Origin of the sequence: Legionella resiliens, from assembly GCF_021344005.1 — a bacterium.
Taxonomy (GTDB): domain Bacteria; phylum Pseudomonadota; class Gammaproteobacteria; order Legionellales; family Legionellaceae; genus Legionella; species Legionella resiliens.
Genome location: NZ_JAJTND010000004.1, coordinates 1,440,952 through 1,498,622, shown reverse-complemented (window position 1 = coordinate 1,498,622; position 57,671 = coordinate 1,440,952). Strand labels below are relative to the sequence as shown.

Here is a 57,671-nt window from a genome sequence, read left to right as displayed (position 1 = left end):
AATTCCTACACTAAAATAGAAATCACCCAACCCCAAAGTGGGGCAACAATTCGTAATAATCAAGGCTTTGTCGTCGTGACTGCAGGAGTAGAACCTGAATTACGTCCGGGAGATAAGTTACAATTGATTTACGATAGTGGAACTCTTGGCGAACCCCAGGTGAATCCAGTATTTGAAATAAAAGGTATGAATAGGGGAACGCATAATTTGGCTGTGCAAATTGTTGATGCGGATGGAAATGTGATTGATACTAGTGATCCTATTACTATTTATGTCTTTAGACCGCGGGTTGGTATGGTTCCTGGTACTGCGCGTTAAATTTCTATGGATTGATTATGCTTATTTTATTATCACCAGCTAAAAAATTATTAAATAGTTCCAAGCCCTATTCTGGAACGACATCCAATCCTATGTTTGTTGATAAAACCAATACTCTGGTTAAACTGATGAAAACTAAATCAGTTGCTGATATAGCTGCGTTGATGGATTTGTCCAAGGATTTGGCTGAATTAAATTATAAACGCTATCAAGATTTTTGTTTGGACGATAAAGTGTCATCACATGCGTACCCCGCTTTACTTTTATTTCAGGGAGATGTTTACCAAGGTTTAAAAGCTGCAAGCTGGGAGCAAAAGACGATTGACTATTCGCAAAACCACTTGCGAGTTTTATCTGGGCTTTATGGTATGTTAAAACCTTTAGATAATATCCAACCTTACCGGCTTGAAATGGGAGTACGATTACAGAATCCTGCGGGTAAAAATTTGTATGATTTTTGGCAAGAAACAGTAACTAATGCACTAAATCAACAGCTAGCCGAGCAGAAAAATCCGGTATTAATTAATCTGGCATCAAGTGAGTATTTTAAAGTTGTAGATGAAAAGGGATTAAATTATCCAATGATTACGATCAATTTTTATGAAAAAAAGAATGATCAAATGAAAATAATTGGTATTCATGCGAAAAAGGCACGCGGGACAATGGCTAAGTTTCTCATGCAAAACCAATTTGATGATTTAGAACACCTGAAGCAATTTAATGAACTGGGTTATAAATTCCATAGTTCGACATCAACTGATGCTCATCTTGATTTTGTACGAGATACTCATTAATGTAAAATTTAATGATTGTAGCCTGGGTGGGGCGTAGCGGAACCCGGGTTTTATCCGATAAATTATTTCCGGGTTCCGCAACGCTCACCCAAGCTACAAAATAGTTAATTTATGTGGAACTTATCCAGTCGAGTACATTGTTTAAATCAATTTCCTAATCAAGACGTACGTTGTTATGTTAAAAGAGATGACGAATTAGGTTGTGGCATCAGTGGTTCAAAATTACGAAAGTATGCCAGTCTTTTTCCTTGTTTGATTGAGGAAGGAATTCAGCACTTAATTATTATTGCCGGACCTCAATCCAACAATTTACTTGCTGCATTACAATTAGTACGCGAATTTAAACTGAAAGTAACTGCCTTCTTGATACAGTCTTGGCAATTGGAGCTGCGCGGGAATTATAAATTAAGCCGTTTATTTCTCGAGGAACGGGAAATTGTCTGGGTTGCCCGTAACGCGTGGTCAAAAGTTAATGAACTGGCCGATAATTACTTACTGAAGTTAAATGAGCCTGGATTTGTTTTACGGGAAGGAGCAAGCGTATCTCAAGCAATGAATGGTGCGTTAACTCTGGCTGATGATATTATTTTAAATGAGCATTCATTGGGATTTACGTTTCAACATATTTTTATTGACTCGGGTACAGGCTTTTCCGCTGCTGCACTCATTAAAGGTCTGAACCGATTAAATCATTCTGCTCGGGTTTATGTATTGTTGTTGGCTGATGATGAAATAACGTTTCGAAATAAACTAAAACAATGGCTTGAACTAATTCCCCGTAATTTTCTTTGTTTTTATCCTACTACCGCCAAAGCTTTTGGCTCAGTGAATCAAACAATTAAAAATGAAATAAAGCGTCTGGCACGAGAAGAGGGGATTTTGGCTGATCCTATTTATGCAGCAAAGCTATTTTATGAGTCAAGGAAATATATCAAAACCGAACAATTGAAAGGTAATGTATTAATTATTCATTCTGGGGGGACCTTAACGATGCCTGGGTTTGATTACGAATAATTTGTATGTAAATTTCAGTAGGTCCCCCTTGAAATTTAGCAAATCAACCCTATATGAACATACATCATTAAGAAATGTTTCATAGGAGATTAGGTAAATGTCAAGTAAGCAACAAACCATGGGCTTTCAAACAGAAGTAAAGCAAATGTTGCATTTGGTCGTGCATTCACTGTATAGCAACAAGGAAATATTTTTACGCGAGTTAGTTTCCAATGCTTCTGATGCGTTGGATAAATTAAGATTCTTAGCTTTATCAAACGGTACACTGTATGAAAATGATTCTGATTTAAGAATTACTATTGATGTTAACGAGAAGTTAAAAACAATCACGATTAAAGATAATGGTATTGGCTTAACTTGGGATGAGGCTGTTGATAACTTGGGTACAATCGCGAAATCGGGCACCAAAGAATTCATGAGCCATTTAACAGGGGAAAGTGCAAAAGACTCTCAGTTAATTGGACAATTTGGTGTGGGCTTTTACTCAGCATTTATTGTTGCTGATAAGGTAACTGTTAAAAGTCGACGTGCGGGAGTGAAATCCGAAGAGGGAATTATTTGGGAATCCAATGGCGAAGGGGAATTTACCATTGCTTCTGAAAATAAAGCAACTCGTGGTACTGAAATCACTTTACATATCAAAGATGAGAATGATGAGTTTCTCAGCAATTGGCGTCTGCGCAGTATTATCAGTAAATATTCAGATCATATTTGCTGGCCTATCGTTATGAAGAAAATCTCTCAGGATGATAAAGAAACAAACGAATATGAAACTGTAAATAAGGCAACTGCTTTATGGACAATGCAAAAATCAGATATTCCTGATGAAGAGTACAAACAACTTTATAAGCATATTTCTCATGACTTCCAAGATCCGCTCATTTGGTCACACAACCATGTTGAAGGAAAGCATGATTATATTTCTTTGCTATATATTCCTGCACATGCACCATTTGATTTATGGCAACATGAAGTCAAACATGGCTTAAAGCTTTATGTTAAACGTGTTTTTATTATGGACGATGCCACTCAATTTTTACCTCGCTATTTACGTTTTGTAAAAGGAATTGTGGATGCGAGTGATTTACCGCTTAATGTGTCTCGAGAAATTTTACAAGACAACAAACAAGTAGAGAGCATCCGTTCTGCATGTACAAAACGTGTTTTAGCCATGCTTGAAAAAATGAGTACTCAAGATAAGGAAACCTATCAAAAGTTTTGGAATGAGTTTGGATTGGTTTTAAAAGAAGGGCCAATTGAAGACTTTACCAATAAAGAGGCTATTGCAAAGCTACTACGTTTTGCAACAACGACTACTGGTTCCGAGAAACAAGAAGCAACCTTGGATGAGTATGTCAGTCGTATGCAAGAAGGACAGGACAAGATTTATTACATCACTGCGTCCAGTTATAATGCTGCTAAAAACAGTCCTCACCTGGAAATTTTTAGAAAAAAAGGAATTGAAGTATTGTTGCTTAGCGACAAAGTGGATGAGTGGCTGGTTGGTTATTTAAGCGAATATGCAGGAAAGAAACTTCAGTCCATTTCCAAAGGAAAGGTGGAGTTAGGCGATGAGTCACCTGAGCAAATCAAAGAACAAGAAAAAACTCTTGAACCTTTGCTAAAGCATATTAAGAGCGTTTTGGATGCACGGGTTAAAGATGTGATGGTGACTCACAGACTGACTGATTCACCTGCTTGTGTTGTTGCAGATGAGCAAGATATGGGATTAGAAATGCAACGTATTTTGCAAGCTGCTGGCCAGCAAGTTCCAATAAGCAAACCTGTATTTGAAATAAATCCTGAGCATCAGTTAATTAAACACTTACATGATATTCAAGATGATGATTTATTTGAATTATGGGTCACTATGTTGTTTGAACAAGCAGTTTTAGCTGAAGGTGGGCAATTAGATAATCCTGCAGACTTTGTAAATCGAGTTAATAAATTATTGGTTTCATCTGCGGTTTAATAGTTGTCCCAGGCAACTATACTTTAGTTTAAGAAATAGCGAAGGAAGTATCAGAACTGCTATTTTGTTAAGAAACCCAGTGTTTTATCTACGTCCCGCGGCTTGTTCGCGGGATCCAGTGATTCTCATGATTTCTGGCTTCAGCGGAGAAGCCACGGAACGTCGGAGGTCAACGGACATTAACATAACCGGCAGCTCTGACTCACTTCACCCAAGCAATAATTTAATTAGGAGTAAACGTACTCTCTTCAAGAGACTCATCCATAAAGGGGGCTGATGGGCTTGAATCGTGATATGTATGTTGAGATGTTTGATCACTAGTGAAGAAGGGTTGACTGCTTGGATATTGAACAGTTACTTTTTTTGCGTTATTTAATTTCAATTCAGCATGTTGGAATAATCCATTGATGTGTTTATCCAGCCTACTCAGATTACCTTCAGCCCCGCTTATTTTATTTGCTAGTTCAGGCAGTATTTCTTTTTCAAGCGAAATCATTTCACTATTTTGTTGGGTAATGGTTACAATATTATCTCTTATTATGGTTTGATTTTTACTTAATTGATTGCTGTCTATACTGTTTTTTATTGTGTAGATTAATGCAGCAATAAATAGACTTAATGTAACGACAGCAAGTAGTGCAGCTGGAGCCATAAACAGAGAAGTTATTGCAAAAATCTCGCCTGCAACGGCTGCTCCGGCACCAGCTCCTCCGGCTGTCAAGAAAAAGAAGAGCAATCCTATTTTGAGAAAGGTATCCCTATAATTACGACGCTCCTTGATGGCGATTTCTAATTGTTCATTTTCCTTTCCTAAACTTACATTTTTTAAGGTCAGTTGCGGGTTTGATTGTTTAAATCGTTCAACTTTTTTTTCTTTTTGAGACTTATCCTGTACTATTTCTTCCTTCTCAACAAAAACGTTATTTCGTACTAATCTTACTCGTTGCTCTTCCGCTTTAAGTGTAAGATATTCACGCATAAATTGAATTATTTGCTTTAACGCTTCATTTTCTTGGTAAATTAGATTTGTCATTGATTGCAAATAAATTTCAAGCCGTGTAAGATAAGTTTGATAGCTTATCTCAATAGCTCGCTGCATCAATTGTTCTTGTTTTTGATGCAGTTTTTTGTGCTCTGCCTTAATCGCTTCTTTCAGTGAGTTGCAGTTTTCCTCAGAGAGCTGTAATAAAGCAGGCTCTCCCGCCAAACGTGCTCTCCCTCTTTTAGATCGTGCCACAGCTCGGATCTGTCTTTGTTTTTCTTTTTCGGGTAAATCCAAAAGTTTTTTGCTGAATTTACTGCAACTTTCGATCAGCTGTCGATGAAGTAATTGTTCAGTCGTTAATTCTCTTTGGAGTGATTTTAATTCTTTTGCAAGAGTATTTTTTTCGCCTTCTAAGTCGATTTCTGGATGGCCATGTTGTGGTATGTCCGGATGAGCATGAGATGTTTTTAAATGCGAAGTAACTTCGGGGTGGGCATGGGTGGTCTTATCATCTTGTTGTTCGAAAGCTTCTGGCTGAGGGTGATTATGAGTAGTTTTTGCAAGGGGATCCGCCGTCTCTGGATGAGAATGATGTTGATGAGTTTCTTTGGCATTCTTATCCAAAATAAGTTCTTCAATGCTTTTTATACGGACTTGGAGGCGATGAATATTATCTTGGTACTTTAGTATCTCTAACTCTTTAGATCTTGCTTTCTCACGCAGTAGTTGCAATTGAAACTCTAAGGTAGTTGCTAAAAGCGAATCATCTTGTGACTCTTTATGATCCTGATTTTGTTCATCTAAATCAGATTTGTATTGTTTGCTACAGGCATCTGATGTTAAATCAGATGTTGACTCCTCTTGATCAATCTGAAGAATACGTGAGAGTAGTTCCTTAATTTCGCTGATTACAAAAGAGATTGGCGATAAAAGAACGCATGAGTCACGCAAAGTAGAATAGTGAGAACTTTCAATGTACTTATCTGTTATTTCCTCAACTGAACGCTCAAGATTTAATTTTGATAGCGACATACTCCAATCCCTCTGTAATATTTAGCTGCATTTTATATAAGTCCTTTACAGAGTCAATAAGTATTATTTTTTTAAAAAATCCTGGAAAATAATATTGTTACTTTTTCCAGGATTAATGGGTATGCATGTTATGTGTTATACATATGGAAGAACTAATACCGTTGTTCCTAGATCAATGAAATGCTCATTGAGCCATTTTGCCGCCCCAGGTAACACACGAATGCAGCCATGACTGCTATTGGATTTAGGAACTTCATAAGCAGCATGAATCGCATAACCATCATGGAAATGCATGCAATAAGGCATTTTGGCGCCTCCCACTATGTGACCATCGCGAGCAATAGGGTATTCATTCGATTTACAGTCAGCTCCTTTTTTATTGAATATGTGATAGGTTCCGACAACAGTGCGGCATGATTCATGAATATCATCACAATAATCCATTCCACCAGAGGCACTGCCTGTCATCACTCTATTCCCTTGAGCGTCATAAGCTGCCCATGCGTAGACTTTAGGGTCAAAAATAAAAAGCTTTTTGCCTTGGACATCTCGCTTCAGGGGAAATATGTTGCGACCTCGTGTATCATCCAGATAAGGAGTTGTGTAATGTAAATTGCCTGCGTCGTCTGTGATTACATCGGGTTTGTCAGTCACACAAGAGGCGATTAGGAGGCCTATTAATGGTGTGAGGTACCTTATTTTTTTCATCACATATTATCCTTAAAAACCAGCATAAAAAAAGGCTCGATATGCGAGCCTTTATTAGATGTAAGTAATAATTTCCGAGTTTTAAAATTTAATTATTCGTCAGTTAAACGAAAATATTTAGTTCCAAAATACCTTTGGAGTTTCTTTCTAATGGTGCCGCGGCTAATGCCCAGCATCTTAGCTGCTTGCAGTTGATTGCCACGACGTTTTTCCATCACTGCTTGAAGTAATGGAGGTTCCACCTCAGATAAGATCATATCGTAAAGATCATCAATATTTTTGCTTTTATTTTCAGCGAGAAAACGAGTAACTAAACTATAGACTAAATCTTGTAGACCTTGGTCTTGTTTCGTTATGCTTAATGTAGCTTCAGGTGTTTCAATGACAGTCATCTTAACTTCCTTATTATTAATTAAATCACACATTCCAATTGCTAACATTTAAAATGAAAGCAAAATTAATTGTACATGAAGGATAATTGATATTCTATATTTTTAAGAGAAAACTATGCATTTTTTTCGAGCAATTCATTGGCCACAAGATTAAATAATGAGCGATCGGATTTTTCTGAAGACAATGAATTTTTTACCTTATTTAAATGGGAAATCATTTTCGTAGGTTGAGCTGGATCATTGTAAAAAAGATCAATATAACGGGTCAATTCATGAGCATTGCAATCGTATTGTAAAAACTCTGGGACAATCATTCTATTCGCTAGAAGATTACATAAACCAAAAAATTTGACTCTGATAAATCTCATCGCCAGCACATAGGAAAGAAAGGAAGATCTGTAAATAATACACATCGGTTTTTCTAATAAAGCGCATTCAAGAGAGGCGGTACCTGAAGCAACGATAACAAAATTTGCAGCAGCCATACAGTGTACTGCTTGCCCTTGTACAAAGCTAACAGGTAAATTGAGGTTAGAAAAATAATGTTTAATTTTATCTGGATTAATTGTATCTGCAATGGGGATCACAAAATGCAAATTGGGATAACGTTGCTGCAAAATTAGAGCGGTGTCTCGCAACACGGGCATATGATATTTTATTTCATTAGTACGACTTCCAGGTAGAAGAGCAAAAATATTTGCTTCCTGAGGAAGACCTAGGATCTTGCGCTGTGCTTGACGGTCATCAACAGATGTTATTTTTTCTACTAAAGGATGACCAACAAAACTTACTGGAACTTGAGCTTTCTCATATATAATTTTTTCAAAGGGCAAAATAACTGCCATTTGGTCAATGCATTGTTTGATAAGATGAATGCGATTTGCTTTCCAGGCCCAAATTTGGGGGCTGATGTAATATAGAATCTTAATACCTAATTCTTGTTTTGCATATTTTGCCAGTCTTAAATTAAAGCCTGGGTAATCTACTAAAATGAGTAAATCAGGCTTTTGCTGTTTTAAATGTTTTTTAATCGCCAGAAATGCCTTGCGAATTACATTAAGATTGCGGATAACTGCAGTAACTCCTGTGACGCCAAATCGAGCTAAATCTGAAATTATTTGTGCCCCAGCTTCCTGCATGTGTCTGCCGCCAATACCAGTAATTTCGATATTAGGATAGGCAGCTTTTAATTGACGAATCAAAACCGATGCATGCACATCGCCCGATTCTTCACCTGCAATAATGACAATGGACTTCTTTCCAAACTCTATTTCAGCGGAAAACTGCTTCGTCGATAGGGTGCTCGAATCCTTATGCGACTGCATGTACGCTTCAGTTCTGCGTCCCGTTTCTCTTTGCACTTTCCTGATTGTAGCAAGTTTGGAAAGAAGTCTTCTAATACGTTTAGATTTTTGCATGACGTTCAATTAAGTTATTCTGGATAAGCGAAGTGATTGTTTCTGCAACATCAAGTGCGTGAAGACCATCTTCGCCAGTTACCAGTGGGCTACTGTCTTCCTGGATGCATTTGATGAATGATTTTATTTCTTCAGTACGCTTCAGTTCTGCGTCCCGTTTCTCTTTGCACTTTCCTGATTGTAGCAAGTTTGGAAAGAAGTCTTCTAATACGTTTAGATTTTTGCATGACGTTCAATTAAGTTATTCTGGATAAGCGAAGTGATTGTTTCTGCAACATCAAGTGCGTGAAGACCATCTTCGCCAGTTACCAGTGGGCTACTGTCTTCCTGGATGCATTTGATGAATGATTTTATTTCTTCAAATAATGCATCACCTTGCTCATACTCTTTTTCTTCTCGAATAATATCAGGAATTCCAGGGAACATTTCACCAGTTCCTTTTTTAAATACAGCCAGTTTTTTGCTCTGATAGTCAACTGAAAGATAGGAGTTCTGTTGGAATATTCTTGTCTTGCGCTCTGTTTTAAAACTGACTCGACTGGCTGTAATATTAGCTACGCACTGATTGGCAAATGTAATACGCGCATTGGCTATATCAATTGCTTTGGTAAGCACAGGCGTCCCTTGCGCAAGAATTGAGACAATTGGGCTTTTAACTATATTTTGAATTAAATCAATATCATGGATCATGACATCAAGAATCACATTAACGTCAGCCCCACGTGGTTTAAATGGAGCTAAACGTTCTGATTCAATAAATAGAGGTGTTTCCAAATATTCATCCAAAGCCAATCGTGCTGAATTAAAACGCTCAAGATGTCCAACTTGTATTTTTGCTTGGTGTTTTTCCGCAAGTTGAATTAATTCTTTTGCTTGGGCTACTGTTTCAGTAATTGGTTTTTCAATTAAAACATGGATACCTTGCTCTAAGAAAGCTTTGGCAATTTCAAAATGCTTGTTTGTTGTTGCAGAAATACTCACTGCATCAACTTTGCCAAATAAGTCATGGTAGTCTTTATAGCCAGGAACATGCAATTCCCGTGAAGCTGCTTCCAATAGGTTTTGATTCAGGTCACAAATCCCAACTAACTCTGCATTTGGAAGAAGTTGATATTTTTGTGCATGAAATTTACCTAGGTACCCTACACCAATGACTGCACAGCGAATTTTACTCATTATCTTCATATGTCAATTATTTGTGCGCATGATCGCATTTCTTGGATGATAAATCAATTTTAAAAGAGTATTATTAGCCGGCGTTAATGTCCAATGACTATACTGATAAAGAAAGAGAAGAATATTATGCTTATAGCTGGCGTAGATGAAGTAGGACGTGGTCCTTTGGCGGGAGCAGTGGTAACTGCAGCAGTTATTTTAGAAGCCCCTATAGAAGGTCTTGCCGACTCAAAAAAATTAAGCGCGAAAAAACGTGAATTGTTATCCGTGCTAATAAAGGAGCAGGCTATTGCTTATGCATATGGGAGGGCTGAAGTAGATGAAATTGAAGTCTTGAATATTCATCATGCAACTTTGCTGGCTATGCAACGTGCAATTGAGGCTTTGCCAATCAAGCCAGATCACGTATTAGTCGATGGCAAATATATGCCAAAACTGAGTATCCCTTGTAAGGCAATTGTGCAAGGAGATAATTTAATTCCTGAAATTAGTGCCGCTTCAATTCTTGCAAAAGTGTTTCGAGATGCAGAAATGATAGCGCTTGATGCACTTTATCCGGGGTACGGGTTTGCAGAACATAAAGGATATGCAACAGTAGCTCATCGAGAAGCATTAAATCGACTTGGGCCCTGCAAGATTCATCGTCGGAATTTCGAACATGTTGCAACATTGCTTTAATTTTGAAGCCTGCGTAACACGAAGCGGAACCCAGATTCAACAGAATTCGCTTCTCTATATTATCTAATCAATGCAGGCTATTAAATAAAATTTTATGTGAACTAATGGACATCAAGATTCCGAAACTCGCTAAAAAGGTAACCATTGCGGTACCTCCATAGCTGACTAAAGGCAAAGGAATGCCCACAACCGGAATGATTCCCATAACCATCCCAATATTGACAAAACCGGACATAAAAAAAGACATAGCAAGGCTTGCAGCTAAGAGGCGAGTATATGTCGTTTGGGCATTGGATGCGATGTTCAGGCTTCTCAGGGAAGTCATAACAATAAGCGCAATAATGGCAAATCCACCTGCGAAGCCAAACTCTTCACTTGTAACTGCAAAGATAAAGTCCGTAGCATGTTCGGGCAGGAAGTTAAGATGGGATTGACTCCCTTGTAACCAACCTTTTCCAGCAAGCCCGCCTGAACCAATGGCAATCTTGGACTGGATAATGTGATATCCTGCTCCAAGCGGGTCTTGCTCGGGATCAAGCAGCATATAAACACGTTGTTTTTGATAATCATGCATTACATGCCAGACTACCGGTATGGCAGAGCCTATCAGGAGTATGAGCAATAAAATAACTTTAAAACGAATTCCAGCTAAAAATACAACACATAGCCCAGCAGCAGCCACCATAATTGCAGTTCCTAAATCAGGTTGCTTTGCAATAAGCAATGCGGGAACACAGATAATAAGTCCTGCAACAACAAGAGATTTAAAGCTGCTGGGTCGAGCTTGCCGGTCAAAGTACCATGCAGCCATCATAGGGACAGCCAATTTCATGATTTCAGAAGGTTGAAAGCGAAATAAACCCAATTCAAGCCAGCGTTGGGCTCCTTTCCCAATTTTTCCCATAAGCATTACGGCAATTAATAAAGTTAATCCCACGCTGTATATCCATGGAGTCCATATTTTATATTTATGCGGAGGAATAAAACCGAGCACAATCATAATGAGCGAAGCAAAAATGAGTCTCATTGATTGACGCAAGATCATACTTGTGTTCGCATTGGAGGCGCTGTACAAAATCAAAAGACCAAAGGAAATCAATAAAAGCAGTAACCCCAATAAGGGGAAATCCAAATGCAGTGATTTTTTGGTAAACCGGTAAACGGGTTTAGTGTGTCGTCTGTTCATGAGCTTTCATCGGATAAAGTTGATAGTATGTATCAAGCACTTTACGTGCAACTGTGGAAGCAGCAACATCATTCTCTACAACAACTGCCAGTGCAATTTCAGGTTTTTCAACTGGAGTAAAAGCAATGAACAATGAGTTGTCCCGTAATGCTTCGGGGATGTCTTCATATTTTACTTTTTCATATTGTCTGCCGCTAAATACTTGTGCTGTACCAGTTTTTCCTGCAACTGGGTAAGGGGGATTGCGTCCAAATCGATAACCTGTTCCTTCATTGCTGGTTAAAACGCTATGCATTGCATCTGCAACGATATCCCAGTTTGCTTCATCTTTAAGATAAATTGGATATTCCTCAACTGGCTTGTATCGTTTTATCTCACCACTGTCACTATTGACAGTTCTCATTAATAAATGAGGCCTAAACCGCTGTCCATGCTGGCTTAACGAAGCTGTGGCATTTGCCATTTGTAATGGTGTAGCAAGCATAAAACCTTGTCCTATAGACGTAATTAAGGTATCGCCAGGATACCAGGAAACTCCCTTTGTTTGTCTTTTCCACCGTAAGCTAGGTACAATACCCGCAGCTTCCTCGTAAAGATCGATATGGCTTAAATGACCCAACCCAAATTTTACGAGCATATCTTCAATATTGGAAATACCCATTTTATTTCCTAGTTGATAAAAATAGGTATCACAGGAAACAGTGATCGCTCTTTTAAAGTTAATCATTCCATGGCCTGTTTTTTTCCAATCTCTATAGATGTGGCTGGCAGTGGGAAGCTTATATCGGCCTGGATCATAAATTGTTGTTGTAGTAGTGATAAATCCTTTATCTAAACCCGCTAGGCCAACAAATGGTTTAATTGTTGATGCTGGAGGGTATACACCTCGTACCGCTCGATTAAATAAGGGTCTTTGTAAGGTATTTGACAATTTTTTGTATTCTTTAGTACTCACACCACCGACAAAAATATTGGGATCAAAACTTGGAGAACTCGTCATGGCTAAGATTTCACCATTCTTAGAGTTAATCACGACCACTGCGCCTCGTTTGTCCTTGAGTGCTTCATAAGCTGCCCGTTGAAGTCTGATATCAATACTTAAATAAAGCTTCGCTCCTGAATGAGGATTAATTTTATCAACAACTCTTAGAGTGCGCCCACTGACGTCGGTTTCTATCATTTGGTATCCTACCTTACCATGAAGCACATCCTCGTAATATTTTTCAACACCTGCTTTGCCAATAAAGTTTGTAGCACGATAATTGGTTGGATCTACTGCCCTTAATTCTTCAACATTGATTCGACCAACATAACCTAGGACATGAGCTGTTATCTCACCTAAGGGATAATGGCGCATCAACCGTGCTTTAATACTGACGCCGGGGAAATGATATTGATTGATAGCAAAAAGCGCTACCTCCTCTTGAGTCAATTTTAATTTAACAGGTATGGGTACAAAAGAGCGGTTTTGCTTTCGGGTTCGTTTGAAATTTTTGATATCTTCTTCTGTAATCGAAGGTATTAATTTTTGTAATTCAACTAATGTTTGATCCATGTTTTTAACATGTTCAGGGATAATTTCCAGGACGTAAACAGGGATGTTTTCTGCAAGCAATACGCCGTTCCTATCGAGAATTACTCCTCTTGGTGGAGCAATGGGAATAATACTCATTTGATTTTTTAAAGATAGGGTTTGATACTTTTTAAATTCGGAAATTTGTAAAAATGCAAGTCTTAAAACAAGGATTAAAGATAAAATAATAAGGAACGCCACCAACAGATTAATTCTAAACAGTTGATGCTGGGATTCTGACCGGTAATTTTTAAAAGATTGATTTCGACTCATTGACGCACAGTCAGTTAGCTGGACTCAAAAAACTGCATAGTAACTTAAAATTAGATGGTTTACTAGCACCGCTCCTATTCATTACTTATGATAAGGATGATTGTTAATAATAGACCAGGCTCTATATAAAGTTTCCAGTAAAATAATGCGTACAAGTGGATGGGGAAGGGTAAGCTTTGATAATGACCATCGTTCATCACATAATTTAAGGATTTCTTGAGACAGGCCTTCAGGCCCACCTATGATAAAACAGAGATGGCTGTGTATTTGTTGCAATTGAGATATCTTAAGAGCCAACTCCTCGCTGCTAAACGTTTTACCTTCAATATCAAGAGCAATAATTCGTGCATTATTGGGTAAGGCATCTCTGATAAGTGCAGACTCTTTTTCTAATATTCGCAATAAGTCTGATGATTTACCTCGGCGAATCAATGGTATTTCAATTAGTTTAAGTTGCACACCATCATTTAATCGTTTGGCATACTCGTTAGACCCTTGGTTAACCCAGTCGGGCATTTTATTGCCTAAAGTAATGATGGTGATTTTTAACATAACGAATTTAATAAAAGTATTTAATCTTTGGACGGCTCATCCCACAGACCTTCCAGATTATAATATTGCCTGTATTCAGGCTGCATGACATGAATGATAAAGTCACTAAAGTCAATAAGAACCCAATCACCAGTTTCCAGTCCTGTGCAATTCATGGCAGGAGTGCCTGCGGATTTCATATCTTCCATTATTTTTTGTGCAATAGCTTTAACATGACGGGAAGAGCGTCCTGAAGCAATAATCATATAATCAGTAATGGTCGTCTGTTTTCGAACATCAATTACTTTAACATCAATAGCTTGATTGTCATCAAGCAACTGCAACAGTTTAGTTAACATTGGGTTTTGATCTGACATAAATTAGACTAATCACTTATAAAAAGCGCTGAATGATAACAGTATTTTCCCTATATAAAAAGGGCTGCGCGGATCACATGCAACGAAATTGCCGATAAAATCGCTGATTAATAAAAAAAATATTGATTAATCATGTGCTTATGTTTTCAGTAAGGGATTCAATATTTGATGTTTAAATGAAACAAATGATGTCTAAATTCCACTTTGTTTCAACTCCAAAGATGATGAATCAGTTGAATGTACATGAGTTAATAGGAATTTGATTACTGCAAATAAGACCAGGCAGCATAGTGCAGCAATAAAGAGTATTCCTAATTGTTGCGTGAATGCTGCAGCATACAGGGTTTTTAATACCGCAATATTTGTTTCGCCTGAAGGAATCGCTGTTAATGAAGCCAGTTTACCTGATAAAAATCCGCCGATTCCCAGAGAAACAAAAAAGATACCCATTAGGGTGCTCACTTTGTTTTTGTCTGCAAGAAGTGTAATTGCAGATAATCCTACTGGAGATAATAAGAGCTCTGCCAAGGAAAACATTAAATAAGCTGGAATGATTAAAAGCGGTGAAAGTAACGCATTCTTGTCAGTGAAGTTGGAGACTAAGGCAATAATAGCATATGCTGCTGTGGTAATAAGTATGGCAAGAAGAAATTTTTTCCCAATATTTAATCCACGCTCGACTAAGTTGAGTTTGGGGTTTTTCTTCGCGAGGAAGTAACCAATAATCAGCATTCCCACGCTTTGAATCGTTACATAATAAGGTGGTGGGAACTGAATACCGCAAAATGTGGGCTCAACAACTCGTGAAATAAACAGGGTCAATGACATAAACATTTGAAAATAGAAAGACCAGAAGACTACTGAAATGATGCACAATAAACCAATCACTAGAGTTTGACGTGATTGATTGGCATCTTCTCCACTGACTGAATATAAAATATAACCGGCTGAGAATAAGACAACAAGCCCAAATATAAGATTGGCTAATTGAGGTGAATTTAAAATATAAAACGATAAGGACCACAGAAATATCATTAAGAGAATGGCTGTGATGATTTTTTTATATTGAAAAACAAAAGGATTGTAGTCTTTAATGTTATATTTTTTGATGCCTTGTAAAAAAACAAGGAAGGCTATGATCATACCAATAGCAGCACTGGTGAAAGAGGCAACCCAACCAAAATGCTCATTTAAAATACTGGGTAGGGTAGTCCCTAAAATAATACCTGTAGTGATTCCCATATAAAAAATAGTAAAACCACTCTCACGACGAGCAGATCCCGTAAGATATTCATTTCCTAAAAGTGATGAAATGTTCGGCTTCAATAGTCCAGTTCCTACGGCAATTGCTGCAAGAGCTGCTGTAAGTGCCAATGTATTATCAACTAATGACAAGATACAATAGCTTACAAAGAGTACCACTGCGCCGAGCAACACAGCACGCTTTTGGCCTATTAGTTTATCGGCAATCCATCCTCCTACTACAGGAGAAAGGTAGGTCAGGGCAGTAAATGAGCCAACTAATGCATAAATTTGCTTATCTGGCCATTTGAAATGCAAAGCTAAATAAAGTGCTAAAAGAGATTGAACTACATAAAAACCATAGCGTTCCCACATTTCAGTTGCAAAAAAAATACGGAGTGACTTCGGGTGTTTTTCAGAGTTGATGTGCACTTTATTTAAATACGTAAATTCAGAGTAGGGCAATTATAACATAGTGTCATGAGAGATCATAGGCAATGTGTTCTCTTGAAGGTCATTTTGAGCGGTAATTGGTAAATATAATAATCAAAGTGATTAATTATTATAAGATACACCGGAGTTATGTACATAATGACTTATGTCAAATATTCCGCTACTGGAATTGATATCTATGCTCTGAAATAGCTCTGGTGTATGATGCTTCTATTTTATTTTCGTTATGGAGCATTTCTTAATGGAAGACTACAAAACAAATCGAGTAATTAGAGCAAATCGAGGAAACGAAAAACAAGCCAAAAGCTGGCTAACTGAAGCAGCGCTTCGTATGCTGTGCAACAATCTTGACCCGGATGTGGCGGAAGATCCAGATTCTCTCATTGTCTACGGAGGTTTGGGTAAGGCTGCTCGTAATTGGGAGTGCTTTAACAAAATTGTAGATGTTCTCAAGACATTAAATGATCAACAAACCCTGTTAATTCAATCCGGTAAGCCTGTTGGTGTTTTTACTACTCATGAAGATGCGCCTCGAGTTCTAATTGCCAATTCTAATTTAGTTCCGCGCTGGGCTACTTGGGAGTATTTTAATGAATTGGATAAAAAAGGTTTGATGATGTATGGGCAGATGACTGCAGGAAGCTGGATTTATATTGGTTCTCAAGGCATTGTGCAAGGCACTTATGAAACTTTTGTTGCAGCTGCCCGAAAACACTATGCAGGAAACTTAGAGGGACGTTGGATTTTAACTGGTGGTTTAGGTGGAATGGGGGGAGCGCAAACTTTAGCTGGTACAATGGCAGGAGCCAGTGTGTTGGCTGTTGAATGCGATATATCAAGAATAGAAAAACGTATTAAAACAAAATACTTAGATCGATACACAAGGGACTTGGATGAAGCGTTAGCATGGATAAATGAATCATGTCAAAAGAATAGTCCGTTATCTGTTGCGGTTTTGGGAAATGCTGCAGAAATTTTTCCCCAGTTGGTTCAGCGAGGAGCTTCTCCAGCATTAGTTACTGATCAAACGAGTGCTCATGATCCCTTAAATGGATATCTTCCTGCTGGATGGACATTAGAACAGGCAGCAAAATTGCGTAAAACTGCACCGGAAGAAGTGGTTGCTGCAGCCAAACAGTCTATGGCCGTACAGGTTCGTGCGATGCTTGAATTCCAAAAGAGAGGCATTCCCGTTTTTGATTATGGAAATAATATAAGACAAATGGCTTTTGAAGCGGGAGAAAAAAATGCTTTTGAATTTGAAGGTTTTGTTCCCGCTTACATACGGCCTTTATTTTGTGAAGGAATAGGGCCTTTTAGATGGGTTGCTTTATCAGGAGATCCTGAAGATATTTATGCTACGGATGAAATGGTTAAAAAATTAATTCCGGATAATAAGCATCTGCATCATTGGCTGGATATGGCAAAGAAAAAAATTGCGTTCCAGGGATTACCTGCACGCATATGTTGGGTTGGGTTAAAAGATCGCGCTCGTTTAGCATTAGCCTTTAATGAAATGGTTCGTAATGGTGATGTTAAAGCGCCCATTGTGATAGGACGGGATCATTTAGACTCTGGTTCAGTAGCAAGCCCTAATCGCGAAACTGAAGGGATGATTGATGGCAGTGATGCAGTTTCTGATTGGCCTTTACTCAACGCTTTATTAAATTGTGCGAGTGGTGCAACTTGGGTTAGCATCCATCATGGTGGTGGAGTAGGTATGGGCTTTTCACAACATGCTGGAGTTGTGATTGTTGCGGATGGCACAGATAAAGCGGCGAAACGTTTGGCAAGAGTACTCCATAATGACCCGGCTACTGGGGTCATGCGCCATGCGGATGCAGGATATGATCTTGCAAAAAAATGTGCTAAAGAAAACTCACTTTGGCTGCCTATGGAATCTTAGAGCAAACTTTGGTGAGGCTTTTTGTCCAACAAACTTTTGGTGGTTGTGATCTCATGTTGGGTCAAAAGACACAATGATATTTAAGGAGGTAAGGTAATGCAAGAACCTTTTATTCTTCAACCTGGCGAGTTGAACTTGCAGTCAATCAAATACATTTTAAATCAGCAATTGCATTGTGTTCTTGCTAAAGAGGCATTTGAACGGATTCATGCATCGCACCAAACGGTTAAAAAAGTCATTCTTGATAAAAAAACGGTATATGGAATTAATACAGGTTTTGGCTCATTGGCAAATCAAACGATTTCAGAGGAAAACCTGAAACAGTTACAGCGGAATATAGTCCTTTCCCACGCTTGCGGAACTGGAGGGCTGTTGTCTGATGAGGTTGTTGCTTTAATTTTACTGCTTAAGATAAATAATTTGGCTCAAGGGTATTCTGGAGTTCGTCTGGAACTGATTGAAGCTTTGATCGCTTTATTCAATCACAAAGTTTATCCCTGTATTCCGTCTAAAGGCTCAGTAGGTGCTTCCGGTGATTTGGCCCCATTAGCTCACATGTCTCTACCTTTATTAGGGGTTGGTGAGGTTCGTCATCAAGGAAAAGTAATTAGTGCAATTGAGGGATTGAAAATCGCAGGTTTAAAACCAATTGAATTGGAAGCGAAAGAAGGACTAGCTCTTTTAAATGGATTACAAGCTTCTACAGCTATCGCATTAAATGCCTTGTTTGTTACAGAAACCTTGTTTGAAACAGCACTCGTTGCTGGTGCTTTATCAGTGGATGCGGCAAATGGCAGTGATGTGCCATTTGATGAACGGATACAAAAGGTACGCGGTCATGAGGCACAACAAAATGTAGCAACATGCTATAGAGAATTATTAGCTGGAAGTGAGATCCGCGAGGCTCATCGCCATTGCGCACGGGTCCAGGACCCTTACTCATTAAGATGCCAGCCCCAGATTATGGGTGCAATACTGCATCAAATTCGATTTGTAAGAAAGACTTTAGACGTTGAAATCAATGCTGTTTCAGATAATCCGCTTGTTTTTAGTGAGCAAGAGCAAATTATTTCTGGAGGCAATTTCCATGGCGAGATTGTTGCGATGGCGGCAGATAATCTTGCTTTGGCTGTAGCTGAGATAGGAGCAGGTGCAGAACGACGCATCGCGCTGCTTATTGATAAGAACTTTAGTGGTTTACCTGCTTTTCTCATTAAAGAAAGTGGCTTAAATTCAGGATTTATGATTGCTCATGTTACTGCAGCAGCTTGTGCCAGTGAGAATAAGGCACTTGCCCATCCACACTCGGTAGACAGTCTTCCAACTTCTGCAAATCAAGAAGATCATGTATCTATGGCAACCAGTGCTGCCCGACGGCTACAGGAGATGAATGATAATACTGCAACTATTTTAGCTATTGAGTTATTAGCCGCTGGACAGGGTCTTGAATTTCATAAACCACTAAAATCATCGACATTATTAGAAAAATTTTATCAACGCATCCGTTCTAATGTTGCAGCTTATGATACAGATCGTTTTTTTGCACCTGATATTGCCATAATCAAGCAAAAGATTCTCGATGAGGAATTTGCCACTCCATTTTTCCACTTGTGGAATAAAAATTAGGAATGAACGTGAGTATAGAAATTTATACCGATGGGGCATGTAAAGGAAATCCAGGACCTGGAGGCTGGGGAGTGTTGCTCCGTTATAAGGGACAGGAAAAAACCTTATACGGAGGAGAGGCACATACCACGAACAACCGTATGGAACTTATGGCCGCGATTAAAGGCCTGGAAGCCTTAAAGCGCCCTTGTACCGTTGATTTATATACTGATTCTCAATATTTGAGACAAGGTATGATGGATTGGTTAGCCAACTGGAAATCAAATGGCTGGCGTAATTCTAAAAAAGAACCTGTGAAGAATGCAGATCTTTGGAAGTCATTAGATGAATTGGCTTCGCGCCATAAAATAAATTGGCACTGGGTAAAAGGGCATTCAGGTCATGTGGAAAATGATTTGGTTGATGCTTTGGCAAACCAAGCGATCGAAGAATTAAGTGAGTAAATAAATGCGCCAGATTGTTTTAGATACAGAAACTACGGGTATAGGTCATGAGTATGGTCATCGTGTGATTGAAATAGGTTGTGTCGAATTAATGGATAGAAAATTAACCGGCAAGCATTTCCATGTCTATCTTAATCCAGAACGCCGGGTTGATGAGGGTGCCTTTCGAGTCCATGGGATTAGTGATGAATTTTTGCAGGATAAACCCTTATTTGCAGAAAAGGCTGATGAATTTTGGCAGTTTATTATTGGCGCTGAATTGATAATTCATAATGCTGCCTTTGATGTGGGATTTCTGAATTCTGAGCTGAGGTTGATCAAATGGAATAAAAAGTTAGAAGACTTCTGTCCTATTATTGATACACTCGTTTTGGCACGTGAAAAATATCCTGGGCAACGAAATAGTCTTGATGCTTTATGTAAACGTTATGGCATCGATCACTTTAATCGTGAACTTCATGGTGCTTTGCTTGATGCCGAGATCCTTGCATATGTTTATTTGGCAATGACTGGTGGTCAAACAAGCTTGTTTGCAGAGGCTGAAGAAACATCAAGTCATGCTAAAGTCAAAACGCAGGAAATTGCGGCACTTCATTTGGCAAATCCTATTGTTTTATCAGCAGATAATGAAGAACTGGAGTTGCATCAGTCGTTTGTTGAGTTGTTGTATAAAAAGTCGGGTATTAATCATTGGAGTGATAACTGATATTTGGGAGTACCTGTTTCGAACAGTATCCCCTATACATGCTACGCATAATATTTGTTTAGCAGCATAACAGGTATTTCCATACCTTTTATGCTGGATATACGTGACTTAACTGCTTATTAGCTTTTGGGAATTAAGTATTTTATTGCAAAATCTTTACCGATACACTCACCAAGAGCTTTCCCCCAAACCCCTGCATTGTCGGTATTTATTTTATCAGGGATATTAGCGTAGAGATCTTGCTGACATTTACTGACACTATCTGGAATCTTAGCGACACACTGGTCAAAAGTCATTTTAATGTCATCAAGTCGTTTTTTTAATTGAGGGTCATTTTCAAAACCCTTGCAAATAAGATCAGGTAACAATGGTGTAACTGATTTTAACCAGTTTTCTTTAGATACATCAATACTGTTAGAAGATGAGTCTGTAGAACTACTAGTAGAGCTGGCAGCCTTATCTTCGGCATTTGTTGTGAACGAAATAAACATACATCCCAATGAAATACAGTAAGCTGTAAGCAATTGTTTAGTCATGATTGAAAATACCTTTTAACATTCTTCCATTAATAGTAGAACAAATATTGTTCTTTTGCTTGAAAATAATTTGTTTTGATCAAAAAATGAACTAGAATTAGGGTGAAGATGGATTAAATTGTTAGGAATTATTATGGAAAAGCAAAGTTCTATTTTATTATCATTAGCTTATTTTTTATTCATTCCATTATTCGGGTTTCTTTTATATTCTTCCACCGCTTCAGCAAATACCTTTGTTTTTAATCCCAATACCCTTACATGGAAGGCCATTAATTCGAATGGTAAAGTTATTCGTACCGGCAAAGGATCTGGTGGTAAAAAATATTGTGCGGACATAAAAAGAGGATGTAAAACACCGAGCGGTGTTTTTACGGTTTGGAGTAAAGGTGGCCCAGGGTGTGTTTCCAGTCGTTATCCTGTAGGTAAGGGTGGTTCACCTATGCCCTATTGTATGTTTTATTCAAAATATTATGCAATTCATGGTTCCTATCATGTGCCAAATTATAATGCAAGTCATGGCTGCATCCGTGTGCATCCGGGCGACGCTAAATGGTTAAGTAAAAATTTTATTCGAATAGGAACTAAGGTAATTGTGAAACCTTATTGAATTTTTAAAAACAGCGATGTAATGAAGCAAAATTGAGTTTTGCTTCATTACATGAGAATCGCTAATGATTAGTAATCATCCTCATCATCTATGCTAAATGATGAGCCACATCCACAAGTGGTTTTTGCATTTGGATTACGAATCACAAATTGTTCGCCCTGTATACCCTGAACATAATCAATTTCAGCTTGATGCAAGTATTGATAACTCATTGAATCAATAAGAAGTTTTACTGAGGATACACCATCCGAACATTGCTGAACAATTACGGTATCATCCTCATTGACTTCTTCATCAAAACTGAATCCATACTGAAATCCAGAGCAGCCTCCACCTGTAATTGAGACCCGTAGGTTCAAGTTTAAATTATCTTCTTCTTTTATTAGCTCAGCAACTTTGTCTGCTGCACTAACAGTAAAGTGAATGTCGCTAGTACTGGTAGCAGGGGATATATCAATAGCAGCCATTTTAACTCCCGTTCTATAATACAAGTATAATGTATTTATCTAATAATTTGTTCAATAGTAGCCCCACCTAAACATTGGTTTTTATCATAAAAAACAACATACTGTCCTGGAGTAACTGCTCTTTGTGGATTTGAAAACATCACATAATGCCGCTTTTCATCCTGAGGTGATATGATACAGCCCTGTTCTGCTTGCCTGTATCGTGTTTTAGCATAGCAGGTAAGCGGTAAATTATCCTTGTAATCAGCTAGCCAATGGATTGGACCGCAAATCAAACCTTGTGCATAGAGCATTGGATGTTGACTACCTTGGGCTACATATAACGTATTGGTAGTTATGTCTTTATCGACTACATACCATGGATCATCGGTTGAATGCTGTAAACCACCAATTCCTAATCCTTGTCTTTGACCCAAAGTGTAAAACATTAATCCATCATGTTTACCTAGAACTTTACCATCAGTGCTTTTTATCTCGCCTGGTTGCGCCAAAATAAATTCTTGTAGAAAAGATTTAAACCGCTTTTCACCAATAAAACAAATACCTGTCGAATCTTTTTTTGCTTGCGTCACCAAACCAAGTTTTTTAGCAAACTCCCTAATTTCTGGTTTTGTATAATCACCAACTGGAAACAGAGTTTTTGCCAGAGCTTTAGGATCTACAGCATGAAGGAAATAGGTTTGATCTTTATCACGATCTTTGGCTTTATATAAAAGCCCAATATCTCCTTCTATTTTATTTTTAGCATAATGACCTGTAGCAATATAGTCTGCGCCAAGGTTCAACGCGTGATTTAAAAAAGCATTAAATTTGATTTCCTTGTTGCACAATACATCTGGATTCGGCGTTCTTCCTTTTTCATATTCACTTAAAAAATGTGTGAAAACTTTTTGCCAGTAATCTTCAGAAAAATTAACAGCATGGAGAGGAATATATAATTGATTACATACGGCTTGGGCATCAGCAAGATCTTGAGCTGCCGGGCAGAATCCATCTTTATCATCCTGCTCCCAGTTTTTCATGAACAAGCCTTCTACTTCATAGCCTGCTTCTTGTAACAACCATGCTGCAACTGAGGAATCAACCCCACCAGACATTCCAACAATAACTTTAGCTTTCATAAAATTGAGATACCGCTTAATATTCTATTTTTTCCAGAATTGTAGCCGGCAGCGCAGCGAAACCAGGGTTTCACAAGGGCTCAGACGTTCCCGGGCTTGGCTGCGCTGCACCCAGCCTGCAATTCTAGAAGTGACCTTTTACAAATATAACTCTTTAGGATACGACAATAATGCTCCACTTACAAGAAATGGTTAAACAAGGCCAACAAACTAAGACCGTGATACTCAGTGAGCGTTTACCCAATTTTATTACTTCTCCCTGTCCGTTGGATATTATCTATCATATTGAAGCTAAAGAAGATTTTTACCTGATTCATCTTCATGTTAAGGGCGTTTTGCCTATTCAATGCCAGCGTTGTCTAGACGAATTCAAATTTCCATATGATAATATAACTGTAGTTGCTGTATGTCGTAACGATGAGAGAGCAGAGCAGATATTGGAGCTTTACGAGTGTATTGTTTCTGAAAATTTGCAAGTGAGTTTGGAAGATATACTAATTGATGAGTTACATCTCTACGCGCCACAATTTCATCCGGAAATTAATGATTGCAGCAGTGAAATAAATCAAATTTTAGCGGGAAAAAAATGAATATTATTGAAATTTTATCTAATTAACACTAATATTCCCGCTTTATGAATGCAATTTGTTTAGGAGTAATACAATGGCCGTACAACAAAATAAAAAATCACGCTCACGCCGTGACATGCGACGTTCGCATGATAGTCTGACTTTGCCTACACTATCGGTTGATTCAACTACAGGTGAAACACATCGTCGTCATCATATGACAGAAGATGGTTATTATCGTGGTAGAAAAGTCATTGATACTGGTAACGTTTACGAAGACGAAAAAGAGTAATTTTCTTGAAAAATATCACCATTGCAATTGACGCGATGGGTGGGGATCATGGTTTAGGTGTTGTGATTCCTGCCTGTGTTCGCGCGGCAAAAAATAATCCTGATTTGAAGCTCATTCTTGTTGGAGTTCACGATAAGATTCATGCATCTCTAAAAAAGCAGGGGATGACTTCTTCAAATCAATTTTCCATAGTACATGCTTCTGAAGTGGTGGCTATGGATGAATTGCCTTCACATGCTTTGCGAAATAAAAAAGATTCGTCCATGCGTGTAGCTATTAACTTAGTGAAGGAGGGCATGGCACAGGCTTGTGTGAGTGCTGGAAATACCGGTGCACTAATGGCTACAGCACGTTATGTTTTAAAGACTTTACCTGGAATCGATAGACCTGCAATAGTTTCCGAGCTGCCAACCATGCGCGGTAGAACATGGGTGATTGACTTAGGTGCTAATGTAGACTCTTGTGCGGAACATTTATTTCAATTCGCAGTTATGGGATCCGCACTAGTACAAGCAGTAGCGAATAAACCCAAACCGAAAATCGCCTTGTTAAATATTGGCGTGGAAGAAATGAAGGGAAATGATCAAGTCAAGCGTACGGCACATATGCTTGCTGAATGCGATGTTATGAATTATGTAGGCTATGTAGAAGGCGATCATTTTTATACCGGAGAAGTAGACTTGGTAGTTTGTGATGGTTTCGTGGGTAATGTTGCTTTAAAAGCGAGTGAAGGCCTTGCAAAGCTTTTTGTAAGTTTGATCATGGAATCATTTAACAGGAATTGGTACACCAAACTTTCTGCTTTAATTGCTCGTCCGGCTTTAAAGCATCTTAAGAAACGTTTTGATCCTTCTCGTTATAATGGTGCAAGTATGCTCGGTTTGAATGGTATAGTGGTAAAAAGCCATGGAGGTGCCAACGAGATTGGGTTTCAACATGCTATTGAACAAGCAGTTCTTGAAGTTAAAAATAATGTAGTTGATTTAGTGCGCGTTCAAATAAATGATTTTATAAATCAGGGATTGCTGTTATGAAAAATGCTGTAATACGTGGGACTGGAAGTTATATTCCTGAAAAACAACTTACCAATCTTGAACTGGAATCAATGCTGGATACCAGCGATGAGTGGATTGTAACTCGAACTGGCATTAGCAGTCGTAGTATTGCACAACCTTATGAAACCACCTCGTATATGGCATCGAAAGCTGCTGAACAGGCATTAAGTGCTTCAGGTTTGGACGCTGATGAAATTGATTTGATATTAGTTGCTACATGTACTCCAGATCATTTCTTTCCTGGAGTAGCTTGTTATGTTCAGCATGCTTTAAAAATTAAGCGACCTATACCTGCTTTTGATGTTGGTGCTGCATGCAGTGGCTTTGTTTATGTGATGGATATTGCAAAACAGTATATTGCAGCTGGTGCTGTAAAAAATATCCTAGTCATTGGCAGTGAAAGCATGTCCAGGGCTGTGGATTGGACTGATCGCTCGACCTGTGTTTTATTTGGTGATGGTGCCGGAGCCGTAGTTCTAAGTGCCAGTGACAGGCAAGGTCTTATGGGTAGCGTATTACATGCTTCTTATGATGCTGAAAAGCTATTAAATCTTAGTAATGCAACATTCGATAATCAACGCGCTACGATTAGTATGCGTGGTAATGAGGTTTTTAAAATTGCTGTCAAAATTATGGGTGATGTTGTTGATGAAGTTCTAGAGGTGAGTCATTTAAAGAAATCAGATATTCAATGGCTCATTCCTCATCAAGCAAATATGCGTATCATTCAAGCCATTGCAAAAAAACTGGACCTTCCTATGTCACAAGTGATCGTTACTATCGGTAGCCAGGGTAATACCTCGGCTGCATCTATTCCTTTGGCTCTAGACCATTCTATTCGAACCAATCAGATTAAGAGAGATGAGCTGTTATTGATTGAGTCCTTTGGAGGTGGGATGACATGGGGAGCTATGGTAATTCGTTATTAATGATTATTTGAGTTAACTTTTTTGAATTAAATTTTTAGTTCGGAGCTATTTTTAATATGGTAAAAACAGCATTTGTATTTCCCGGGCAAGGTTCGCAATCAATAGGAATGTTGGCTGATTTTGAGTTGCAGTATCCTATTGTTGTAAAGACTTTTGCAGAAGCATCAGAGGCGGTTGGTTATGATCTTTGGAAACTAGTGCAACATGGTCCTGAAGAAAAACTAAATCAAACAGAGCATACTCAAGTCGCAATGCTTACTGCGGATGTGGCTGTATATAGAGTATTGATGCAGCATAATATTACTCAGCCAATGCTTATGGCTGGCCATAGTTTAGGTGAATATGCCGCATTGGTTTGTGCTAATGCGTTGTCATTATTTGATGCTGCATGTTTGGTAGCCCGTAGAGGACAAGTAATGCAAAATGCAGTACCTTTGGGCTTGGGTGCTATGGCTGCAATTGTTGGTTTAACAGATGAGCAAGTAAAAACTTTATGTGAGCAAGCCAGCCAAGCAAATGAAGTTGTGACTCCTGCTAACTATAATGCAATCGGACAGGTAGTTGTTGCAGGTCATACTCCAGCGGTCGCACGAATATTAGGACTAGCTGAGGAAGTTGGGGCCCGTCTGGCTAAAGTGATTCCAGTCAGTGTTCCATGCCATTGTCCCTTATTGTCTGATGCTGCAGTATCCTTTGCTGAATATCTAGCTAAAATTGAATTCAAAACCCCAACAACTGATGTGGTGAGTAATGTTGATTTAAGCATTTATCACTCAGTACAGCATATACGTGAAAAGTTAAAAGAGCAGCTATACAGCCCTGTTCGTTGGGTTGAAACAATCCAGCTTTTTAAAAATAATGGTATTGAGTTAATTCTTGAGTGTGGTCCTGGAAAAGTACTCGGCGGATTAGTTAAACGAATAGACAGAAGCTTAAATACTATCAGTGTTTACGATACGATTAGCCTGGAACAGGTTGAAGAAGAATTCGCCTAGTCTGGAGATATGGAAAAAGCGAGCCTGGATTGTATGCTGAGATGTAAATAGCTATGGCTGTAGCATGGAACCTGAAATTGTTTGTCAAATACGCCGTAACCTACACAAATAAACATTTTCTATTGAGGAAAATAAATGATGAGTCTAGAGGGAAAAATTGCCTTAGTCACAGGGGCAAGCAGGGGAATAGGACAGGCTATAGCCCTTAAATTGGCACAGCAAGGTGCTTTGGTATTTGGTACGGCAACTTCAGAGCAAGGTGCTCAATCAATTAATGCCTATTTTGAAAAAGAAAAATTATCAGGCAAGGGATTAGTTCTTGATGTTACAAATTCAGAGCAAATAGAACAAGTGATAAGTGAATTGGCTAAAGAGAACCAATCTCCTTCAATATTGGTAAATAATGCTGGGATAACCTCCGATAATTTATTGCTGCGTATGGACGATGATGAGTGGTATAGGGTAATTGAAACAAATTTGAATTCAATATACAAAATGTCTAAAATTTGTATAAAACCCATGTTTAGAGCACGATGGGGACGGATTATTTCTATTGGGTCAGTGGTTGGTTCAAGCGGAAATTCAGGCCAAGTGAATTATACCGCAGCAAAAGCCGGCATTGTTGGTTTCAGTAAGTCTTTAGCCCAAGAAGTAGGAAGCAGGGGAATTACTGTCAATGTTGTCGCTCCCGGTTTTATTGATACAGACATGACAGCAGCTTTACCTGATATGGTAAAGGATGAAATGTTAAAAAGAATTCCTATGCGTAAGCTGGGAGAGCCTGGAGATATAGCTGAAGCGGTTGCTTTTTTAGCTTCAGAAAGTGCTAAATATATCACAGGTGAAACAATCCATGTCAATGGCGGCATGTATATGGACTAAATGCACTTGCGTTATCTGTATAAATGAATAAACTATACCACTTCCATTTAACTTTGGTTGTTTTGGTTTTTCTGAATTGCTTTTAAATTGAAGTGATTAGATTAAAAAGATGGAACCTGGCTTATTTGTTAAATTGGTTAAAATTTAAAGAATGAATATGAGGCTTATTTTTCAAGCAATTAAAGTTAAGTGGAAGTAGTATGGTAATTAACCCAGAGTTTTTTTAAATTTCTATCAACCGAAAGAGGAAAATCAAGTTATGAGTACAGTTGAAGAGCGTGTTCGCAAAATTGTTGTTGAACAATTAGGTGTTAAAGAAGAAGAGTTAAAGAATGATGCATCATTTGTTGATGACCTAGGTGCTGATTCTTTAGACACTGTGGAATTGGTTATGGCTCTAGAAGAAGAATTTGAAACAGAAATTCCTGACGAAAAAGCTGAAAAAATTACCACGATTCAAGAAGCAATTGATTATATTGAATCTAATTTAAATAAAGAAGAAGCGTAACGGTTTTCTTTTATCTCCTTCTCTTCTGCTCTTAGCGTGTGGGAGATGGAGGAGAGGTTTTACGAGGAGCTTTCATTGAATAAGCGGCGTATAGTAATTACTGGTATGGGTATGGTGACCCCTGTCGGACTTAATGTAGAAGAAACTTGGCAAAATATATTGGCTGGTGTAAGTGGCGTTGTTTTGGCAGATGAGTTTGATGCTGCCGAGTACAGCACACGGATATGGGCCAAAGTTAAGAATTTTAATATTGAGAACTATGTTCCGCTTAAAGATGCACGTAAAATGGATGTATTTACCCAATACGGTATTGCTGCGGCTGATGAAGCAATACTTGATTCGGGTTTGAAGATTGATGCAAATTTATCAAATCGTATTGGTGTTGCTGTGGGTGCAGGTATTGGCGGCATCCAGACAATTACCAATAATCAGGATAAACTGATGGCGGGTGGTCCTCGAAAGGTTTCTCCATTTTTTATTCCAGCCGGTATTATCAATATGGTAGCTGGACAGATTTCAATTAGACATCAGCTCAAAGGCCCCAATATTGCAGTTGTTACTGCCTGTACTACAGGAACACACAATATTGGTCTTGCTGGACGAATGATTGCTTATGGCGATGCCGATGTCATGGTATGTGGTGGGGCCGAAATGACCTTAACACCGCTATGTTTAGCAGGATTTTCTGCTGTACGCTCTTTATCTAAGCGTAATGATGAGCCTGCAAAAGCATCAAGACCTTTTGATAAGGATAGAGATGGTTTTGTTATGGGCGAGGGTGCAGGTGTTCTTGTACTAGAGGAATATGAGCATGCTAAAGCTCGTGGCGCAAAAATTTATGCTGAACTTTTAGGATTCGGTATGTCTGGTGATGCTTTTCATATCACTGCTCCAGATGATGATGCTGATGGTGCTGCTCGTGCAATGGAAGCAGCGATACATGATGCAGGTATTGATCCCGAACAGATTGATTATATTAATGCGCATGGTACCTCTACTTATCTTAATGATTTGAATGAAACAAAAGCGATTAAACGTGTATTTAAGCAACATGCTTATGATTTGGCTGTGAGCTCTACAAAATCAATGACTGGACACTTATTAGGTGCTGCCGGAGCTGTAGAAGCAATATTTAGTGTTTTAGCAATCAGAGATCAGATTGCTCCACCCACTATTAATTTGGATAATCCAGATGAAGGATGTGATTTGAACTATGTACCCTATACACCTCAAAAAAGAGCTATTAATTACGTTCTGAGTAACTCATTGGGTTTTGGTGGAACAAATGGTAGCTTATTATTTAAGCGTGTATAAATGACGTTTACAAGACATAAAAAACTGGTGCTTTTTGTGGTAATACTGTTTTTTATGTCTTTCCTTTCTTTCTTTTTGATTGTCTATAGTCAAATCACAAGACCTATTGTTCCAAAACAAGGTTCGCCAGTTATTATCACCGTTGACCGAGCTGCTTCGGCATCACAATTTGTAAAAAGTTTAAAAGAGAACAATCTAATCCATTCAAGTTCAATGCTTTTAATGATGATTCGTTACTCAGGTTTGTCTTCTCAACTTAAAGCAGGTGTATATCAAATCAACCCAGGTGAAACGCCAATGCAATTAGTGCATCGAATCGTAGCCGGAGATGTTTTAACGCAAAATTTTACAATAATTGCAGGGACTACGCAGCAGAAAATTTCTCAAGATTTGATGAGAGCAGCATATTTGAATTATCGTTCGGAGGATTGGAGTTCGATTCAGGGTGATCATCCTAATGCGGAAGGCTTACTACTCGCTGATACTTATCAATATCCAGGTGGGAGTAGTGGGAGAAGTTTGTTAGAGCATGCTCATCGTAATTTAATGAATTATTTAAATACGAGTTGGGCTAACAGAGCGCCTAACCTGCCTTATAAAAGCCCATACGAATTACTTACAGCAGCCTCAATAATTGAAAAGGAAACAGCTATTTCGCAAGAGCGAAAATTAATTTCAGGAGTAATGGTTAACCGCTTAAATAAAAAAATGCCTCTACAGATGGATCCCACAATCATTTATGGCTTAGGTGCTGCATATACCGGAAAACTATCTCACAATGATTTGCTCATCGATTCGCCCTATAACTCATATCATAATCGAGGATTACCGCCAACGCCGATTGCGATGGTGGGTAAAGAGGCCTTGGATGCAGCAGCACATCCTCAATTATCCAATTATTTATATTTTGTTGCCAAAGGAGATGGAACACATCAGTTTTCAGAAACTTATGAACAGCAAAAGCAAGCAATTAATCAATACAAACGCAAGGATTTTTAATGCCATCATTAAGCGGGAAATTAATTGTTATTGAAGGATTGGAGGGAGCAGGGAAGTCTACTGCAATAAGTACTATTACAGAGCTGCTGGCAGAAAGACAAATTAAAACCCTAACTACTCGGGAGCCTGGTGGCACCGCAATAGGCGAGATTTTGCGTGATTTGATCAAAAATCCAGATTATCGTGATATTTTGGATGATCGCAGTGAATTATTATTACTTTATACAGCCCGTATTCAGCTTTTTGAGGAAATTATTAAGCCTGCATTACTTCGAGGAGTCTGGGTTATCGCAGATCGATTCGAACTTTCGACTATGGCCTATCAAGGCGGTGGACGTGGCTTAGATCAAGAGATAATACATCAGTTATCTTCTTTTGCATTGAAGGGATTTAAACCGGATTTGATTATCTATTTAGATATTGGTCCTGAGGAAGGGATGAAGAGAGTCAAATCAAGAGGAGAGTTTGATAGAATCGAGCAACAATCTATTGATTTTTTCCATCGTGTTCATAAAAGTTATATTCGTCATGTTGAAATGAGCACGAATGCAATAACAATTGATGCGAGGCAACCGCTAGATGAAGTGCAACAGTCAATTCGAAAAGCAATGAATGAATTTATAGAGCAGCAGGGATGAGCGACTTTAATGAGCTTCAGGATCTTTCACCATTGAATGGAAAGAAAGAATATCAAACCCAATGGAATCAAATGCAGTCCGCATGGGTAAGTAATCGTATGCCGCAGTCTATACTATTCGTGGGTTCGTTTGATTCTGCTTTTATGGATTTTGTTAAGAAATTAACTCAATTAATTTTCTGTAAAAAAAAGGAAAATAAACCTTGCTTTGAGTGCGCTGATTGTCACATGGTTGCTCATGGAGAACATCCTGATGTGGAATGGGTCAAACCAGAAAAAAGTAGTGGTCCAATTAAAATTGATCAAATCAGAGAATTACAAAATTATGCTTATTTGACTCCTCAGCGGAGCAAACATCGTTTGATTGTGATTGAATCGGCTGATCGAATGAATACTGCTGCTGCGAACTCATTACTAAAAATTTTAGAGGAGCCGGCGCCACAGACGATATTTTTACTTTTAGCTCAGCAACTAAGCACTTTATTGCCTACGGTTTTAAGCAGATGTCAAATCATTCGCTTTACATCACATGAAGATTTATCAGTTATTAATCTTTTGCAATTGGCTGAGTACTACTCATCGGAATCTGAACAAGCAATGATTGTGAAACAATCGGAATTTATTTTAGAAGGGTTAATCGCTGTGGTGGAACAAAAAGAACATCCGAGTGTGATTGCAGCCCAATGGAATCAATTTGAGTTTGGTGCATTACTTTGGTTTTTGTATTTAGTCTATGCGCAAATACACATGATGCAAATTAATATGCCTGCAGCTGTTGGTCCAGCGATTCACCAATTGAATCATTTAATGTCTTTATTAAATCCCATAATAATTTTTGATCAAATAGACAAATTAAATACATTGCAGAGAAAATTAAGCCATAATATAAATGTAAATCAGATTTTGGCATTGGAAGATTTATTGCTAGGACTATACAGTAAATCTAGGACTTTCTCATAAAGCCGATGCATTAATATTTTGATTTTACTGAAAATTAAGGGATATAAAGGAAGGCGATGATGGATACAATTCCTCAAATCAATTGCACATTTCTTAATGAATCAGCACTATATGCAGCTTATATGCCTTTTATAAAAGGAGGCGGATTATTTATCCGTACTAATAGCGATTATTTGTTTGGTTCAATGGTTAAGTTATTGATTAAATTAATAGATGAAGATGAACTCTACGTAGTCGATGGTAAGGTGATTTGGATTACTCCCAAAGGCGCTCAGGCTAATAAAGTACCTGGAATAGGGGTACAATTTATTGGTGAAAACAGCCGCTACCTGTGTAATAAAATAGAGACCTATTTAGCAGGTATGTTAAAATCCTCGCAATTAACCGATACAATTTAGAACGCATAATATTTAATGAGGGCATCCATGTTAGTTGATTCGCACTGTCATTTGAATTTTCTCGATTTAGCAGATTTCAATGATGATATAGCCAATGTACTGGCTCAAGCAAAAGCTAATGGCGTGCAGCATTTTTTATCTGTTTGCGTCGAATTAAAAGATTATCCACAATTAGAAAAACTTGCAGCAAAATATTCTAATATCAGCATTTCTGTAGGTGTTCATCCCAATACTGAAATGGAATATCCTGTTACAGCACAAATGCTATGTGATTTGGCGGTAAATCCAGCATGTATTGCCATAGGCGAAACAGGTTTGGATTATTATCGAACCCATACCGAAGAAGCTCAGGAGATACAGCGGAACCTTTTCAGAGAACATATAAAAGCTGCATTAAAATCTTCAAAACCCTTAATTATTCATACTCGCCAGGCGGCAGATGATACGATAGCATTAATGGGAGAAGAAAATGCACATCAAATTGGTGGCGTCATGCATTGTTTTGCTGAAAGTTTGGACATCGCACATAAAGCGATGGATTTAAATTTTTATATTTCATTTTCAGGAATTGTTACATTTAAAAATGCAATTGCACTTCAAGATGTAGCCCGTAAGGTGCCTCTAAATAGAATACTTATTGAAACGGATTCCCCCTATTTAGCTCCAGTGCCTTATCGTGGCAAACAAAATCATCCTGCACTTGTGAAGCATGTAGCCGAGGCTATCGCTGAGCTTCGTAATATGTCCTATGATGAAATAGCTGAAATTACTACGAATAACTTTTATACTTGTTTCAGATTGTAACTACATAGTGTTACTGGCGATAAATTGAGGATTAATTAATGACTCTGTACATTGGCTTGATGTCCGGAACAAGTATGGATGGTATTGATGCGGCTCTTGTTGATGTATCAACAAATACGCTGCTTTATGGAATTACTAAAAAATACAGTAACGAAGTAGTAATGCGGATGGAGAAGCTGCTTTCGGGTTCAGATTTAAGTGTCGCATCTATTTGTCAGCTCAATACCTTAATTGGAAGAGAATTTGCCTATGCAGTAAATGAATTATTACAGAAAGCAAAATTATCAGCCAGTGATATTTGCTCCATAGGGAGTCACGGCCAAACAGTATGTCATAATACTCAGTGCACTATTCCCTATACTTTACAGCTGGGATGTGCTCACACTATCGCTGCATTAACAGGTATCACGGTTGTGGCTGATTTTCGAACCCGTGATCTAGTGCTGGGGGGGCAAGGAGCTCCTTTTGCGCCTCTTTATCATTACAAATTATTTGGTAATGAAAATAATCATGTCGCTGTAGTGAATATAGGGGGCATCGCGAATATTACATTGATTAATGCAAATGAGCCAATTAAAGGCTGGGACGTAGGCCCTGGAAATTGTTTAATGGATGCATGGATCATGAAACACCAGGGAAAATCTTATGATGCTAATGGAGTATGGGCGCGGCAAGGTAAAGTTATCGAACCTCTTCTTGAAATGCTAATGTCTGATTCGTTCGTTAATTCGCCATCCCCCAAAAGTATAGGAAAAGAATACTTTTCTTTATTATGGTTAGAGGGCCATTTAAAAGAACAGTATCAACCTGCAGACGTACAAAAAACTCTGCTTGCATTTACTGCTAAAACAATTGCGGATACAGTATTAAATGAACAAAATCATGCTGAAACAATGTACTTATGTGGAGGAGGCACTCATAATTCTGCTTTATTGCATATGTTGATTGAATTGTTGCCTCAAACCAAGGTAAAAAGTATTGCTGAAATAGGCCTTAGCCCTGATTACTTGGAAGCAATGATGTTTGCTTGGCTTGCTGAACAAACGATAAATCAAATTCCAGTGGATTTATGTACTATTACTGGCGCACGACAACCAGCAATTTTAGGTGCGATCTATCCTGTTATAAAATGATGTGAAAGAAAATCACCGGCCTAAGTAAGCTGCAGTAGAATCAGGAGTTGAAATAGTTATTTTTCTGCCTGTTGACCAGGTTTTGTATCTCAAAATGAAAAGCGAAAAAGCACTGTATTTGCTTGTCTAGCAAGTTTATATTGACAAAATAAATATGTATAGGCTTAAATGTGGAATTTCAAACGGAGTGACCTTAAATTGAGCGCACATTATTCTAAAAGTACAAGTCAAGGAACGGGCACAAGTCTCGTAACTGCTTATTTTATATTTTTTCTCGCGGCATCATTTTATTTATACGAATTCATTTTGCAAGTAGCACCCAGCGTTATGGCGGAATCCATGATGAAAACTTTTGGGGTCACTGGACAAGGATTTGGAGTTATATCTGCATTTTATTTTTATGCTTACGCGCCCACGCAAATACCTGCTGGTGTCTTATACGATCGTTATGGTCCGCGAAAATTAATGACTTTTGCAATTATACTATGTGCGCTTGGATCTGCTTTTTTTGCTTCAACAGACAGTGTATTCACTGCGTGTATCGGCAGGTTCCTTATTGGTATTGGCTCCGCATTTTCTTTTATAGGTGTGCTGGTTCTTTTATCGCGATGGTTTCCTCCATATTATTTTGCCATTTTGGCAGGAGTTGCCCAATTGATGAGTTCGGTTGGTGCCATTTTTGGTGAAATGCCTCTTGCCTACTTAATTCAGGCTGTGGGGTGGCGGAATGCAAGTTTTATCCTTTCGATTATTGGCTTTATTTTAGCCGCATTTTTTTGGTTGTATATTCGAGATTATCCGCACCAGAAAAGTCAATCAGTTCCTGAACATTACCTACGCGATGAATGGAAACGACTTATTGCAGTGTGCAAACATGGTTATACTTGGATAATAGGCAGTTATGCGTTCACAATCTGGGCTCCAATTGCAGTTTTTGCCGCACTCTGGGGAGTTCCATATTTACAAGAAAAATTTCAAATAAACTTAGTTGCTGCTTCAGGATTATGCAGTATGATTTGGATTGGAATAGGTGTGGGGAGCCCTCTCTTAGGATGGTTCAGCGATAGGATTGAAAGCCGACGTATTGCTCTGATTATTAGTGCATTTTTAGGATTATTTGCCACATTGGTCCTATTGTATTTGCCTGGATTGTCTTATGGATGGGCGCCCCTTGTTCTCTTTGTACTGGGTTTAGGAGCAGGTGGACAAACGGTAAGTTTTGCAGTGGTCAAAGAAAATAACCCTCCTGAGTTTGTTGGTACTGCTTCAGGTTTTAATAATCTTTCAGTTGTGTTAGGTGGTGCGATATTTCAGCCCTTAGTAGGTTACATATTACAGCATACTAACTTATGGCATGTAGTGGATGGGGCGCATGTATACAGTGTTGAAAGTTACCAGGTTGCCTTAATGGTAATGCCAATATGCTTTTTAGCCAGTTTGCTTATTGCAAGCTTCATTCTTAAAGAGTCACATCCAGCACATCAGAAGCAGCACTCATTGTAATTGCTTAGCTCATCTTTTCAATTCAGGAAGAGGTGAGCTTCAGCACTCTTAAACTTCTAAAAAGGATGTGCATACACTCCCTAAGTTATCTGTATCGCTTTTCTCTTCTTTATTCTTTGATGCAAACCATAATAAAGCACATTTGTCTTTATAAAAAATATAATTTGCTTCATGTAATCTGCTTAAATACTTTTGTTTGGCATAACCTTCATAGCATTTTTCCTCTTTTGCAATTCGATTAAATTTCTCTTCAAAAGCATTAAATTTAGCAGCTAGAAATTGAGCTGCCTCTGAAGAATCCCACGAACTCGTTAAGATCTTGGTAATGTTATTAGGTGAAGTAAAAATATGCTCATCAAAAGAATCAAATAGAATATTCCATAAGCTTAATGATTCAAACATTCCTTTGATTTGTGAGATCGTTTGTATAAATTGGCAAACACTTTGCGCATGCAATTGCAAAATACCTTCTTTTAGAGCTTCTTCTAAAAGAAAAAATTGAATCGTGTGAGCCCATTTTCCATGTGCTGGACCAGCCCCCGCATCTGCAGCTAAATAACCATTTTTTAATAGAATATTATTAAAAAGATCAGCAGTTAATTCACCATGCAAAATGGGTGTGTGTTTGGGATACTTAAAACCAGGGCTAGTTTCAAATTCCGTACTAATCTCGGAAGAGGTTGGTGTATTAAAATGATTTTTGCTTCCCCAATCATCGAAAAACTGGCGCAAAGATCTATTTTCTTCTTGGTAAAATAAGAAATATGCAGTTACGAACTTTTTTAAACCCCGTAATACCAATTCTTCATTGCAGAAAAATTTCCAGACTGCAATAACATCTTCTTTTACATTTTTGTTTAAGTCAGTATAGCCTAAATCTTGTAAGTATTGTTCATAATTATTCGTATCTTCCTTTCCAGTTTGTATGAGTTCAACAGTCATGATTTTTCCTTTGAAAATACAGCTATATTTCGATGGCAGGTGTTTTATAGATTAATTAGATTGCGCATAATTTAAGTCATACCGAATTAAATGGTAATTATTTAGTGCTGCTCATGTCAAATACTTGATGTGTATGATGTTTATTTAGATAAAAATGAGGTGATTTATCAAATAGTATCTGCAGTAATTGCTTTTATGCCAATACAATAGCACGTAATGTTCCAGCAAATGCAGGAGGTAAATGAGTATCTTGTCCCGGAGTAGGTATGTATGAAAGTGCAGGTTCAAGATATATATTGTTCATTATTTTTGCCTGATAATAAATTTGATACATTAACTCAGAAGAGCGATTTGTAATCCTATGATTGAGCCAAGCAAGAGAAAATCCTGTTCCAAGTGAGTCTCCTTCACGATTTGCAATAAGGCCAAATACAGTCAAACCTGCACCAATGGATTGTTTCATCGGTAAAACGCTGGAATTATTGATACTGTATTGATAGAACGCAGAAATTCCACTAATGTCATATCCAGGATGACGATACCATAAGCGCTGGGAACCAAATAGATAAGCACCTGTTGCTCCCTTTTCTGTAAGATCGTGCTGGCGAATTAATCCTGTTTGATGCCATACACCTATTCCCGCAGTACCTGGACGATGATTTTTGCCTACAACCCAGGCTCCACCGGTTTCACCAACCTGAAAATAATTTCCATTGAACGTTGGACCTGATAATCCTGTTTGTTTGCCACTGGCCAAATTGCCATCATATATGCCATAGGAAATGTACCATTGTGTAATAGGGGCTAATGTCATGGTAATACCATATGCGGTATTCGTATAGCCCGGCATTACCCCATCTACTGATGGATTGATGAAAATTGGAGTATAAATCAAGCTTGTCACAGCAGGGATATTGGGGGCATGAGAACTAAGTGATGCGGGCTTGATTACGTTATTAAAATCAAGTGTGGTGATCGTTTTTCCAATTCGAACAAACATTTTTTTGTCAAAAAGGGCTTGTCTATACCAAAGCGCATAAAGCTCGGATCGGTTAAAAGGATAAACATCTGGCAATGAATTATACCCTTGAATAATACCTGCTTGCGCATTGGTATTCTGAGCATTTTGTTGCAGAAACTGAGCGCTAAATAATCCTCCATTCCACCCATTAAACTGCTCCGTATCTACAGTAAGATCCAATAAAAGTACGCTATTGGATGTCACACGATCAGCATCTGAAATTCCTCCTGAAAACAATTCATTCGTATCACCTATCCAAGCACCTTGAAACATAATTCCATGATTATTTTGGATGCCTAGTTTTTCCTCTAAATAACGTTGAATAACGCCCGATCCAGTTGTCACATTGACCGCAGCTGGGTTAGAACTTATGCTCGAATTACTTGCTAAAGTTTTGGGGTTTGATATCGTGATCGTTGATTCTATAGGGACAGATTGTGATGCCTTGGAATTAGCAATAGTATAAATACTATCTAAGAGAATAAGTAAGGTAAAAAATAATAATTTGATCATATTTTTTCTTTTAAAAGCATAGACATGCACATGTTTTTCTTTACATCGTTCACCATATACTTTTCTCAAGCTGGATTCAATAATTTCTAGGACCTAAATCAACAATTGTTACAGGAATTGAGCCGTATCGAGTGTTCAAAAAAGTACAGATGGAACAAGGGGATATTCAGACTTGGAGGAAGCAATTTTATAAGCTTGTGGCTTTAATAGGTTCCTAGAAACTGCCACAAGCTTAAAAAAAATTTTGACGGACTAGCAGCCTGCACCTGACATTAATATTGCTGATGCAAGTTGGTCTTGGTTTACAATATAGGTTTTATCAGGAACAATATCTACCCAGTTTGTAAGTAAATCAGGCCCCTTTTTGCCAGTTGACCAAACCACTACTCTAAAGTAATTGGCATGATTAGGTAGAGTAAGCTTGATTTCCCCCTTTTGAGAGAGAATCTTAAGAGAACTTAAATCTAATTTTGAACCATTAATGATGGTTTTATTGCTTTCATTAATGGCCTCAGCGGATGTTACCCATTGCACTGCTATTTTGCCTCGATTATCTTTTGCAGGGTAATCTGTTTTATTATCAAGCACAATTTGAGTAGCAAAGGAAATTGAAGCCGTGAGGTATAAGCATAAGTAAACTGAGATCTTATTCATTTTTTTACCTAAAGGTTATTCAATAATTTTGCCTTCTTGAGGCACACAGGTTGCCTTTTCATTGATCTTAGGCGTTGCGAGAGGGAACTTGCCTTCAGCACTAAGTGTGGTCGCCTTCCCATTGTGCATGAACGTTTCTTTAGGAATATGAACAGCTACGTTTTTAATGACATTGACTGCTTCTGGAATCTTGAAATCACCTACCATGCTTAAAAATTGGTAACTTTCTTGCGGCGTGAACCCCTGGGTGCGTACTAAAAAGTCAATTGCATTCTTAGAGGCAAGCTGCATCGCTTCAAACAGGTTTTCATGTAAACCCATTATTATCCATTCCTCAGCATTTTCGACAATAGGCCATGTGAATAAACTGTTCCCATTTCGTTTGGTTTTATCAAATACCCCTTCAGCTTTTAAATCTTTTCTTACAATAAATTGGAGCGTGATTCCTTCATAGGAGGTCTCGAGTGCTGTGACATCAATCTCCCCATTACTCTGCATGGCATGTGAATCACCTGTCCAAACTAAAGCACCTTTTTGAAAAACGGGCAGATAAAGAATGGATCCTGCTTGCAGGCTTGGTTGGTCAAGGTTCCCCCCAAAGGGGCCTGGCGGGACTGAGTTGAACTGTCCTGGAACAGGTTGGCCCATATGAGTTTCTAAATTCACTGGCCATCCATCAGGCCAATCTCGAGGTGGAGCTACTGCGATAACTCCCGGAAAGGGTTTTAGGCGTAAGCATATGCCCTTGGTGAATTCCGTGGTGTTCTTTTCTTTATCATATTTGAAGTACATGATTCTTGGTTTAGTAAACTCTGATAAAATCCCTTGTGTAGGGCTTAAAAAATTATATCCGAAATCATTTAATTTGATATCTAACACTCGAATCTCAAGTACGTCTCCGGGCTCTGCTTCTTCAATATAAACAGGGCCGGTTAAGCTATGCATGCCACGTCTTTTTTGAATGTCATATTTTGTATAGAATTTTGCAACTTCAGCGGGTGTTGTTTTATTAAAGACCATTTCATGCAAGCAACTGTTCCAAGTTTCTAGAGATACGGAATCTCCAGAGTGAACTTTAACAACAGGTGTTTTATCCAGGGTAAATAGGCCAAGAGTTACTGTGTCTTTTGTGGCTGCGACTTTGTATGTTTCTGCCGAAACTGTAGAGAACAATGTGCTCGCTATTAATAAAGAGAACATTTGGATTTTCTTTAGCATTTCTTGTCCTTAAGAATGAATGTTGGCAATAGAGTGCGTCGAATAACTTAATAGATTTAATATGAATTTAATAAAAATTCAAGTCAGTTTAAAGTTGCCTGTTAAAAGAGTCATCACCCTAGTTAGTTTACATGAGAGACCTTTGTGCAAATATTTTTAAATCTATAGTGCCCTTAAACGGCTCAGGAGTAAAGAACAGCAAGATATGCTACGTGTTAGTTGTTGTCACTCATATCTCTTTATTTTCATCTGCGACTGGATCTTTAGGTAAAAAAGTTAATCCTATAAATATCAGGAATATGAATTGGATTGCGTTACAATAAAGCGCAAAATGAAGGTTATTGTGTTGTTTATAAAATAAATTGGCTATTTCTGTTCCTATTGCACCCACAACCATAACACATAGACTAACTAGTGCAGATGCGGTGCCTTTGCTTACCGGCGTTACAAAAAGACAGTATCTATTTAGAGGTGCATTAATCACACTCAGCGCAAAGAAGTAAATAATTATTCCAGGCAGCAAATAATAATAGGCATTCCCATAAAGAAAAGGAAGCAAAGAAGTTAAAACTGCCCCAAAAATCATGATAAAACAGCCTAAAAAAACTATTTGTTCAATTTTGTATTTGTAGGTTAATTTGTGTAAAAACCAATTGCCTAGAATGGTTGCACCAAATACAGGAAGTTGCCAAAGCCCATATTGAATTACTGTAAGTTTCGCCTCAACAATCAAAATGATCGGCGCTAATGCAATCCAGGCAATACAGGGAATACCCACTGTCCCGGCAGCTAAAGTACCAAAGCAAAACCTTTTATTGGTAAAGAGATCTTTATAGTTTTTAAATACTTTATGGGCTGAGAATTTGGTTTTAGGAATTAGTTCTCCATTCTTCTTTATTTGTCCTATAGGTTCTGGCATGTATCGCCACAATCCCCATAATGTAGCAAGAGCTCCAAACGCAATGGTCACAAAGATGTAACGCCATGAAGTATAATGAATGACTATGGCTCCGATGAGAGGACCTAATAATGGGGCAAGAATCGCAATATTTGCCATAATCGCTATTAAGCGAATCGCATCCATCTCTTCAAAAATCTCTTGGATTGTTGCATAGCCGATTACCCCAATAAAGCATAAGCCCATACCTTGAAAAAAGCGTGCAATCAAAAACTGGCTCATTGAATTAGAGCAGGCAATAAATAAAGTAAAAATAAAGAATAGGAATGCACCAAGCAGCATCATAGGCCTGCGCCCATAACTATCCGATATAGGCCCTAAAAAGATTTGCAGGCTTGCCCCTCCAAGAATATAAACACTCAAAGAGGTCGCTACAACAGATTCAGGCGCGTTAAAAGAATGAACAACATGAATCATGCCGGGCATAATCATGTCGTTGGCAATATAAGTTAAGAACTCATACATGACAAAAAAGCAGGTAAATATAAGTGCTTGTTTTTTTGATATAGGAATAAGGGGTTCAGCCATAACAAGACCCTTGTTGATTAATTTTTTCTTTAAGTGTACTACTCTGTAATTCTATGACTAATTTTTATATACTCTGTTGATGTTCAATTTTGCGAAACAATCTTATGAAATGGTATTTTTTTGGCGAAGACAGCGGCAAACCCAGAATTAATGAACATTTAATGATCTACATCCTTAGTCTACTTGATCCCGCTTCGCAGTTCAAGGCATCCCTTGTTAATCATCAATGGAACGAACTCGTAAAATTAGCCCAAAAATATATAAATTTATTGCCAACGATTCATCGCATTCCACTGCTTTCTAAGGTAGGCCTTGATGTATTAAGACTAAAATTAATGTCGGGAGGAATGACAAATACTGTATACCGAGTCCAATTGGGGCCCAATATAGCCAAATCGCTCATAAAATCTCCTGTTGTCAGTCCAGAGTTTATTGAGCGTAGCAAACCCCAACGGTGGGTATTACGAATCCCTGGAGAAGTATCATTATTTTCCGCATCACGTAAACACGAATTAGAAAATGCACGTAAGGCATCGCTTTTAGGTCTTAATGTGCCTATAGGACATTTTGCTCCAGATGGATTGCTATTAACTAAGTTTATAGAAAATGCTCAAGTTTTAGATGAAAAAACATTACAACGTGTTGACATATTGCAAACTCTAGCCGGTATGGCAAAAAAGTTACATACCTCGGAACGCTTTGATAATGATACTGCTGTTTTTGAACGTAATGAAGGATTAGTGGAGCGCTTGAAAATAAAAAATTTTGTTTTCCCCAAGGAAATGGATTTTGTAGTGAAACAGATGTTGTATTTGAAGAATTTGTTCTCTTCTTATGAAATTGAAATGAGTCCATGCCATAATGATTCAACACCATTGAACTACTTGATGTCGCTTTTGGGATTAAAGAAACAGGAGGTTTTTTATCAAATTGATTGGGAATATTCAAGCAATAACGACTTTATGTGGGATCTTGTTTATTTTGCAAGAGAAGCAAAACTCAGCAAAGAACAAGAGTTAATTTATTTAACTGCGTATTTTGGGAAAGAAAAGCTTACAGATTCAATCTTGGCATGGTTCAACGCGTATAAACCGGTTGTGGAGTGGTGGATAACTCTTTGGTCATGGACCCAATTGGCAAATGACGCCAAATCTGTGGGGAAGAATGAATATGAAAATTTGGGGAAAGAGCGTTTCGCAAAAACTTTGGATCTTTTACAAAGCGAAGAGTATAAGAATGCCCTTGCAGTTATTGAGGCAGATCGATTAGAGTCATCTTTTACTGGTCATCGATCTTTTACAATCTAAAATTGCGGCGTGGATGAATCATCTAAATCTATATACATCGTTGAAAGATCAGCTCGGCTTTACTCCGATATCCCGCCCCCACGGCTTGTTCGCGGAAACCACTGGCCCCAGCAGACAAGCCGCAGGGTGAGAGATGAGAATTTGTTTTATGCCATATGGTTTAAAAATTCTTGTAAATGTATTTTCTCTTGCTCGGAGCTTAAATATGTTTTGAGTAACTCCAATGCACGATGATATTCATCATATTGAAGTATGCCTCGCATCAGCTCAAATCGTAGAAAAACACAATAGGTATTGAGCACATCTGTCTCGCAATAATCGCGAATACTTTTTATTTGGCCTAATAAATAGTGTTCCCATACTTTAGAGCCACTCATACCCATTTTTCCAGGGAATCCAAGCATACTGGATATCTCGTCCAAGGGAGCAAAAGCTTTATTTTGATATCCTGCAATAACATCCATAAGATCAAGATGTCGATAATGGAATCGACTTAAGTAATTGTTCCAACGGAAATTTTGTTGATTTTCACCGTTTTCCCAATAAGTAGGTGCTGTAATCCCATGGAATAAGGAGCGATAGTGTAAAACCGGCAAATCGAAGCCACTGCCATTCCAACTGACTAAAGTTGGGGTATGTTTGTCAATTCCAGCAAAAAAACGAGTTATTAGTTCTTTTTCATCAGAGGACTCATCACCTAAAGACCAAACTTTTATTTGAGATCCGTGGCTCATAACTAAAGAAATAGCACAAATTTTTTGCAAATAATGAGGTAAAAAATCATGACCAACTTTGGCTCGACGTAAAGCAAACATCGCCTCTGCAGTATCCTTATCAGACAATCCATGCAGATCATATAAATTACGTCCAGTTTCAATATCAGGGATTGTCTCTATATCGAATACAAGAATAGTCATTGGCTTAACTTAATTTATCATGAATGAATCTATATCTTAACACGGGGTAATTCAGGGAAATAGTAATTTATTTTTTAAAATAACAACTTATTTTGAGTTCATCATTCGTGGATTGTAGTGCTTAAATTTGTTAAAATGATGTTTTTATTGTTTGGCTGCTCATGGACGCTCTATTACAAAATTTTAAGAAGTTGCGAATAGCCTTTTTGTTGTTTGCTTTGTTTCTTACTGCTTGTGTTAGCCATCCTCCTGCGGATGTCAATAACCTTTGCAATATATTTAGACAATATCCTAAATGGTATAAAGAGGCCAAGGATGTTGAACGCCGATGGAGGGTTCCAATTCCAGTGCAAATGGCTATTATCCATCAGGAATCAAAATTTAATGCCCGAGCACGACCTGCACGTAAAAAACTCTTCTGTCTTATTCCCTGGAAAAGACCTTCTTCAGCTTATGGATATACCCAAGCATTAGACGGTACCTGGAATCATTACAAACAAAATTGTGGAGGATGGTTTGCTTCACGCGGTGATTTTAGTGATGGTGTGGATTTCATTGGCTGGTATGCAAATGAAGCTTATAAAAAGGCAAGAATTCCGCGTACAGACGCTTATTCACTTTATTTAGCCTACCATGAAGGTATAGGTGGTTATCAGCGTAAAACCTATTTGAGAAAATCATGGTTAATCCCTGTTGCTCGCAAAGTAAAAGTGCGTTCACAACTTTATGCAGCGCAACTTAATTCGTGTAAAAAGAGGTTTGAATCACGATCCTGGTTTTAGGGGGTCAACAAGGTGGTAGCCTGGACGTGGCGAGGCGGAAACTAGGTTATATTTGAATTTATATGGTTTAATAAGTAATAATATATTCAGTAATATAGATTACTAAGGAGTTTTTTTAATGCGATTAATGCTTTTGGGTGGGCCGGGTGCAGGAAAAGGAACCCAGGCTTTGCGTTTGATAGAACGTTATCAAATTCCGCAAATCTCCACAGGTGATATGCTGCGTGCGGCTATTGCACAAGGAACTCCCTTGGGACTAAGTGCTAAAAAGATTATGGAGACAGGCGGTCTGGTACCCGATGACATTATTATTGGTTTAGTTAAAGAACGATTAAAAAAGAGTGACTGCGCCAATGGTTTTCTATTTGATGGCTTCCCTAGAACAATTGTACAGGCAAATGCTCTGAAGCAGGAAGAAATCTATTTAGATCATGTCATTGAAATTGATGTCGATGATGAGGAAATCATTAAACGAATCAGTGGGCGACGTATTCATCAACCTTCTGGTCGTGTTTACCATATTCACAACCATCCTCCAAAGCGCGAGGGAGTAGATGATATTACCGGTGAAGCTTTAATCCAACGCGAAGACGATAAAGAAGAAACTGTAAGAAAACGTTTAGAAGTTTATCGCAGTCAAACAGCACCTTTAGTCAATTACTATAAATCATGGGCTGAGAGTGGTACTCATGGTGCTCCTGAGTTTCATAGTATTAGCGGTACGGGTGATGTAGATGAGGTCTTTCAAAAAATTGTCAGCTCGATCGAAGCTAAGGAAGAAATATGGCCAGCCTCAATATAACTAATGCTGAATTCCAATCTTTAATTGATAAAAATGAAATTGTGTTTATTGATTTTTGGGCTGACTGGTGTGCTCCATGTAAGCAATTTTCTAAGGTTTATGAGCAAGTTGCTGAACAGTTTCCTAATATAAAATTTGCAAAAGTAAACATTGAAGCAGAGCAACAATTATCTGACTTTTTTGAAATACGCTCAATTCCTCATCTGATGGTTTTCAAAGAAGGGATTGTAATTTATTCAAATGCTGGCAGTATGCCAGCCTCTACGCTCAAGGAGTTGGTTGAGCAAGCAGTGGCAGTTGATGTCAGTGCAATAAAAGCGGAGCTTGAAGAAAAGGATGAGAAATAACTTGCGATAAGTATTTTGTAAGTTCTTTCTTTCCTGCTTCATCAATGATGATATCGAGCTTGGTTCGTCGCTTGAGTATATCATCACAGCTTTGCGCCCATTCTTCTAAAATCAAATAATCTACTTCAACTTGATAAAGGTAGGTACAGTACTTTTTCCCTAAGGATTCTCTACTATTACAAGGAGCAAGAAATAGTTCCATACGACTTCCATAAGTATATAAATAGCGCTGCAATAGGTCTTTATCCATCCATTTGTATTTCTCCTTAGCATATTGCGTATATTGCTCAAAATTCATTCCTTCAAAAACAGCCCCCGGCAAGGGAGTTGAGGCTGTCATCGAGGGGCCCATTTGTGGGAATGTTTGCAGCAGCTGATTAATGACATCTTCTGCCAATTGGCGGTAAGTGGTTATTTTACCACCATAAATTGTAACAATAGGCGTCGGTTTAAAATGTATTTTGTAGGAATAGTCACGACTTAAAGCGCTTGCTTCCTTGTTTTCATCGGCAAGTAAAGACCTAATGCCACTCCAAGTATAGATAATATCTTTTTCGGATATTTTGCATTCAAAATATAAATTAACTAATTTAATTAAATACTGAATTTCTTCATTACTAATACTTGCATTTCCTGGATTATCATCAGTTAACGGAATATCGGTTGTACCTATCATACTAAATCCGTGATAAGGAATAACGAAGATGATACGCTTGTCCTGATGTTGTAATAAATATGCGTGATTACCCTCATAAATTTGCGGGACAATAATATGGCTCCCCTTAATTAAACTAATTTTTTGTCGGTCTGGAGTTTGAGTAAGTTGTTCGACTGATTTAACCCATGGTCCCGCTGCGTTTACCACTGATTTGGCATAGAGTATATAGTTTGAGCCTGTTTTAGGTTGTACTGTTAATTGCCATAAATTATTTACAATTTCAGCATGAATTACTGTAGAGTACGTTCGTATGCTGGCTCCATGATTTTTCGCCTGAATTGCATTAGCAATGGTTAGGCGAGCGTCATCAGTGACAGCGTCATAGAAGAGGAATCCCATATTCAGTTTATTGATTAGGGCAGAAAAATATTCCTTTTTACTTTTTTTATAAATTACTTTGCATTTAGGCAAGCGATTTTTACTGTTTAAATGATCATAAATAAATAAACCTAAACGCAAAAACCAAGCGGAACGCATGTGTTTTTCATAGGGGAGAACCATGGCTTGAGGATGGACTAAATGCGGCGCTAGGTCTAAGAGTCTTTGTCTTTCGGTTATTGCTTTTTTAACCATTCCAAATTCATAATTTTCTAAATATCTTAACCCGCCATGAATGAGCTTTGTACTGCTTGAGGATGTTTTAGAGGCTAAATCATCTTGCTCCAGGAGCACTACAGACAATCCTCTTAATGCCGCATCCGCAGCACAACCACAGCCATTGATGCCGCCACCAATAATTGCAACATCAAAAACCGAATTCATATTTTGGTCTCCACAAAAAAAGTATACACTTACAATATACACATGGGATAAGGAACTCTGCAACAATGAATTATTTACTTGCGCTAGATCAAGGAACGAGCAGCACACGTGCCATGATATACACTGTTCATGGAGAATTAGTTGCCTCCAGTCAATATCCGCTCATGCAGTATTATCCTCAAGCAGGTTGGGTCGAACATGATCCGGAAGAAATATGGCAAAAAACTTTAACTGCAATGCGGGATGTGGTATCTCAAGTTACTGTAGATCACATAGTATCTTGTGGCTTAACAAATCAAAGAGAAACTACGGTAATCTGGAATAAAAAAACTGGTTTATGTCTTGCCCCAGCTATTGTATGGCAGGATCGTAGAACCGCTGAATATTGCCAGACTTTGGTAGCTGATGCATCCATGATTCAAGAGAAAACTGGTTTAATTCCCGATCCTTATTTTTCCGCAACTAAATTAAAATGGCTTTTAGAAAATAATCCTGAAGCAAAAATATTGGCAGATAAGGGTGACTTAGCTTTTGGTACCATTGATAGTTTCCTGATTTGGCGTTTAACCACAGAACATTTGCATTTGACTGATGTGACCAACGCGTCAAGAACGATGCTATTTAATATTAACGAAGAACAATGGGATTTAGATTTACTTAATTATTTTAAGATCCCTGAATCCGTTTTACCTAAAGTTTGTGCCAGTGACAGCCATTTTGGAATAATTGATAAACAGTGGCTTGGTATTGAACTACCAATTACAGGAGTTGCTGGTGATCAACAAGCTGCATTAGTTGGTCAATGCTGCTTCAAAATGGGAATGGTAAAAGCAACTTTTGGTACTGGGGCATTTTTATTACTCAATACGGGAGGTAAACCCGTATTATCACAACATAAACTTTTAACAACTATTGCTTATAAGATTCAGGGACAAACAACTTATGGACTGGAAGGAAGCATTTATCATGCTGGTACAGCTGTAAAATGGTTAAGAGACTCCATGAAACTGATTGACAATGATGATGAAACTGAGACACTGGCGAATTCATTAAGTGGAAATGAGGGGGTTTATCTCGTTTCCGCATTTACAGGTTTAGGTGCTCCTCACTGGCTATCAGCGCCTGGAGCATCCATAGTTGGTTTAAGTTTATCGAGCAATAGGGCGCATTTTGCCAGAGCTGCATTAGAAGGGGTTTGCTATCAAACTCGAGAAGTATGCCTTTGTATGCGAGAAGATAGTCAATTGGACCTATCACTATTACGCGTTGATGGTGGAATGTCTGTCAACGGATGGTTTTTACAATTTTTAGCTGATCAATGTCAATTAGAGGTCCAAAAACCCAAAAATATTGAAACAACAGCCCAGGGGGCAGCAATATTAGCGGCTTTGGGGTGTGGCGTTTTTAACTCTTTGGATGAACTGCATGCACGTTGGGATGTAGAGCAAGCGTTTATACCTCAAAGATCTTTAGAACAAGTGGAACTGGATTATCGTGGTTGGAGACAGGCTTTACAAAAAATAAAAGAATAAAGTTTATTCAGATTGGGTGAAAATAATTCTCAAAATACTCACATAGACATATATACGGCGTTTTTGTGAATCATTTTCACCCAACCTGGACTCAAATTAGACTTTTTCCAAAGTTTCTACACTGATTTTAGGGAACATCTCTGGTTTTTTCACCAGTATAAAGCTGACGAGGTCTACCAATTCTTGATTTGGTGGCAACCATCTCCATCCAATGACTCATCCAGCCAACAGTACGGGCTAGAGCAAAAACTACCGTAAACATATTGGTTGGAATTCCTATAGCACTTAAAGTCAGACCCGAATAAAAATCAACATTGGGATAAAGTTTTTTCTCAATAAAATAATCATCTTCAAGGGCAATGCGTTCAAGTTCCATAGCGAGTTTGAATAATGGAGCATCTTTTGCTCCCACAGCTTCCAAAACATCATAGCAGGTTTGGCGCATTACTTTTGCTCTAGGGTCATAGCTTTTATAAACACGATGGCCAAATCCCATTAATCGGAATGGATCATCTTTGTCTTTTGCTCGTTTGATGTAATGTTGAATGCGATCAACACTGCCAATTTCTTTAAGCATATTGAGACATGCTTCATTTGCCCCACCATGCGCAGGTCCCCACAATGCACCGATCCCTGCAGAGATGCATGCAAAAGGATTGGCACCAGTTGATCCAGCAAGGCGAACAGTAGAAGTTGAAGCATTTTGCTCATGATCCGCATGCAATATGAAAATCGTATCCATAGCACGTACTAGAACTGGATCTGGGGTGGATTCCTCTGTAGGAACGCTGAACATCATATGCAAGAAATTTTCGGCGTATGACATTTTATTTTGCGGATATATATAAGGTAATCCTATTGAGTATTTATAACTCATTGCTGCAAAAGTGGGCATTTTAGCAACCATACGAATTGCAGAAATAAAGCGATCTTCAGCATTATTTAAATCCATGGTGTCATGATAAAATGCAGATAGAGCACCAACCATACCGACCATAATTGCCATTGGATGAGCATCACGACGGAAACCGTTTAAGAACTGATACATTTGCTGATGTACCATAGTGTGGTTGTTAATTAAATTAACAAATTTCTTTTTCTCTTCAGCATTGGGCAATTCCCCATTGAGTAAAAGATAACTTACATCAAGAAAATCCTTTTTCTCAGCCAATTGCTCAATAGGATAACCACGGTAAAGTAATATGCCTTTATCACCATCGATATAGGTGATTTTGGATTCACAGGAGGCAGTCGATAAAAAACCCTGATCAAAGGTAAAGACGCCACGCGCACCCAGTTGCGTGATATCAATTACATCATTCCCTAATGTAGGTGTGTATACTGGTAATTGAAGCGGCTCTTGGCCTTCTAGGCTAAGTTTAGCTGTTTTTTTTGTCATTGCTTCTCCTGATAAAGGATTCATTTGAATTGTGCGTGGCACTATATACAAAATGAGCACTTACAGTCAATTTTATTATGGTTTAGAATTTCTAAGAATAACAGTAAAATATAATAAATTTCTCGCGTCAAGAAAGGGCGAAGACCTCACTTGCATTTTATCGTTTATCCTGACATTGTGCCATTTTCCAAGTCTACATTTTAGTTGAGATGATTTAATTAAATCCCTCTGTGTGGTATCCTTTATTATTAAAAAATTACCGTCAAGGATACCTCCAAACTATGGTTTATCTAGCTAAAGAAGTCTTGCCAGTTAATATTGAAGATGAGTTAAAGCAATCTTACTTAGATTATGCGATGAGTGTCATTGTAGGCAGGGCTTTGCCTGATGTTCGTGATGGATTGAAACCGGTTCATCGACGCGTGCTCTATGCGATGAGTGAATTAGGCAATGATTGGAATAAACCCTATAAAAAATCTGCGCGTGTGGTAGGGGATGTAATCGGTAAATATCATCCGCATGGTGACACAGCAGTTTACGACACTATAGTTCGCATGGCACAGCCTTTTTCGATGCGCTATCTTTTGGTAGACGGACAGGGTAACTTCGGTTCTGTAGATGGTGATGCTCCTGCTGCGATGCGATATACCGAAGTAAGAATGTCGAAGGTGGCCCATGCTTTATTGGCGGATCTTGATAAAGAAACTGTTGATTTTAGCCCTAACTACGACGAAACAGAATTCGCTCCTGTAGTTTTGCCATCACGTATACCTAATTTATTAGTTAATGGTTCTTCAGGTATCGCTGTAGGTATGGCCACTAATATCCCACCGCATAACCTTACTGAAGTCATCAATGCGTGCATTGCTCTGGTTGATGATCCTGAATTAAGTCTCGATGACATTATGGAAATTATTCCTGGTCCAGATTTTCCCACAGCGTCCATTATTAATGGCCGAGCCGGAATTATTCAAGGCTATCGTACGGGAAAAGGACGTGTCATCATTCGAGCGCGAACAGAAATTGAAACAGATGAAGATTCAGGGCGACAAGCCATTATTATCACGGAGCTTCCTTACCAGGTGAACAAGGCCCGTTTGGTTGAGCGTATTGCTGAGTTGGTGCGAGATAAAAAGATTGAAGGTATTTCTGGACTTAGGGATGAGTCTGATAAACAGGGTATGCGTGTCGTTATCGAACTAAAACGTAATGAAGTGGCTGAGGTTATTTTAAATAATTTGTATGCTCATACTCAAATGCAAAATGTATTTGGAATCAATATGGTTGCCTTAGTTGATGGCCAGCCCCGCACATTAAATTTAAAACAAATTCTTGAATATTTTATTAAGCATAGACGTGAAGTTGTAACCAGAAGAACTTTATTTGAACTGAAAAAAGCCCGTGCTCGCGCTCATTTATTAGAAGGGTTGGGAATTGCTTTAGCTAATATTGATGAAATGATTGCTTTAATTAAAAAATCACCAACACCTCAGGATGCTAAAGAAGCATTGCTTGCCAAATTGTGGCAACCTGGAATGGTTAAGGCGATGCTTGAAAAAGCAGGCTCCAACGCATCTCGACCTGATGATTTGGCCCCTGAATTCGGTTTAAGTGTTGATGGATATAAATTATCAGAAGCTCAGGCTCAGGCCATTCTTGAGTTAAGACTTCATCGCTTAACTGCCTTGGAGCAGGATAAAATTTTAGGTGAGTTTGAAGAATTATTAAAATTGATTCGCGAACTGTTGGAAATATTAGCTTCTCCAGAGCGACTCATGCAAGTGATTCGTGATGAGCTCATTGAAATAAAAACCCAATTTGGTGATGAACGTCGAACTGAAATCACAGCATCGCAAGAAGATTTGACAATGGAAGACCTCATAACTGAAGAAAACGTGGTGGTCACTCTATCGCATCAAGGGTATGTAAAATACCAACCGCTTACCGCATATCAAGCGCAACGTCGAGGCGGCAAGGGTAAATCCGCAACAAATGTTAAAGATGAGGACTTTGTTTCACGTTTGGTTATTGCAAGCACGCATGACACCTTACTTTGCTTCTCTAACCATGGAAAGCTTTATTGGTTGAAGGCTTATGAACTTCCCCTAGCCAGTCGAATTTCTCGTGGCCGTCCGATTATTAACATATTACCACTCGCTGAAGGTGAGGAAATTAATGCCATGTTGCCCGTTAGGGAATATCAAGAGGGCTATTATGTGTTTATGGCCACGAAAAAGGGAACAGTTAAGAAAGTGCCTTTAAATGCGTTTAGCAGACCTAGATCTAATGGAATTATTGCTGTTGACTTGGATGAAGATGACAGTTTAGTTGGGGTTGATATCACTGATGGCAGCAAGGATATCATGCTATTTACTGATGCTGGTAAGGTAGTTCGCTTTGATGAAAGCAAAGTGCGGCCTATGGGACGTACTGCTCGCGGGGTCCGAGGTATTCGCATCGAAGAGGGACAAGCAGTGATCTCCTTGATAGTAGCCCATTCTGATGGAACCATATTGACTGCAACAGAAAATGGATACGGTAAACGTACTTCAATCGAAGAATATCGGGTTTCTGGGCGTGGCGGACAAGGTGTAATATCCATTCAGGTAACCGAACGTAATGGGAAAGTTGTTCGCTCAGTACAAGTTACTGATAGTGACGAGGCTATGTTAATAACTGATAAAGGTACATTGGTACGCTTTAAGATCAATGAATTATCTGTAATCGGTCGAAATACACAGGGTGTTCGTTTAATCAATGTAAGCCCAGGTGAAAAAGTAGTCGGTATGCAAAAGATTGAAGATTTAGGTGAGGACTCCATTGAGTCCAACAATGAAACAGATACTGAAATTGAAATTGAAGTTGAAGAAAGCAGCGATGACAACTCGAGTTTATAATTTTGGGGCAGGCCCTTCCATGCTTCCTGAGGCTGTTCTTAAGGAAGCTCAGGAAGAGTTTCTTGATTGGCAAAATCTCGGTGTTTCTATTCTAGAGGTGGGACATCGTAGTCCGGAATTTTCGGCTCTATTAAATCATGCAGAACAGTCCTTAAGAGATTTGCTTTTTATACCTCAAAATTATCATGTTTTATTTTTGGGAGGAGCAGCCCGTACCCAATTTGCCATGATTCCAATGAATCTTTTAAATCCGGAAGAACAGGCAGGGTATCTGGTCACAGGGGTATGGTCACATATGGCTTTCTCTGAAGCAGAGCACTTGAAAAGAGCATATTGTATAGCCAGTGATGAAGAAAATGGTTATAAAACGATTCCTGAACCGAAAAACTGGAAAATAAAAGAAAATACATCTTACATTTACTATACGCCAAATGAAACTGTAAATGGGGTTCGCTTTCCTTATGTTCCTAACTCTAAGGGAATTACATTAATCGCTGATATGACGTCAGCCCTGCTTAGCGAGCCAGTAGATATCAAAAATTTTGGCTTAATTTTCGCTGGAGCACAGAAAAATATTGCTAATGCTGGATTAACCATCGTAATTATTAGAGATGATTTATTAGAAAGAATGCCTATTCCCCCTGTGCCAACGATGCTAAGTTATAAAATTCAAGCAGAGCATCACTCGCTTTATGCTACTTCGCCAGTTTTTAATTGCTATTTGGCTGATAAAATTTTTGATTGGATGAAAGCGCAGGGAGGGGTTGAAGAAATATACCGCTTAAACTGTGAAAAAGCTGCCAAATTATATCAATATTTGGACAATACAGATTTTTATACTACACATGTAAATCCTGAAGTACGCTCTATAGTTAATGTTTGTTTTTCACTCAAAAATGATAAATTAGAGAATGAATTCCTTCGATTGGCTCAACTCAGAGGTTTATATGCTTTAAAAGGACATCGATTAGTAGGTGGAATTCGCGCCAGTCTCTATAATGCAATGCCTATGGCTGGTGTTGATGCACTTATTGAATTCATGTCTGAATTTGCAAAGGAATATAGTCGGTGAGAATACATAATTTTATAAGTAAACCTGTTCATTCAATAAAAGGTGAGATCACTGTGCCTGGTGATAAGTCAATTTCTCATCGTTCCATTATTTTTGGTTCTATAGCTAAAGGAACAACAATTATCAATGGATTTCTCGATGGCGATGATTGCATTGCGACCCTAAAAGCGTTCCAGGCAATGGGAGTTACAATAGAGGGACCTGATGAACAGCAAGTGGTAATTTACGGTGTTGGTAAGCATGGATTAAAAAAGCCAGAAAAGATGATAGATTGCGGAAATTCCGGAACCAGCATGCGTTTATTAGCAGGATTATTGGCTGCGCAATCGTTTGATAGTCAATTAACCGGGGATGAGAGTTTATTGAAGAGACCCATGCTACGGGTTAGTAAGCCACTAACACAAATGGGTGCTGATATCACTACAGTAGACGGTAAGCCTCCGATTACAATTAAAGGCGGAAAAAAACTTACAGGGATCCATTATGTAATGCCTGAAGCGAGTGCTCAGGTAAAGTCCTGTATTTTATTAGCAGGGCTTTATGCTGAGGGTGAAACGCGAATTACAGAAATAGGTATAAGCCGTGATCATACAGAGTTAATGCTTAAAAACTTTTCTTATCCAGTACATCGTTCGAATAATACATTAATTATTAATTCAGCGTATGAATGTCTAGGCACAGACGTATATGTTCCTGGAGATATTTCGTCTGCGGCATTTTTCATTGTTGCAGCTTCTATCATCCCTGGTTCCGATATTCTCATTCGTAATGTAGGTCTTAACCCAACACGCACAGGGATAATTCATATTTTGTTAGAAATGGGAGCTAATATTACTCTTTTAGAGCAGCGACAGTTAGGTGAGGAGATGGTCGCCGATTTACGAATTAAACATGCACCATTAAAGGGAATTAATATTGAAGCAAACATGGTGCCACTTGCAATTGATGAGTTTCCTGTTATTTTTATAGCCGCTGCGTGTGCCCAAGGACAAACTTCGCTGCGTGGTGCAAGCGAGTTGCGTTTTAAAGAAAGTGATCGCATTGCTGCCATGGTTGATGGTCTAAAAAAATTAGGTATTCATGCGCAAGCATTGGATGATGGAATAATAATTGAAGGAGGAACGTTACATGGAGGTACTGTTGAGAGCAGAGGCGATCATCGTATTGCCATGTCTTTTGCAATCGCTGGGGCTGTAGCTAGTGATCCTGTTACTATAAAAAATTGTGTCAATGTAGCTACCTCGTTTCCTTTGTTTGTAGAAACTGCAAAGGAACTTCAATTACAAATAGAGGAAACTGTTGATAATGTACAATGACACTGTGCCTGTAATAACCCTAGACGGACCGAGCGGAACTGGTAAAGGAACGCTCTGCCAATTAATTGCAAAACATCTTAAATGGAATATGCTTGATAGCGGTGCAATTTACCGTGTTCTTGCGTACGCAGTCAGGAAAAACAAAATCGATTTTAACGAAGTGCATGCATTAACTGTACTCGCGCGCTCTCTAAATTTACATTTTGCATCCTCGGATGATAATGGAGCAAAAGTAATTTTGGATGATGAAGATATTAGTGCAGAAATTCGAAGCGAACAATGTGGTCAGGATGCGTCTCAGATTGCTGCTATCCAGGAAGTAAGACAAGCTTTACTCGATCGCCAACGTAATTTTGCCCAACCTCCGGGTTTAGTTACAGATGGTCGAGATATGGGTACGGTGGTCTTTCCTAAGGCAATTTTAAAAGTTTTTTTATATGCAAGTGAAGAGGAAAGAGCAAATAGACGTTATTTACAGTTGAAAGAAAAAGGAATTAATGTTAGCCTCGCGCAGGTTGTAGAAGAATTGGCTAAACGTGATGTAAGGGATACTGCTCGTACGCATGCGCCATTAAAGCCTGCAGAAGATGCAGTGCAAATTGATACAACCAGATTATCCATTGTACAAGTGTTTAATATTGTATTAAAATTAATTAATGAACGTTTGTTTAATGCTTAATGGTTTGTTGGGGGAAAGATGAGTGGAACTCATTCTTTCATTTTTTTACTAAAGAGTTTATTAACATGTCTGAAAGTTTCAAAGAATTGTTTGAGCAAAGTATTGCCGGTGCTCAATTTTATCCAGGTGCCATTATTAATGCCAAGGTTATCGGTATCGATAATGATTATGTCATTTTAAATGCCGGTCTAAAATCCGAAGGTATTGTACCTAAAGAAGAATTTTATGATAAAGATGGTGCGTTGGAAGTTAACCTAGGCGATACCGTTGAAGTTGCTTTAGATTCTGTAGAGGATGGCTACGGTGAAACGCTCCTTTCGAGAGAAAAAGCGAAACGTCAGGAAGCTTGGCGTAAATTATCTAAATCACATGAAAACAATGAAACAGTTACCGGTCTTATTTCTGGAAAGGTCAAAGGCGGATTTACTGTTGAAATTGGTACTATACGCGCATTCTTACCTGGTTCATTAGTTGACGTCAGACCTGTAAGAGATCCTTCTTATCTGGAAGGCAAAGAGCTTGAATTCAAAGTAATTAAAATGGATTTAAAGCGCAATAACATTGTTGTATCACGCCGTGCAGTCGTTGAAGAAGAAAGCAGCGCTGACAGACAGGCATTGCTCGAGTCCCTGCATGAAGGTCAAGAACTCCATGGTATTGTTAAAAATCTTACCGATTATGGTGCATTTATTGACTTGGGTGGCATAGATGGCTTATTGCATATAACTGATATTTCATGGAAACGTGTAAAACATCCAAGCGAAGTATTATCCGTTGGCCAAGATGTAAAAGTGA

The 57,671-nt window shown here is 38.4% G+C and carries 57 protein-coding genes (2 of these 57 only partly in view); 35 read left to right on the top strand and 22 right to left on the bottom strand.

The features are described from left to right. The 4 genes from LXO92_RS12070 to htpG form a co-directional block, all read left to right on the top strand. On the top strand, nucleotides 1–318 hold the 3' portion of the coding sequence (locus LXO92_RS12070) for a DUF4124 domain-containing protein (protein WP_182349830.1). 240 nt of this gene lie to the left of the window's left edge; the window shows 318 of its 558 coding nt (coding positions 241–558); its start codon lies beyond the left edge, outside the window; it ends in the stop codon at nucleotides 316–318. 17 nt (nucleotides 319–335) lie between these two features. Beyond that, the gene (yaaA, locus tag LXO92_RS12065) at nucleotides 336–1,112 is read left to right on the top strand and encodes a peroxide stress protein YaaA (RefSeq protein ID WP_182349829.1); all 777 of its coding nucleotides are present in this window, start codon (nucleotides 336–338) and stop codon (nucleotides 1,110–1,112) included. Between the two features lie 111 nt (nucleotides 1,113–1,223). Next, on the top strand, nucleotides 1,224–2,126 hold the full coding sequence (locus tag LXO92_RS12060; protein WP_182349828.1) for a 1-aminocyclopropane-1-carboxylate deaminase: 903 nt from the start codon (nucleotides 1,224–1,226) through the stop codon (nucleotides 2,124–2,126). A 97-nt stretch (nucleotides 2,127–2,223) separates the two neighbouring features. After that, entirely contained in the window at nucleotides 2,224–4,098 is a 1,875-nt protein-coding gene (htpG, locus tag LXO92_RS12055; protein ID WP_182349827.1) for a molecular chaperone HtpG, read from the top strand. A 223-nt stretch (nucleotides 4,099–4,321) separates the two neighbouring features. Here the strand turns inward: htpG and LXO92_RS12050 are convergent, their stop codons facing one another. The 6 genes from LXO92_RS12050 to LXO92_RS12025 form a co-directional block, all read right to left on the bottom strand. Further along, complete coding sequence (locus LXO92_RS12050) at nucleotides 4,322–6,115, bottom strand: hypothetical protein (RefSeq protein ID WP_232891040.1); 1,794 nt, start codon at nucleotides 6,113–6,115, stop codon at nucleotides 4,322–4,324. A 135-nt stretch (nucleotides 6,116–6,250) separates the two neighbouring features. Beyond that, complete coding sequence (locus LXO92_RS12045) at nucleotides 6,251–6,823, bottom strand: L,D-transpeptidase (protein ID WP_232891039.1); 573 nt, start codon at nucleotides 6,821–6,823, stop codon at nucleotides 6,251–6,253. Between the two features lie 92 nt (nucleotides 6,824–6,915). Next, nucleotides 6,916–7,215, bottom strand: coding sequence for a helix-turn-helix domain-containing protein (locus LXO92_RS12040; RefSeq protein WP_058459743.1), 300 nt, complete (start codon nucleotides 7,213–7,215; stop codon nucleotides 6,916–6,918). 113 nt (nucleotides 7,216–7,328) lie between these two features. Next, complete coding sequence (lpxB, locus tag LXO92_RS12035; protein ID WP_232891038.1) at nucleotides 7,329–8,633, bottom strand: lipid-A-disaccharide synthase; 1,305 nt, start codon at nucleotides 8,631–8,633, stop codon at nucleotides 7,329–7,331. After that, on the bottom strand, nucleotides 8,620–8,820 hold the full coding sequence (locus LXO92_RS12030; protein ID WP_233291541.1) for a hypothetical protein: 201 nt from the start codon (nucleotides 8,818–8,820) through the stop codon (nucleotides 8,620–8,622). Before LXO92_RS12030 ends, lpxB begins: the two co-directional genes overlap by 14 nt. A 26-nt stretch (nucleotides 8,821–8,846) precedes the next feature. Further along, entirely contained in the window at nucleotides 8,847–9,809 is a 963-nt protein-coding gene (locus LXO92_RS12025) for a Gfo/Idh/MocA family protein (protein WP_232891037.1), read from the bottom strand. 126 nt (nucleotides 9,810–9,935) lie between these two features. Here LXO92_RS12025 and rnhB point away from each other — a divergent pair, with 126 nt between their 5' ends. Further along, nucleotides 9,936–10,487, top strand: a complete 552-nt coding sequence (rnhB, locus tag LXO92_RS12020) for a ribonuclease HII (RefSeq protein ID WP_182349824.1) — start codon at nucleotides 9,936–9,938, stop codon at nucleotides 10,485–10,487. A 67-nt stretch (nucleotides 10,488–10,554) separates the two neighbouring features. Here the strand turns inward: rnhB and rodA are convergent, their stop codons facing one another. The 5 genes from rodA to LXO92_RS11995 form a co-directional block, all read right to left on the bottom strand. Beyond that, on the bottom strand, nucleotides 10,555–11,673 hold the full coding sequence (rodA, locus tag LXO92_RS12015) for a rod shape-determining protein RodA (protein WP_182349823.1): 1,119 nt from the start codon (nucleotides 11,671–11,673) through the stop codon (nucleotides 10,555–10,557). Further along, complete coding sequence (gene mrdA, locus LXO92_RS12010; RefSeq protein WP_182349822.1) at nucleotides 11,654–13,519, bottom strand: penicillin-binding protein 2; 1,866 nt, start codon at nucleotides 13,517–13,519, stop codon at nucleotides 11,654–11,656. Before mrdA ends, rodA begins: the two co-directional genes overlap by 20 nt. 81 nt (nucleotides 13,520–13,600) lie before the next feature. Beyond that, nucleotides 13,601–14,071: a 23S rRNA (pseudouridine(1915)-N(3))-methyltransferase RlmH gene (gene rlmH, locus LXO92_RS12005; protein ID WP_182349821.1), complete on the bottom strand. Its 471-nt coding sequence runs from the start codon at nucleotides 14,069–14,071 to the stop codon at nucleotides 13,601–13,603. A 20-nt stretch (nucleotides 14,072–14,091) separates the two neighbouring features. Next, nucleotides 14,092–14,427: a ribosome silencing factor gene (rsfS, locus tag LXO92_RS12000; RefSeq protein ID WP_182349820.1), complete on the bottom strand. Its 336-nt coding sequence runs from the start codon at nucleotides 14,425–14,427 to the stop codon at nucleotides 14,092–14,094. 192 nt (nucleotides 14,428–14,619) lie between these two features. Then, nucleotides 14,620–16,101, bottom strand: coding sequence for a peptide MFS transporter (locus LXO92_RS11995; protein ID WP_182349819.1), 1,482 nt, complete (start codon nucleotides 16,099–16,101; stop codon nucleotides 14,620–14,622). A 262-nt stretch (nucleotides 16,102–16,363) separates the two neighbouring features. Here LXO92_RS11995 and hutU point away from each other — a divergent pair, with 262 nt between their 5' ends. From hutU to dnaQ, 4 genes are all read left to right on the top strand, one after another. Further along, nucleotides 16,364–18,028, top strand: coding sequence for a urocanate hydratase (gene hutU, locus LXO92_RS11990; protein ID WP_182349818.1), 1,665 nt, complete (start codon nucleotides 16,364–16,366; stop codon nucleotides 18,026–18,028). A 96-nt stretch (nucleotides 18,029–18,124) separates the two neighbouring features. Next, on the top strand, nucleotides 18,125–19,654 hold the full coding sequence (hutH, locus tag LXO92_RS11985) for a histidine ammonia-lyase (RefSeq protein ID WP_232891035.1): 1,530 nt from the start codon (nucleotides 18,125–18,127) through the stop codon (nucleotides 19,652–19,654). 8 nt (nucleotides 19,655–19,662) lie between these two features. Continuing rightward, nucleotides 19,663–20,097 (top strand): ribonuclease HI, encoded by a 435-nt coding sequence (gene rnhA, locus LXO92_RS11980; RefSeq protein ID WP_232891034.1) that lies wholly within the window; start codon nucleotides 19,663–19,665, stop codon nucleotides 20,095–20,097. Nucleotides 20,098–20,101: 4 nt separating this feature from the next. Then, nucleotides 20,102–20,803, top strand: a complete 702-nt coding sequence (gene dnaQ, locus LXO92_RS11975) for a DNA polymerase III subunit epsilon (protein WP_182349815.1) — start codon at nucleotides 20,102–20,104, stop codon at nucleotides 20,801–20,803. 119 nt (nucleotides 20,804–20,922) lie between these two features. Here dnaQ and LXO92_RS11970 read toward each other — a convergent pair whose 3' ends face one another. Then, on the bottom strand, nucleotides 20,923–21,339 hold the full coding sequence (locus LXO92_RS11970; protein WP_182349814.1) for a hypothetical protein: 417 nt from the start codon (nucleotides 21,337–21,339) through the stop codon (nucleotides 20,923–20,925). Between the two features lie 133 nt (nucleotides 21,340–21,472). Here LXO92_RS11970 and LXO92_RS11965 point away from each other — a divergent pair, with 133 nt between their 5' ends. Next, nucleotides 21,473–21,946: a L,D-transpeptidase gene (locus LXO92_RS11965; protein ID WP_182349813.1), complete on the top strand. Its 474-nt coding sequence runs from the start codon at nucleotides 21,473–21,475 to the stop codon at nucleotides 21,944–21,946. Between the two features lie 68 nt (nucleotides 21,947–22,014). Here LXO92_RS11965 and erpA read toward each other — a convergent pair whose 3' ends face one another. Both erpA and mnmA read right to left on the bottom strand, forming a co-directional pair. Continuing rightward, complete coding sequence (gene erpA, locus LXO92_RS11960) at nucleotides 22,015–22,413, bottom strand: iron-sulfur cluster insertion protein ErpA (RefSeq protein WP_182349812.1); 399 nt, start codon at nucleotides 22,411–22,413, stop codon at nucleotides 22,015–22,017. 35 nt (nucleotides 22,414–22,448) lie between these two features. Beyond that, nucleotides 22,449–23,534: a tRNA 2-thiouridine(34) synthase MnmA gene (gene mnmA, locus LXO92_RS11955; RefSeq protein ID WP_232891033.1), complete on the bottom strand. Its 1,086-nt coding sequence runs from the start codon at nucleotides 23,532–23,534 to the stop codon at nucleotides 22,449–22,451. Between the two features lie 170 nt (nucleotides 23,535–23,704). On the opposite strand from mnmA, the gene LXO92_RS11950 reads away from it, so the two are divergent. The 15 genes from LXO92_RS11950 to LXO92_RS11880 all read left to right on the top strand — a co-directional run bounded on the left by LXO92_RS11950 (nucleotide 23,705) and on the right by LXO92_RS11880 (nucleotide 36,512). Next, nucleotides 23,705–24,124, top strand: a complete 420-nt coding sequence (locus LXO92_RS11950) for a YceD family protein (RefSeq protein ID WP_182349810.1) — start codon at nucleotides 23,705–23,707, stop codon at nucleotides 24,122–24,124. Between the two features lie 73 nt (nucleotides 24,125–24,197). After that, nucleotides 24,198–24,395, top strand: coding sequence for a 50S ribosomal protein L32 (gene rpmF / locus LXO92_RS11945; RefSeq protein ID WP_182349809.1), 198 nt, complete (start codon nucleotides 24,198–24,200; stop codon nucleotides 24,393–24,395). 5 nt (nucleotides 24,396–24,400) lie between these two features. Continuing rightward, nucleotides 24,401–25,429, top strand: coding sequence for a phosphate acyltransferase PlsX (plsX, locus tag LXO92_RS11940; RefSeq protein WP_182349808.1), 1,029 nt, complete (start codon nucleotides 24,401–24,403; stop codon nucleotides 25,427–25,429). Further along, nucleotides 25,426–26,379, top strand: a complete 954-nt coding sequence (locus tag LXO92_RS11935; protein WP_182349807.1) for a beta-ketoacyl-ACP synthase III — start codon at nucleotides 25,426–25,428, stop codon at nucleotides 26,377–26,379. Before plsX ends, LXO92_RS11935 begins: the two co-directional genes overlap by 4 nt. Before the next feature lie 56 nt (nucleotides 26,380–26,435). Next, a complete protein-coding gene (gene fabD, locus LXO92_RS11930; protein ID WP_182349806.1) occupies nucleotides 26,436–27,374 on the top strand; it encodes an ACP S-malonyltransferase in 939 nt (312 codons plus the stop codon). 135 nt (nucleotides 27,375–27,509) lie between these two features. Then, nucleotides 27,510–28,256, top strand: coding sequence for a 3-oxoacyl-ACP reductase FabG (gene fabG / locus LXO92_RS11925; RefSeq protein WP_182349805.1), 747 nt, complete (start codon nucleotides 27,510–27,512; stop codon nucleotides 28,254–28,256). Between the two features lie 259 nt (nucleotides 28,257–28,515). Continuing rightward, entirely contained in the window at nucleotides 28,516–28,764 is a 249-nt protein-coding gene (acpP, locus tag LXO92_RS11920) for an acyl carrier protein (RefSeq protein ID WP_003631752.1), read from the top strand. A 75-nt stretch (nucleotides 28,765–28,839) separates the two neighbouring features. Then, a complete protein-coding gene (fabF, locus tag LXO92_RS11915) occupies nucleotides 28,840–30,078 on the top strand; it encodes a beta-ketoacyl-ACP synthase II (RefSeq protein ID WP_182349804.1) in 1,239 nt (412 codons plus the stop codon). Further along, nucleotides 30,079–31,077 (top strand): endolytic transglycosylase MltG, encoded by a 999-nt coding sequence (gene mltG / locus LXO92_RS11910; protein ID WP_182349803.1) that lies wholly within the window; start codon nucleotides 30,079–30,081, stop codon nucleotides 31,075–31,077. Beyond that, nucleotides 31,077–31,715, top strand: coding sequence for a dTMP kinase (gene tmk / locus LXO92_RS11905; RefSeq protein WP_232891032.1), 639 nt, complete (start codon nucleotides 31,077–31,079; stop codon nucleotides 31,713–31,715). Before mltG ends, tmk begins: the two co-directional genes overlap by 1 nt. Continuing rightward, complete coding sequence (locus LXO92_RS11900; RefSeq protein WP_232891031.1) at nucleotides 31,712–32,674, top strand: DNA polymerase III subunit; 963 nt, start codon at nucleotides 31,712–31,714, stop codon at nucleotides 32,672–32,674. Before tmk ends, LXO92_RS11900 begins: the two co-directional genes overlap by 4 nt. Nucleotides 32,675–32,733: 59 nt before the next feature. After that, a complete protein-coding gene (locus LXO92_RS11895; protein ID WP_182352828.1) occupies nucleotides 32,734–33,072 on the top strand; it encodes a PilZ domain-containing protein in 339 nt (112 codons plus the stop codon). Nucleotides 33,073–33,099: 27 nt separating this feature from the next. Beyond that, a complete protein-coding gene (locus LXO92_RS11890) occupies nucleotides 33,100–33,876 on the top strand; it encodes a TatD family hydrolase (protein ID WP_182349800.1) in 777 nt (258 codons plus the stop codon). 38 nt (nucleotides 33,877–33,914) lie between these two features. Further along, nucleotides 33,915–35,009 carry an anhydro-N-acetylmuramic acid kinase gene (locus LXO92_RS11885; RefSeq protein ID WP_182349799.1) on the top strand — a complete coding sequence of 365 codons (1,095 nt, stop codon included), beginning with the start codon at nucleotides 33,915–33,917 and terminating at the stop codon, nucleotides 35,007–35,009. 198 nt (nucleotides 35,010–35,207) lie between these two features. After that, nucleotides 35,208–36,512 (top strand): MFS transporter, encoded by a 1,305-nt coding sequence (locus LXO92_RS11880; RefSeq protein ID WP_182349798.1) that lies wholly within the window; start codon nucleotides 35,208–35,210, stop codon nucleotides 36,510–36,512. Between the two features lie 48 nt (nucleotides 36,513–36,560). On the opposite strand, the gene LXO92_RS11875 is transcribed toward LXO92_RS11880, so the two are convergent. From LXO92_RS11875 to LXO92_RS11855, 5 genes are all read right to left on the bottom strand, one after another. Beyond that, nucleotides 36,561–37,454 carry a LirA/MavJ family T4SS effector gene (locus LXO92_RS11875; protein ID WP_232891030.1) on the bottom strand — a complete coding sequence of 298 codons (894 nt, stop codon included), beginning with the start codon at nucleotides 37,452–37,454 and terminating at the stop codon, nucleotides 36,561–36,563. Nucleotides 37,455–37,647: 193 nt separating this feature from the next. Then, nucleotides 37,648–38,988, bottom strand: coding sequence for a carbohydrate porin (locus tag LXO92_RS11870; RefSeq protein ID WP_340163007.1), 1,341 nt, complete (start codon nucleotides 38,986–38,988; stop codon nucleotides 37,648–37,650). Between the two features lie 252 nt (nucleotides 38,989–39,240). Continuing rightward, nucleotides 39,241–39,642: a hypothetical protein gene (locus LXO92_RS11865; protein ID WP_232891028.1), complete on the bottom strand. Its 402-nt coding sequence runs from the start codon at nucleotides 39,640–39,642 to the stop codon at nucleotides 39,241–39,243. 15 nt (nucleotides 39,643–39,657) lie between these two features. Further along, nucleotides 39,658–40,860 carry an acetamidase/formamidase family protein gene (locus LXO92_RS11860; RefSeq protein ID WP_182349796.1) on the bottom strand — a complete coding sequence of 401 codons (1,203 nt, stop codon included), beginning with the start codon at nucleotides 40,858–40,860 and terminating at the stop codon, nucleotides 39,658–39,660. 229 nt (nucleotides 40,861–41,089) lie between these two features. After that, a complete protein-coding gene (locus tag LXO92_RS11855; protein ID WP_232891027.1) occupies nucleotides 41,090–42,346 on the bottom strand; it encodes an MFS transporter in 1,257 nt (418 codons plus the stop codon). A gap of 104 nt (nucleotides 42,347–42,450) precedes the next feature. On the opposite strand from LXO92_RS11855, the gene LXO92_RS11850 reads away from it, so the two are divergent. Then, on the top strand, nucleotides 42,451–43,653 hold the full coding sequence (locus LXO92_RS11850; protein WP_182349794.1) for a phosphotransferase: 1,203 nt from the start codon (nucleotides 42,451–42,453) through the stop codon (nucleotides 43,651–43,653). Nucleotides 43,654–43,799: 146 nt separating this feature from the next. Here the strand turns inward: LXO92_RS11850 and LXO92_RS11845 are convergent, their stop codons facing one another. Next, nucleotides 43,800–44,570, bottom strand: a complete 771-nt coding sequence (locus tag LXO92_RS11845; protein ID WP_182349793.1) for a 3'-5' exonuclease — start codon at nucleotides 44,568–44,570, stop codon at nucleotides 43,800–43,802. Between the two features lie 161 nt (nucleotides 44,571–44,731). On the opposite strand from LXO92_RS11845, the gene LXO92_RS11840 reads away from it, so the two are divergent. From LXO92_RS11840 to LXO92_RS11830, 3 genes are all read left to right on the top strand, one after another. Next, on the top strand, nucleotides 44,732–45,352 hold the full coding sequence (locus tag LXO92_RS11840) for a transglycosylase SLT domain-containing protein (protein ID WP_182349792.1): 621 nt from the start codon (nucleotides 44,732–44,734) through the stop codon (nucleotides 45,350–45,352). Between the two features lie 118 nt (nucleotides 45,353–45,470). Beyond that, on the top strand, nucleotides 45,471–46,154 hold the full coding sequence (adk, locus tag LXO92_RS11835) for an adenylate kinase (protein ID WP_182349791.1): 684 nt from the start codon (nucleotides 45,471–45,473) through the stop codon (nucleotides 46,152–46,154). After that, nucleotides 46,136–46,501: a thioredoxin family protein gene (locus LXO92_RS11830; protein ID WP_182349790.1), complete on the top strand. Its 366-nt coding sequence runs from the start codon at nucleotides 46,136–46,138 to the stop codon at nucleotides 46,499–46,501. Before adk ends, LXO92_RS11830 begins: the two co-directional genes overlap by 19 nt. Here the strand turns inward: LXO92_RS11830 and glpD are convergent. Further along, nucleotides 46,458–47,981 carry a glycerol-3-phosphate dehydrogenase gene (glpD, locus tag LXO92_RS11825; RefSeq protein ID WP_182349789.1) on the bottom strand — a complete coding sequence of 508 codons (1,524 nt, stop codon included), beginning with the start codon at nucleotides 47,979–47,981 and terminating at the stop codon, nucleotides 46,458–46,460. The two genes, LXO92_RS11830 and glpD, sit on opposite strands and share 44 nt — an antisense overlap. A 65-nt stretch (nucleotides 47,982–48,046) precedes the next feature. On the opposite strand from glpD, the gene glpK reads away from it, so the two are divergent. Next, entirely contained in the window at nucleotides 48,047–49,513 is a 1,467-nt protein-coding gene (glpK, locus tag LXO92_RS11820) for a glycerol kinase GlpK (protein WP_182349788.1), read from the top strand. 127 nt (nucleotides 49,514–49,640) lie between these two features. On the opposite strand, the gene gltA is transcribed toward glpK, so the two are convergent. Next, nucleotides 49,641–50,912: a citrate synthase gene (gltA, locus tag LXO92_RS11815; protein WP_182349787.1), complete on the bottom strand. Its 1,272-nt coding sequence runs from the start codon at nucleotides 50,910–50,912 to the stop codon at nucleotides 49,641–49,643. A 281-nt stretch (nucleotides 50,913–51,193) separates the two neighbouring features. Here gltA and gyrA point away from each other — a divergent pair, with 281 nt between their 5' ends. The 5 genes from gyrA to rpsA form a co-directional block, all read left to right on the top strand. Beyond that, nucleotides 51,194–53,809 (top strand): DNA gyrase subunit A, encoded by a 2,616-nt coding sequence (gyrA, locus tag LXO92_RS11810; protein ID WP_232891026.1) that lies wholly within the window; start codon nucleotides 51,194–51,196, stop codon nucleotides 53,807–53,809. Beyond that, the gene (serC, locus tag LXO92_RS11805) at nucleotides 53,790–54,881 is read left to right on the top strand and encodes a 3-phosphoserine/phosphohydroxythreonine transaminase (protein WP_182352826.1); all 1,092 of its coding nucleotides are present in this window, start codon (nucleotides 53,790–53,792) and stop codon (nucleotides 54,879–54,881) included. The genes gyrA and serC overlap by 20 nt, the downstream gene beginning before the upstream one ends. Then, nucleotides 54,878–56,197, top strand: coding sequence for a 3-phosphoshikimate 1-carboxyvinyltransferase (gene aroA / locus LXO92_RS11800; RefSeq protein WP_370529162.1), 1,320 nt, complete (start codon nucleotides 54,878–54,880; stop codon nucleotides 56,195–56,197). Before serC ends, aroA begins: the two co-directional genes overlap by 4 nt. Next, nucleotides 56,187–56,876 carry a (d)CMP kinase gene (cmk, locus tag LXO92_RS11795; RefSeq protein ID WP_182349785.1) on the top strand — a complete coding sequence of 230 codons (690 nt, stop codon included), beginning with the start codon at nucleotides 56,187–56,189 and terminating at the stop codon, nucleotides 56,874–56,876. Before aroA ends, cmk begins: the two co-directional genes overlap by 11 nt. Before the next feature lie 65 nt (nucleotides 56,877–56,941). Beyond that, nucleotides 56,942–57,671: the 5' portion of a 30S ribosomal protein S1 gene (gene rpsA, locus LXO92_RS11790; RefSeq protein WP_182349784.1), read on the top strand. It continues 947 nt past the right edge of the window; the window shows 730 of its 1,677 coding nt (coding positions 1–730); it begins with the start codon at nucleotides 56,942–56,944; the stop codon falls past the right edge of the window.

What these genes read in the sequence shown, in the direction of transcription:
- LXO92_RS12050 (WP_232891040.1), bottom strand. Translation starts at nt 6,115, where the DNA reads ATGTCGCTATCAAAATTAAATCTTGAGCGTTCAGTTGAGGAAATAACA.
- gyrA (WP_232891026.1), top strand. Translation starts at nt 51,194, where the DNA reads ATGGTTTATCTAGCTAAAGAAGTCTTGCCAGTTAATATTGAAGATGAG.
- LXO92_RS11840 (WP_182349792.1), top strand. Translation starts at nt 44,732, where the DNA reads ATGGACGCTCTATTACAAAATTTTAAGAAGTTGCGAATAGCCTTTTTG.
- dnaQ (WP_182349815.1), top strand. Translation starts at nt 20,102, where the DNA reads ATGCGCCAGATTGTTTTAGATACAGAAACTACGGGTATAGGTCATGAG.
- adk (WP_182349791.1), top strand. Translation starts at nt 45,471, where the DNA reads ATGCGATTAATGCTTTTGGGTGGGCCGGGTGCAGGAAAAGGAACCCAG.
- LXO92_RS11885 (WP_182349799.1), top strand. Translation starts at nt 33,915, where the DNA reads ATGACTCTGTACATTGGCTTGATGTCCGGAACAAGTATGGATGGTATT.
- cmk (WP_182349785.1), top strand. Translation starts at nt 56,187, where the DNA reads ATGTACAATGACACTGTGCCTGTAATAACCCTAGACGGACCGAGCGGA.
- LXO92_RS11870 (WP_340163007.1), bottom strand. Translation starts at nt 38,988, where the DNA reads ATGATCAAATTATTATTTTTTACCTTACTTATTCTCTTAGATAGTATT.
- yaaA (WP_182349829.1), top strand. Translation starts at nt 336, where the DNA reads ATGCTTATTTTATTATCACCAGCTAAAAAATTATTAAATAGTTCCAAG.
- LXO92_RS12040 (WP_058459743.1), bottom strand. Translation starts at nt 7,215, where the DNA reads ATGACTGTCATTGAAACACCTGAAGCTACATTAAGCATAACGAAACAA.
- LXO92_RS12025 (WP_232891037.1), bottom strand. Translation starts at nt 9,809, where the DNA reads ATGAGTAAAATTCGCTGTGCAGTCATTGGTGTAGGGTACCTAGGTAAA.
- erpA (WP_182349812.1), bottom strand. Translation starts at nt 22,413, where the DNA reads ATGGCTGCTATTGATATATCCCCTGCTACCAGTACTAGCGACATTCAC.
- LXO92_RS12045 (WP_232891039.1), bottom strand. Translation starts at nt 6,823, where the DNA reads ATGAAAAAAATAAGGTACCTCACACCATTAATAGGCCTCCTAATCGCC.
- fabG (WP_182349805.1), top strand. Translation starts at nt 27,510, where the DNA reads ATGATGAGTCTAGAGGGAAAAATTGCCTTAGTCACAGGGGCAAGCAGG.
- rlmH (WP_182349821.1), bottom strand. Translation starts at nt 14,071, where the DNA reads ATGTTAAAAATCACCATCATTACTTTAGGCAATAAAATGCCCGACTGG.
- htpG (WP_182349827.1), top strand. Translation starts at nt 2,224, where the DNA reads ATGTCAAGTAAGCAACAAACCATGGGCTTTCAAACAGAAGTAAAGCAA.
- glpD (WP_182349789.1), bottom strand. Translation starts at nt 47,981, where the DNA reads ATGAATTCGGTTTTTGATGTTGCAATTATTGGTGGCGGCATCAATGGC.
- LXO92_RS11850 (WP_182349794.1), top strand. Translation starts at nt 42,451, where the DNA reads ATGAAATGGTATTTTTTTGGCGAAGACAGCGGCAAACCCAGAATTAAT.
- LXO92_RS11965 (WP_182349813.1), top strand. Translation starts at nt 21,473, where the DNA reads ATGGAAAAGCAAAGTTCTATTTTATTATCATTAGCTTATTTTTTATTC.
- gltA (WP_182349787.1), bottom strand. Translation starts at nt 50,912, where the DNA reads ATGACAAAAAAAACAGCTAAACTTAGCCTAGAAGGCCAAGAGCCGCTT.
- LXO92_RS11860 (WP_182349796.1), bottom strand. Translation starts at nt 40,860, where the DNA reads ATGCTAAAGAAAATCCAAATGTTCTCTTTATTAATAGCGAGCACATTG.
- serC (WP_182352826.1), top strand. Translation starts at nt 53,790, where the DNA reads ATGACAACTCGAGTTTATAATTTTGGGGCAGGCCCTTCCATGCTTCCT.
- rnhB (WP_182349824.1), top strand. Translation starts at nt 9,936, where the DNA reads ATGCTTATAGCTGGCGTAGATGAAGTAGGACGTGGTCCTTTGGCGGGA.
- acpP (WP_003631752.1), top strand. Translation starts at nt 28,516, where the DNA reads ATGAGTACAGTTGAAGAGCGTGTTCGCAAAATTGTTGTTGAACAATTA.
- hutH (WP_232891035.1), top strand. Translation starts at nt 18,125, where the DNA reads ATGCAAGAACCTTTTATTCTTCAACCTGGCGAGTTGAACTTGCAGTCA.
- rpmF (WP_182349809.1), top strand. Translation starts at nt 24,198, where the DNA reads ATGGCCGTACAACAAAATAAAAAATCACGCTCACGCCGTGACATGCGA.
- LXO92_RS11895 (WP_182352828.1), top strand. Translation starts at nt 32,734, where the DNA reads ATGGATACAATTCCTCAAATCAATTGCACATTTCTTAATGAATCAGCA.
- LXO92_RS11890 (WP_182349800.1), top strand. Translation starts at nt 33,100, where the DNA reads ATGTTAGTTGATTCGCACTGTCATTTGAATTTTCTCGATTTAGCAGAT.
- LXO92_RS11950 (WP_182349810.1), top strand. Translation starts at nt 23,705, where the DNA reads ATGCTCCACTTACAAGAAATGGTTAAACAAGGCCAACAAACTAAGACC.
- LXO92_RS12060 (WP_182349828.1), top strand. Translation starts at nt 1,224, where the DNA reads ATGTGGAACTTATCCAGTCGAGTACATTGTTTAAATCAATTTCCTAAT.
- mnmA (WP_232891033.1), bottom strand. Translation starts at nt 23,534, where the DNA reads ATGAAAGCTAAAGTTATTGTTGGAATGTCTGGTGGGGTTGATTCCTCA.
- mrdA (WP_182349822.1), bottom strand. Translation starts at nt 13,519, where the DNA reads ATGAGTCGAAATCAATCTTTTAAAAATTACCGGTCAGAATCCCAGCAT.
- LXO92_RS11935 (WP_182349807.1), top strand. Translation starts at nt 25,426, where the DNA reads ATGAAAAATGCTGTAATACGTGGGACTGGAAGTTATATTCCTGAAAAA.
- hutU (WP_182349818.1), top strand. Translation starts at nt 16,364, where the DNA reads ATGGAAGACTACAAAACAAATCGAGTAATTAGAGCAAATCGAGGAAAC.
- LXO92_RS11900 (WP_232891031.1), top strand. Translation starts at nt 31,712, where the DNA reads ATGAGCGACTTTAATGAGCTTCAGGATCTTTCACCATTGAATGGAAAG.
- tmk (WP_232891032.1), top strand. Translation starts at nt 31,077, where the DNA reads ATGCCATCATTAAGCGGGAAATTAATTGTTATTGAAGGATTGGAGGGA.
- fabD (WP_182349806.1), top strand. Translation starts at nt 26,436, where the DNA reads ATGGTAAAAACAGCATTTGTATTTCCCGGGCAAGGTTCGCAATCAATA.
- LXO92_RS11970 (WP_182349814.1), bottom strand. Translation starts at nt 21,339, where the DNA reads ATGACTAAACAATTGCTTACAGCTTACTGTATTTCATTGGGATGTATG.
- LXO92_RS11830 (WP_182349790.1), top strand. Translation starts at nt 46,136, where the DNA reads ATGGCCAGCCTCAATATAACTAATGCTGAATTCCAATCTTTAATTGAT.
- LXO92_RS11855 (WP_232891027.1), bottom strand. Translation starts at nt 42,346, where the DNA reads ATGGCTGAACCCCTTATTCCTATATCAAAAAAACAAGCACTTATATTT.
- LXO92_RS11845 (WP_182349793.1), bottom strand. Translation starts at nt 44,570, where the DNA reads ATGACTATTCTTGTATTCGATATAGAGACAATCCCTGATATTGAAACT.
- LXO92_RS11865 (WP_232891028.1), bottom strand. Translation starts at nt 39,642, where the DNA reads ATGAATAAGATCTCAGTTTACTTATGCTTATACCTCACGGCTTCAATT.
- mltG (WP_182349803.1), top strand. Translation starts at nt 30,079, where the DNA reads ATGACGTTTACAAGACATAAAAAACTGGTGCTTTTTGTGGTAATACTG.
- rodA (WP_182349823.1), bottom strand. Translation starts at nt 11,673, where the DNA reads ATGAACAGACGACACACTAAACCCGTTTACCGGTTTACCAAAAAATCA.
- glpK (WP_182349788.1), top strand. Translation starts at nt 48,047, where the DNA reads ATGAATTATTTACTTGCGCTAGATCAAGGAACGAGCAGCACACGTGCC.
- rsfS (WP_182349820.1), bottom strand. Translation starts at nt 14,427, where the DNA reads ATGTCAGATCAAAACCCAATGTTAACTAAACTGTTGCAGTTGCTTGAT.
- lpxB (WP_232891038.1), bottom strand. Translation starts at nt 8,633, where the DNA reads ATGCAAAAATCTAAACGTATTAGAAGACTTCTTTCCAAACTTGCTACA.
- LXO92_RS11875 (WP_232891030.1), bottom strand. Translation starts at nt 37,454, where the DNA reads ATGACTGTTGAACTCATACAAACTGGAAAGGAAGATACGAATAATTAT.